The organism is Paenibacillus sp. GCM10027626, from assembly GCF_042676285.1.
In the GTDB taxonomy this organism is placed as follows: Bacteria; Bacillota; Bacilli; order Paenibacillales; family Paenibacillaceae; genus Paenibacillus_Z.
The window spans coordinates 57,672-108,986 of sequence record NZ_JBHTHC010000025.1 but is presented as its reverse complement, the minus strand read 5'-3'; the positions used below and the strand labels follow the sequence as shown (position 1 = coordinate 108,986).

Annotated in this window: 48 protein-coding genes (1 of these 48 cut by a window edge); 41 read left to right on the top strand and 7 right to left on the bottom strand. The window is 50.4% G+C overall.

Going from position 1 to position 51,315, the window contains the following annotated elements; all coding sequences use genetic code 11:
- Positions 1 to 590: 590 nt before the first annotated feature.
- The gene (locus tag ACFQ0N_RS32370) at positions 591 to 1,370 is read right to left on the bottom strand and encodes a Cof-type HAD-IIB family hydrolase (protein WP_379334248.1); all 780 of its coding nucleotides are present in this window, start codon (positions 1,368 to 1,370) and stop codon (positions 591 to 593) included.
- A 239-nt stretch (positions 1,371 to 1,609) separates the two neighbouring features.
- Between ACFQ0N_RS32370 and ACFQ0N_RS32365 the strand changes: the two genes are divergently transcribed.
- From ACFQ0N_RS32365 to ACFQ0N_RS32340, 6 genes are all read left to right on the top strand, one after another.
- Positions 1,610 to 4,396 (top strand): alpha-mannosidase, encoded by a 2,787-nt coding sequence (locus ACFQ0N_RS32365; RefSeq protein ID WP_379334247.1) that lies wholly within the window; start codon positions 1,610 to 1,612, stop codon positions 4,394 to 4,396.
- Between the two features lie 81 nt (positions 4,397 to 4,477).
- Positions 4,478 to 5,635 (top strand): glycerate kinase, encoded by a 1,158-nt coding sequence (locus ACFQ0N_RS32360; protein WP_379334246.1) that lies wholly within the window; start codon positions 4,478 to 4,480, stop codon positions 5,633 to 5,635.
- A 162-nt stretch (positions 5,636 to 5,797) separates the two neighbouring features.
- A complete protein-coding gene (locus ACFQ0N_RS32355) occupies positions 5,798 to 6,223 on the top strand; it encodes a GIY-YIG nuclease family protein (protein ID WP_379334245.1) in 426 nt (141 codons plus the stop codon).
- 88 nt (positions 6,224 to 6,311) lie between these two features.
- Positions 6,312 to 6,884: an RNA polymerase sigma factor gene (locus ACFQ0N_RS32350; protein ID WP_379334250.1), complete on the top strand. Its 573-nt coding sequence runs from the start codon at positions 6,312 to 6,314 to the stop codon at positions 6,882 to 6,884.
- Entirely contained in the window at positions 6,881 to 8,431 is a 1,551-nt protein-coding gene (locus ACFQ0N_RS32345) for an ABC transporter substrate-binding protein (RefSeq protein WP_379334244.1), read from the top strand. Before ACFQ0N_RS32350 ends, ACFQ0N_RS32345 begins: the two co-directional genes overlap by 4 nt.
- The gene (locus ACFQ0N_RS32340; protein WP_379334243.1) at positions 8,428 to 9,762 is read left to right on the top strand and encodes an ABC transporter substrate-binding protein; all 1,335 of its coding nucleotides are present in this window, start codon (positions 8,428 to 8,430) and stop codon (positions 9,760 to 9,762) included. The genes ACFQ0N_RS32345 and ACFQ0N_RS32340 overlap by 4 nt, the downstream gene beginning before the upstream one ends.
- A gap of 206 nt (positions 9,763 to 9,968) precedes the next feature.
- Here the strand turns inward: ACFQ0N_RS32340 and ACFQ0N_RS32335 are convergent, their stop codons facing one another.
- Positions 9,969 to 10,082 (bottom strand): putative holin-like toxin, encoded by a 114-nt coding sequence (locus ACFQ0N_RS32335; protein ID WP_379334242.1) that lies wholly within the window; start codon positions 10,080 to 10,082, stop codon positions 9,969 to 9,971.
- Positions 10,083 to 10,348: 266 nt separating this feature from the next.
- Between ACFQ0N_RS32335 and ACFQ0N_RS32330 the strand changes: the two genes are divergently transcribed.
- Together ACFQ0N_RS32330 and ACFQ0N_RS32325 are read left to right on the top strand one after the other, a co-directional pair.
- Positions 10,349 to 11,704 carry an ABC transporter substrate-binding protein gene (locus ACFQ0N_RS32330; RefSeq protein ID WP_379334241.1) on the top strand — a complete coding sequence of 452 codons (1,356 nt, stop codon included), beginning with the start codon at positions 10,349 to 10,351 and terminating at the stop codon, positions 11,702 to 11,704.
- Positions 11,705 to 11,926: 222 nt separating this feature from the next.
- A complete protein-coding gene (locus ACFQ0N_RS32325) occupies positions 11,927 to 12,061 on the top strand; it encodes a hypothetical protein (protein ID WP_285889992.1) in 135 nt (44 codons plus the stop codon).
- A gap of 248 nt (positions 12,062 to 12,309) precedes the next feature.
- Here the strand turns inward: ACFQ0N_RS32325 and ACFQ0N_RS32320 are convergent, their stop codons facing one another.
- Positions 12,310 to 13,545 carry an ROK family protein gene (locus tag ACFQ0N_RS32320; RefSeq protein WP_379334240.1) on the bottom strand — a complete coding sequence of 412 codons (1,236 nt, stop codon included), beginning with the start codon at positions 13,543 to 13,545 and terminating at the stop codon, positions 12,310 to 12,312.
- A gap of 2,791 nt (positions 13,546 to 16,336) precedes the next feature.
- Here ACFQ0N_RS32320 and ACFQ0N_RS32315 point away from each other — a divergent pair.
- The 13 genes from ACFQ0N_RS32315 to xylB all read left to right on the top strand — a co-directional run bounded on the left by ACFQ0N_RS32315 (position 16,337) and on the right by xylB (position 31,678).
- On the top strand, positions 16,337 to 17,233 hold the full coding sequence (locus tag ACFQ0N_RS32315; RefSeq protein WP_379334239.1) for an ABC transporter permease: 897 nt from the start codon (positions 16,337 to 16,339) through the stop codon (positions 17,231 to 17,233).
- Positions 17,234 to 17,251: 18 nt separating this feature from the next.
- Entirely contained in the window at positions 17,252 to 18,130 is an 879-nt protein-coding gene (locus ACFQ0N_RS32310; RefSeq protein WP_379334238.1) for a carbohydrate ABC transporter permease, read from the top strand.
- A gap of 44 nt (positions 18,131 to 18,174) precedes the next feature.
- Positions 18,175 to 19,776 (top strand): extracellular solute-binding protein, encoded by a 1,602-nt coding sequence (locus ACFQ0N_RS32305; protein ID WP_379334237.1) that lies wholly within the window; start codon positions 18,175 to 18,177, stop codon positions 19,774 to 19,776.
- Between the two features lie 132 nt (positions 19,777 to 19,908).
- Positions 19,909 to 22,254 (top strand): helix-turn-helix domain-containing protein, encoded by a 2,346-nt coding sequence (locus ACFQ0N_RS32300; RefSeq protein WP_379334236.1) that lies wholly within the window; start codon positions 19,909 to 19,911, stop codon positions 22,252 to 22,254.
- Positions 22,255 to 22,355: 101 nt separating this feature from the next.
- Positions 22,356 to 23,399: a LacI family DNA-binding transcriptional regulator gene (locus ACFQ0N_RS32295; protein ID WP_379334235.1), complete on the top strand. Its 1,044-nt coding sequence runs from the start codon at positions 22,356 to 22,358 to the stop codon at positions 23,397 to 23,399.
- Positions 23,400 to 23,704: 305 nt separating this feature from the next.
- Positions 23,705 to 24,559, top strand: a complete 855-nt coding sequence (locus tag ACFQ0N_RS32290; RefSeq protein ID WP_379334234.1) for a sugar phosphate isomerase/epimerase family protein — start codon at positions 23,705 to 23,707, stop codon at positions 24,557 to 24,559.
- A 31-nt stretch (positions 24,560 to 24,590) separates the two neighbouring features.
- A complete protein-coding gene (locus ACFQ0N_RS32285) occupies positions 24,591 to 25,697 on the top strand; it encodes a Gfo/Idh/MocA family protein (RefSeq protein WP_379334233.1) in 1,107 nt (368 codons plus the stop codon).
- A 115-nt stretch (positions 25,698 to 25,812) separates the two neighbouring features.
- Positions 25,813 to 27,171 carry a glycoside-pentoside-hexuronide (GPH):cation symporter gene (locus ACFQ0N_RS32280; protein ID WP_379334232.1) on the top strand — a complete coding sequence of 453 codons (1,359 nt, stop codon included), beginning with the start codon at positions 25,813 to 25,815 and terminating at the stop codon, positions 27,169 to 27,171.
- Between the two features lie 271 nt (positions 27,172 to 27,442).
- Positions 27,443 to 27,760 carry a hypothetical protein gene (locus ACFQ0N_RS32275; protein WP_379334231.1) on the top strand — a complete coding sequence of 106 codons (318 nt, stop codon included), beginning with the start codon at positions 27,443 to 27,445 and terminating at the stop codon, positions 27,758 to 27,760.
- Positions 27,760 to 28,245, top strand: a complete 486-nt coding sequence (locus ACFQ0N_RS32270; protein ID WP_379334230.1) for a hypothetical protein — start codon at positions 27,760 to 27,762, stop codon at positions 28,243 to 28,245. Before ACFQ0N_RS32275 ends, ACFQ0N_RS32270 begins: the two co-directional genes overlap by 1 nt.
- Positions 28,245 to 28,589 carry a hypothetical protein gene (locus tag ACFQ0N_RS32265; RefSeq protein WP_379334229.1) on the top strand — a complete coding sequence of 115 codons (345 nt, stop codon included), beginning with the start codon at positions 28,245 to 28,247 and terminating at the stop codon, positions 28,587 to 28,589. The genes ACFQ0N_RS32270 and ACFQ0N_RS32265 overlap by 1 nt, the downstream gene beginning before the upstream one ends.
- Positions 28,590 to 28,854: 265 nt before the next feature.
- Positions 28,855 to 30,168 (top strand): xylose isomerase, encoded by a 1,314-nt coding sequence (gene xylA, locus ACFQ0N_RS32260; protein ID WP_379334228.1) that lies wholly within the window; start codon positions 28,855 to 28,857, stop codon positions 30,166 to 30,168.
- A 16-nt stretch (positions 30,169 to 30,184) separates the two neighbouring features.
- Positions 30,185 to 31,678 (top strand): xylulokinase, encoded by a 1,494-nt coding sequence (gene xylB / locus ACFQ0N_RS32255; protein ID WP_379334227.1) that lies wholly within the window; start codon positions 30,185 to 30,187, stop codon positions 31,676 to 31,678.
- A gap of 78 nt (positions 31,679 to 31,756) precedes the next feature.
- Here xylB and ACFQ0N_RS32250 read toward each other — a convergent pair whose 3' ends face one another.
- Positions 31,757 to 32,650, bottom strand: coding sequence for a LysR family transcriptional regulator (locus tag ACFQ0N_RS32250; protein WP_379334226.1), 894 nt, complete (start codon positions 32,648 to 32,650; stop codon positions 31,757 to 31,759).
- A 134-nt stretch (positions 32,651 to 32,784) separates the two neighbouring features.
- Here ACFQ0N_RS32250 and ACFQ0N_RS32245 point away from each other — a divergent pair, with 134 nt between their 5' ends.
- The 3 genes from ACFQ0N_RS32245 to ACFQ0N_RS32235 all read left to right on the top strand — a co-directional run bounded on the left by ACFQ0N_RS32245 (position 32,785) and on the right by ACFQ0N_RS32235 (position 36,004).
- The gene (locus ACFQ0N_RS32245; RefSeq protein ID WP_379334225.1) at positions 32,785 to 33,792 is read left to right on the top strand and encodes an alpha/beta fold hydrolase; all 1,008 of its coding nucleotides are present in this window, start codon (positions 32,785 to 32,787) and stop codon (positions 33,790 to 33,792) included.
- Between the two features lie 205 nt (positions 33,793 to 33,997).
- A complete protein-coding gene (locus ACFQ0N_RS32240) occupies positions 33,998 to 34,699 on the top strand; it encodes an ABC transporter ATP-binding protein (RefSeq protein ID WP_379334224.1) in 702 nt (233 codons plus the stop codon).
- A gap of 15 nt (positions 34,700 to 34,714) precedes the next feature.
- Positions 34,715 to 36,004 (top strand): ABC transporter permease, encoded by a 1,290-nt coding sequence (locus tag ACFQ0N_RS32235; protein ID WP_379334223.1) that lies wholly within the window; start codon positions 34,715 to 34,717, stop codon positions 36,002 to 36,004.
- A gap of 63 nt (positions 36,005 to 36,067) precedes the next feature.
- Here ACFQ0N_RS32235 and ACFQ0N_RS32230 read toward each other — a convergent pair whose 3' ends face one another.
- Positions 36,068 to 37,345 carry a BaiN/RdsA family NAD(P)/FAD-dependent oxidoreductase gene (locus tag ACFQ0N_RS32230; protein ID WP_379334222.1) on the bottom strand — a complete coding sequence of 426 codons (1,278 nt, stop codon included), beginning with the start codon at positions 37,343 to 37,345 and terminating at the stop codon, positions 36,068 to 36,070.
- Positions 37,346 to 37,577: 232 nt separating this feature from the next.
- Here ACFQ0N_RS32230 and ACFQ0N_RS32225 point away from each other — a divergent pair, with 232 nt between their 5' ends.
- The 8 genes from ACFQ0N_RS32225 to ACFQ0N_RS32190 all read left to right on the top strand — a co-directional run bounded on the left by ACFQ0N_RS32225 (position 37,578) and on the right by ACFQ0N_RS32190 (position 42,512).
- Positions 37,578 to 38,237 carry a hypothetical protein gene (locus ACFQ0N_RS32225; RefSeq protein WP_379334221.1) on the top strand — a complete coding sequence of 220 codons (660 nt, stop codon included), beginning with the start codon at positions 37,578 to 37,580 and terminating at the stop codon, positions 38,235 to 38,237.
- On the top strand, positions 38,230 to 38,748 hold the full coding sequence (locus ACFQ0N_RS32220) for an accessory gene regulator B family protein (protein WP_379334220.1): 519 nt from the start codon (positions 38,230 to 38,232) through the stop codon (positions 38,746 to 38,748). The genes ACFQ0N_RS32225 and ACFQ0N_RS32220 overlap by 8 nt, the downstream gene beginning before the upstream one ends.
- A 24-nt stretch (positions 38,749 to 38,772) precedes the next feature.
- Positions 38,773 to 38,898 (top strand): cyclic lactone autoinducer peptide, encoded by a 126-nt coding sequence (locus ACFQ0N_RS32215; protein ID WP_379334219.1) that lies wholly within the window; start codon positions 38,773 to 38,775, stop codon positions 38,896 to 38,898.
- Positions 38,899 to 38,961: 63 nt separating this feature from the next.
- Entirely contained in the window at positions 38,962 to 39,327 is a 366-nt protein-coding gene (locus ACFQ0N_RS32210) for a LytTR family transcriptional regulator DNA-binding domain-containing protein (protein WP_379334218.1), read from the top strand.
- A gap of 137 nt (positions 39,328 to 39,464) precedes the next feature.
- Positions 39,465 to 41,156 (top strand): ATP-binding protein, encoded by a 1,692-nt coding sequence (locus ACFQ0N_RS32205; protein WP_379334217.1) that lies wholly within the window; start codon positions 39,465 to 39,467, stop codon positions 41,154 to 41,156.
- Between the two features lie 23 nt (positions 41,157 to 41,179).
- The gene (locus ACFQ0N_RS32200) at positions 41,180 to 41,893 is read left to right on the top strand and encodes a hypothetical protein (RefSeq protein ID WP_379334216.1); all 714 of its coding nucleotides are present in this window, start codon (positions 41,180 to 41,182) and stop codon (positions 41,891 to 41,893) included.
- Between the two features lie 57 nt (positions 41,894 to 41,950).
- The gene (locus ACFQ0N_RS32195; protein ID WP_379334215.1) at positions 41,951 to 42,103 is read left to right on the top strand and encodes a hypothetical protein; all 153 of its coding nucleotides are present in this window, start codon (positions 41,951 to 41,953) and stop codon (positions 42,101 to 42,103) included.
- A 16-nt stretch (positions 42,104 to 42,119) separates the two neighbouring features.
- Positions 42,120 to 42,512, top strand: coding sequence for a DUF3905 domain-containing protein (locus tag ACFQ0N_RS32190; RefSeq protein WP_379334214.1), 393 nt, complete (start codon positions 42,120 to 42,122; stop codon positions 42,510 to 42,512).
- 22 nt (positions 42,513 to 42,534) lie between these two features.
- Here the strand turns inward: ACFQ0N_RS32190 and ACFQ0N_RS32185 are convergent, their stop codons facing one another.
- Positions 42,535 to 43,452 (bottom strand): LysR family transcriptional regulator, encoded by a 918-nt coding sequence (locus ACFQ0N_RS32185; protein ID WP_379334213.1) that lies wholly within the window; start codon positions 43,450 to 43,452, stop codon positions 42,535 to 42,537.
- Between the two features lie 117 nt (positions 43,453 to 43,569).
- On the opposite strand from ACFQ0N_RS32185, the gene ACFQ0N_RS32180 reads away from it, so the two are divergent.
- The 5 genes from ACFQ0N_RS32180 (at position 43,570) to acpS (ending at position 47,137) form a co-directional block, all read left to right on the top strand.
- Entirely contained in the window at positions 43,570 to 43,938 is a 369-nt protein-coding gene (locus tag ACFQ0N_RS32180) for a CidA/LrgA family protein (RefSeq protein WP_379334212.1), read from the top strand.
- Positions 43,935 to 44,633, top strand: a complete 699-nt coding sequence (locus tag ACFQ0N_RS32175) for a CidB/LrgB family autolysis modulator (RefSeq protein ID WP_379334211.1) — start codon at positions 43,935 to 43,937, stop codon at positions 44,631 to 44,633. Before ACFQ0N_RS32180 ends, ACFQ0N_RS32175 begins: the two co-directional genes overlap by 4 nt.
- A gap of 48 nt (positions 44,634 to 44,681) precedes the next feature.
- On the top strand, positions 44,682 to 45,116 hold the full coding sequence (locus ACFQ0N_RS32170) for a BrxA/BrxB family bacilliredoxin (RefSeq protein ID WP_379334210.1): 435 nt from the start codon (positions 44,682 to 44,684) through the stop codon (positions 45,114 to 45,116).
- Positions 45,117 to 45,135: 19 nt separating this feature from the next.
- Positions 45,136 to 45,945, top strand: a complete 810-nt coding sequence (gene nadE / locus ACFQ0N_RS32165) for an ammonia-dependent NAD(+) synthetase (RefSeq protein WP_379334209.1) — start codon at positions 45,136 to 45,138, stop codon at positions 45,943 to 45,945.
- A gap of 796 nt (positions 45,946 to 46,741) precedes the next feature.
- Positions 46,742 to 47,137, top strand: coding sequence for a holo-ACP synthase (acpS, locus tag ACFQ0N_RS32160; protein WP_379334208.1), 396 nt, complete (start codon positions 46,742 to 46,744; stop codon positions 47,135 to 47,137).
- An 8-nt stretch (positions 47,138 to 47,145) separates the two neighbouring features.
- On the opposite strand, the gene ACFQ0N_RS32155 is transcribed toward acpS, so the two are convergent.
- Positions 47,146 to 47,442, bottom strand: a complete 297-nt coding sequence (locus ACFQ0N_RS32155; RefSeq protein WP_379334207.1) for a c-type cytochrome — start codon at positions 47,440 to 47,442, stop codon at positions 47,146 to 47,148.
- Positions 47,443 to 47,620: 178 nt separating this feature from the next.
- Between ACFQ0N_RS32155 and ACFQ0N_RS32150 the strand changes: the two genes are divergently transcribed.
- From ACFQ0N_RS32150 to ACFQ0N_RS32135, 4 genes are all read left to right on the top strand, one after another.
- Positions 47,621 to 48,484 (top strand): AraC family transcriptional regulator, encoded by an 864-nt coding sequence (locus ACFQ0N_RS32150; protein ID WP_379334206.1) that lies wholly within the window; start codon positions 47,621 to 47,623, stop codon positions 48,482 to 48,484.
- A gap of 1 nt (position 48,485) precedes the next feature.
- Positions 48,486 to 49,754: an A/G-specific adenine glycosylase gene (gene mutY / locus ACFQ0N_RS32145; protein WP_379334205.1), complete on the top strand. Its 1,269-nt coding sequence runs from the start codon at positions 48,486 to 48,488 to the stop codon at positions 49,752 to 49,754.
- A gap of 224 nt (positions 49,755 to 49,978) precedes the next feature.
- Positions 49,979 to 50,611, top strand: a complete 633-nt coding sequence (locus tag ACFQ0N_RS32140; RefSeq protein ID WP_379334204.1) for a bifunctional 4-hydroxy-2-oxoglutarate aldolase/2-dehydro-3-deoxy-phosphogluconate aldolase — start codon at positions 49,979 to 49,981, stop codon at positions 50,609 to 50,611.
- A gap of 262 nt (positions 50,612 to 50,873) precedes the next feature.
- Positions 50,874 to 51,315 carry the 5' portion of a Gfo/Idh/MocA family protein gene (locus ACFQ0N_RS32135; RefSeq protein WP_379334203.1) on the top strand. 572 nt of this gene lie beyond the right edge of the window, so the window shows 442 of its 1,014 coding nt (coding positions 1–442); it begins with the start codon at positions 50,874 to 50,876; the stop codon falls past the right edge of the window.

Here is a 51,315-nt window from a genome sequence, read left to right as displayed (position 1 = left end):
GTGCGAAGTTAACTTTTGCCGAATTTGATCGGTTATTTGAGCTGGACAAATTACCATCGGAATGGCTAGTTTTGCTTACCAGTTTCTTGAAAATGCGACCCTAAATATTGGATAATCAACAGGCCTGTAGAAAATACAACATTCGAACCCGCATTCTGCCGTTTTAGCTGCAAATGTTGTACGTTTTGCAACAATCATCGCTATTTAAGCCCCCTGAAGGAGCCAATTGTTGCATTTCGTACAACAATTGGGAGTCTACTTGCTTCCTCCCATCGATTTGTTGCATAAACTGCAACATTTGAGCGCCTTTTCCACTCATCTAAGCTTATCTAAGTATCAGCGGCAGGGCGGCGGACCGTAGATCCGTTATCTGTGAACAAATGTGCCAAAACGGCGGGGCTGCGGACCATGGTTCCACTATTGCCCTCAAATCGCCACGAAAATCAGGCAAAACCCGCAAATAACGGATCCTCTGTCCGCGAACACTTCGAATCGGCTTTCTTTGGAACAAATAACGGATCGTAGGTCCGCCTAAGCTGATTTCAACACCCGCGTGATGCCCCCTGCGCGGGACCGGGAGTTATCGCGGATTAGAGCGGATAGCCCAACTGCTTCAAGCCATTCCATATGCCGTCCTCGCTGGAGGAGGTGGTGACGAGATCGGCTGCGCGCTTCGCTTCAGGCACCGCATTGCCCATCGCAATACCTGTGCCTATCGTCGTAAGCATTTCGATATCGTTCAATCCATCGCCAAATGCGATGCATTTCCGGTTTTCGACGCCGATAGCCTTCAGCAAATGATGAATGCCTACCGCCTTGGAGCTGCCGAGCGGCAAGATGTCCACCACATGCTCATGCCAGCGAACAAAGCGAAAATGCGGGAATTGTTTTTCGTAGTGCGCCTGCTCGTCAACGGTTACAAACAAGTTGCCCTGGTAGACGGGGGAGTGGCGGAAAAAAGCTTTATCGACATTGGGATAAGGGAGATTGATCGAGGAAAAGCCGGCGGTGATAACCGGATGAGCCTCCTGGGTAACAGCGATTTCGGCGTGATTAAAATAAGCAATCGCATGTCCTGCCTCATCGGCAAATTGCGATATTTGTTCCAGCGAATCTATAGCCATCGGGTTTTCATAAATCATTTTACCCTCGTATACAACGTATTGGCCATTGATAGATACATAAGAATTGATATTGAGCTCCTCCCGCACCCATTCGAAGGAAGAAGGATTTCGTCCTGTCGCGATGGCGGTATGCACGCCATTTTCCTGCAGCATGCGAACAGCCTGCCTGGTTGATTCGGGAATTTGATTCTGATCATTTAGTAAAGTGCCGTCAATATCAAAAAACACCAGTTCATGTACTGTCATGTCTCTCGTCCTCCCGCTTAATATATTTTACTAACTCCATATAGCCTAAGCTATGAAATGCCTTTCATGTCAAGGGGAGAAAATGTAAATCACTGTTTATACGAGCTTTGACAGTGTTGATTGAGGATATCGGTCAAACAAATAATTATATTGACTTATAACGTCATGGGTAATATGATACGGATTAAAAGAAATGATCTATATCATTATAATACATTTTAATGGAGGGATAGAAGTAAATGAGTGCAGCGAATGAAGAGACGCAGAAGCAGCCAATTGCGATTACTAAAATGCATGTAGTGTCCCAGACGCATTGGGACCGGGAATGGTATGAAGATTTTCAAGGATTTCGCACACGGCTCGTCTATATGATTGATGAGCTGCTTGATCATATGGAGCAGGATCCGGAGTATAAGTACTTTATGATGGACGGGCAGACGATTGTGCTTGAGGATTATCTCGAAATTCGTCCGGAAAATCGCGGGCGCCTTGCCAAGCTGATTCAGGCTGGAAGGATCTCCATCGGTCCGTGGTATGTAATGCCGGATGAATATCTTGTAAGCGGCGAAGCTTTAATCCGCAATTTGGAAAAAGGGATGAAGCTGTCGCGCACGTGGGGCGTGGAGCCAATGATGTCCGGCTTCGTTACCGATATTTTTGGCCATAACAGCCAATTGCCGCAAATTTTGCGCCAGTTCGGCATCGATAATGCTGTGCTGTTTCGCGGCTTTCGCGGTGATGGCGATCCGGCGGAGATCTGGTGGGAGGGGGCGGACGGCAGCCGTGTGCTGGGGCTTAAGCTGGACGAGGACCGCAGCTACAGCGATTTTTACTTTGCCATTCGCTGGCCTTTTTTTGAGCGCGATGACGCTTACGAGGCGCATCGGGAGGAGGTTATTCAGCGCGCCGCGCAATTGATGGCATATAAAAACGAACGGGCGACGACCTCGCTGGGCATCGGCATGGACGGCGTCGATCATATTGAGATTGAGCCGCAAATGGGGACGCTGCTCCGAATGCTGAACAATGCCGATGAACTGAAGGTTGAATTTGTTCATTCGACGCTGGAGGCTTATTTGGCTGAGCTGCGGACGAAGATCGGCGAGCTGCGGGTATACAAGGGCGAGCTGCGCGAGCAGGCCTTCGATGGGGTTAACAACTGGGTGCCGGAGAACACTTTGTCCTCGCGCGTTCATCTGAAGCAGCACAACGATCGCTGCGAGACGCTGCTGGAAAAATGGACGGAGCCGCTTGCCGTCATCACGGCCTTGGAAGGGCGGGCCTACCCGGCTGCTTTTATCGACAAGGCTTGGGAATTTGTGCTGCAAAATCATCCGCACGATTCGATCTGCGGCTGCTCCATCGATCAGGTGCATCGCGATATGATGTACCGTTTCGATCAGTCCCGCCTGATCAGCGAGCAGATGATTAAGGAGCAAATGCATTTTATTGCGGATCATTTGGATGAGGAGGCTTTGGGCGGCCGTCCTGCTTTTACCGTCTTTAATCCGTCTCAGACCGCAATTGACGGCGTGATTGAGGTGGAATTATCCTTGCCGGCCGGAACCGATGCTTCGGTAACTTGGCCGTTTCTTGGAGGCACGTCCTTCCGCCTATATGATAGTGAGCAGCGCGAGGTTGCTTATCAGCTGATTGAGGTGAAGCGCAACCGGATGCGGCGCTACCGCCCCTACCGCGAGCTGCCGCGAGGCGAGACGGTTGACCGCTTGAGAATTGCTTTTCCGGCTCAGGTGCCGGCCATGGGCTATGCTACTTATCTGTTGGAAAAATATACGATCGAGCCGAATGCGCCGCTCGCTTACAGTGCGCCGAAGATGGTCGCCCCGGTTCGCCACCCGGGCTCGATGCAAACAGGCGAGAACAGCTGGGACAATGGGCGAATCACAGTCAGTGTCGACAGCAACGGCACGATCAATGTGGCTGATAAAGCTTCCGGGCATCAATATAGCGGACTGCTGCTGTTTGAGGATGAAGGGGATATCGGCGACGGCTGGAGCCATATTCCGCCGGTTGCAAATACGCGCATCCGCTCGACCGGCGCACGCGCTGTCGTAACTTCTATTAGCGATGGACCATATCAAGCGACGATCGGCATTGAATTGCAGCTTTCGCTGCCGTGCTCCGCTGCGCAGGATGATACGGGACGCAGCTCTGAGCTGGCAGATGTACCGGTCAGCATCGTGATCGATTTGAAACGGAATGACCCGCTCTTGTATATACGTACTGCGATTACGAATACAGTGCGCGATCACCGGCTGCTGCTGCTGTTCCCGACAGGGCTTGCCGCGGAGCATTATTATACGAGCACGCCGTTCGATTTTGTGCGCCGCGACATTACGCAGCCGGACCGCAGTGATTATTTGCGCAAGCCGTTCGAAACGGTACCCCATAACGGCATAATTATGACAGCCGATGACAAGCAAGGGATGGCGATCTACAGCAAAGGGCTGTATGAAGCCTTCGTCCGCGATCATGAGCAGCGAACGATTGCACTGACGTTGTATAGAAGCACCGGCAAGGAGGTGCTGTGCGACGGCAGCGATGGCGGGCAGCTGCTGGGCAAGCTTGAGTTCGAATACGCGATCCGCTTATTTGCTCCAAATGAAATGACGCATGCAGATTTGTGGAAGGAGTATCAGCGTTATGCGGCCGGCGTACGGACGGCAGATCGCAGAGAAGGCAAGCTCTTCAAGGAGACGCTGCAGGGCAGAACGGCAGATTTGCCGCTCACCGGCGGTTATTTATCTCTCGATTCTTCCGGGCTAATTCTCAGCTCGTACCGGCAGAGCCCTGAAGGCGGCAGTTATTTGGTCCGCATGTTCAATATTGAAGACTCCAATGTGCAGGGCAGGCTGACATTCCGGCAGCAGTTGGCCTCGGCAGAGCTGGTTGATCTTGATGGGCGGCCGCTAGAAGGCGGCGTAACACTGCGAGACAAACACACGCTGGAACTAACGGCCAAGGCGAAGCAAATTGTAACGATCAGGGTTAAGTTTGCGGTATAACTGCTTGCAGATTCATTATCGCCATCATTGCCAATATTCGGTATAATAGATAGCGAATGATATGGCGAGGAGCGCGTGTTGATGACTGACTGCAAGGCGATGCGGATCGTATTGGCTCCGGATTCATACAAGGGGAGCTTGGAAAGTCTGGAAGTGGCGGAGGCGATGGAGGCCGGCATCCGGCGAGTCATTCCTCATGCCGAGGTTATAAAAATCCCGATTGCCGACGGCGGCGAAGGCACGGTCGATGCGGTACTCGCAGCCGTGCCGGGCGAGCGGCGGACCGTGACAGCCAAAGATCCTTTGGGGCGTCCGGTGCAGGCCGCGTACGCGCTGCTGGCAGACGGAACTGCAGTTATTGAAACCGCAGCGGCATCCGGCTTGCCGCTGCTGGAACGATCGGAACGGGATGCGCTGAAAGCGACTACATACGGCACAGGAGAACTGGTGCGCGACGCGCTTGATGCCGGCTGCCGCCGGATTGTAATCGGGCTTGGCGGCAGCGCTACGACCGATGGCGGCATGGGGCTCGGACAAGCGCTCGGCTACCGTTTTCTCGACGGCTGTGACAATGAGCTGGGCTACGGCGGCGGTGAACTGGAGAAGCTGGCAGCGATTGATGCGAGCGCGGCAGATCCGCGGCTGGCTGAGACGGAAGTGATTCTGTGCTGCGATGTCACGAATCCGCTCTATGGCGCGGAAGGCGCGGCGCATATTTTCGCGCCGCAAAAGGGCGCAAACGCCGAGACGGTCGCGCGTCTGGACCGCGGCTTGCGCCGCTATGCCGCCGTGCTGCGCCGCTCGCTCGGCGCGCACGTGCATCGCCTGCCGGGCGCGGGCGCTGCCGGCGGCCTGGGCGCAGGCGCTGCAGCGTTGCTGCACGCCGCGCTGCGCCCAGGCTTTGACCTCCTGGCCGGGATTACCCGGCTGGAGGAAGCGATCGTCGGCGCCGGCCTCGTCCTGACGGGCGAGGGCCGGACCGACGGGCAAACCGCCTGCGGCAAGGCGCCGGCAGGCGTGGCGGGCCTCGCCCGCAAGCACGGCGTGCCCGCCGTCTGCTTGTCGGGCGGGCTCGGCCCGGGCGCGGACGCCTTGTATGCGCAAGGCGTCACGGCGCTGATGAGCATCGTCGACGGCCCGATGAGCCTGGACGATGCTCTGGCGGGAGCGCGGCCGCTGCTGGAGCGCGCCGCGGAGAACGCCGTGCGGCTGTTTGCGGCCGCGCGAGCGGCACGCTGATGAGAAGAAGCCTTGGTCAACTGCTGCTTAGTCGAGCGCGGCGCAGTTGACTGAGGCTTTTTGGTATTTCAGGTTTTAATCTTGAAATGGTATGCTTTGATTAATAGTTGTCAGGCGGGGGAGAGTTCCTTGCTTTGCTTTTTTGAGGAGGAGGCTGAGAAGATGATGAATAGAAGAAAAGAATTGCAGAATGAGTACGGCATGAAAAAACGGGTCATGGGCGTGTTTCAAATTGTGAATACGAATAACGGCAAAGTGTATGTCGCTTCGTCCCCGACGCTGGAATCGGCCTGGACAAGAGAAGAATTTATGCTGAAGATGGGCGGCCACATGAATAAGGCGCTGCAGGCGGACTGGAACGAAACGGGCGGCAAAGGCTTTGAGTTTGAAGTGCTGGAGGAGCTGAAGCTCGGCGACGAGGTGCGCAATGACTATAAAGATATTAAAAGTGCCGATGGCAGCGGCGGAGTCCGCAGAGAGGTTATTCAGGCGTACCGGAACGATTTGCGCCAGCTGGAAGATAAGTGGCTGGAGAAGCTGCAGCCGTATGATGAGAAGGGCTACAACCGCCGCAGGCGGGAGCAATAATCTGCCCGGTACCCCCCTTTTTCTTTCCCCAAAAAAAGTTTGATCCTAAAGGGAACCATTCAAAAATTCAGTCGTCTACTTGTCAGAGGTGAACAACTTGCAGTTCGATTATTTGAAACATATAACCGGCGGCTTGGACCGGGCTGCAGTGCTGGATGAGCTGATGAGAGAGTATGGCAAGGACGTCTGGAACTTTGCTTACTTCTTGACCCGCCAGCGTGAATTGGCAGATGACATCGTACAGGATGTGTTTGTGAAGGTGTACGAGCGTTTGTATGATTTTCGCGGACAATCGTCGATCAAGACATGGCTGCTTGCCATTACGCGCAATCAGGCGCGCGATGCGCTGCGTTCGGCCTGGCTGCGCAAGGTGACCTTGCTGCCGGCATGGTTGGAGCGGGATGTGCAGAAGTCGGCTGAGCACGAATGGTTGGACAAGATGGATACTGAGCAAGTATGGAAGACCGTGCTGGATCTGCCGCGCAAATTGAAGGAAGTGCTGCTGCTGAGCGCTCATTATGGCTTTACAATGAAAGAAATTGCGGAGATGCTCAGTATTACTGAAGGTACGGTTAAATCTCGGCTTCACCGGGCGCGGGCTGCGGTGAACCGCAAATGGGCGAAGGAGACGGCTGTATGCGGGGAGGAAGAGTGGGTATGAAGGAGCAGATCAATCATTGGGAGCGAAGGCTTTCCGGCGAGCCTCCGGTTAAGAATGGGTTCACCTCGAAACTTGAACGTAAAGTGAGGGAACGTATTCATATGCAAACCAAACGAAAAAGGCTGCCGATCAAGGCTATTGCGGCTACGCTTGGCGCTGTGGCTGTCATTGGCTGCGGCTGGCTATTCCGCGACGATTTGCAGGGGCTGCTGCAAAAAAATCAACCATCGGATGCATTGGCATCGATTATGGAAGATCCGCTCGCTGAATCTGGCGGTACACTGAAGGCGGCCATTTTTCCGTATGGCGATTTTGATGAGATCAGAAAGCCGTTCATCATTCGTCATCCATCTGTGCAAATCGAACTGGCGACAGCGCCTTTTAATCTGGAACGGGAAGCAGCCAAGTATGTGGAGTGGCTGGAGAAGGAGCAGCCTGACCTTGTGATGGTGCCGCTCAATCTTTTCGGGCAGTTGGCGCAAGAGGGTAAGCTGAAGGCCATCGATGCGTTGATCAAGAAGGATGAATTCGATCTGGATCAGCTGCATCAGCCATTAGTTGAGCTGCTGCGGACAGCTGGGGGCGGCGAGTTGTACGGCTTGCCAATGGAGTTTGCATCGCGGGCGCTTTTCATCAACAAGACGCTGTTTGCTGAGAAAGGCATTACGCTTCCGGATCCTGAAGGGACGATGACCCTTGACGACGTACTGGCACTTGCTTCACGTTTTACCGGCTCCGGCGTGCAGGGGCTAACCACCGACATACGCAATGCGCCGTACGAACTTGTCCGTTTAATCGGGCAGACGCAGGGGTTGCAGACTGTTGCCTTGGAGCAGGGGAAATATGTGCCTATGGTGCAATCGGACAGCTGGAAACAGATATGGGAAAAGGTGGCGAACGGCTTGGCTGAAGGATGGATTAAGCTGCCGGGCAAGATGGACTTCAGTAAGCAGGTCAGTATGAACGAGATTATGAAAAATGATCTGTTTGCGCAGGGCAAGGCGGCAATGTCGCTGGCCGACAATACGTTCTATGCAAATTTGGTTAGTCAGGAGCAGAGGGCGAAGGAAGGCGGAAAGTTGGACTGGATGACGGTATCCTATCAGATTGATCCGGCGGCTACAAATCAAATTGAATATTTGAGTACGCCTTATGTTTATGCGGTTACAGCAGATAGTCCCAATGAAAAGGCAGCTTGGGAGCTGCTTAAATTTATTGCGGGATCGGCAAACGCCAAGCGTATGGATCAGAGTGATAGGAGAAATGGGCGATTATTGAACCGCACCTCGGAAATGAAATCTGCAGCGGAGGACAAATGGAGCGGGTTCTACGGCATGAAGGTGGATCCGGCAAAGGTGGTTGCTGAATGGACGCTGCGGGGAGACAGCCGTTATTTAGCGGCGGAGCGGATCATACAAAGCGAGGGCGATCAGCAGTTTAGAGCCGTGCTGGAGCAGCAAAAATCGATTGATCAGGCGCTGGCGGATTTGCAGACCAGTCTGCAGGCCTCATTTGCCAAACTCGGAAAGCCGGGTGAGGGAGCATGAAGAGACCGGGGATTATAGCCATTGTTCTGCTCGCTGTATTGGCATTGACTGCATGCACGTCCGATAAACCGTCAACAGGCAGCGGGAAAAAAGTTTTGAAAATAGCTGTGGATTCTAAAGGTAGTTACGATTATTTATATAGAGATTATATCGATGCTGCATTCCCGGATACCGAAATTGAATTAATAGAGCTGTGGCCGGACTATAAAGTGCCAGTGTCGAACGAGGAGTATGCCGAAAAGGTAAAACAGGAAAAAGCGGATCTTATCTTTACATGGACAGAACGCTACACTTATTTGGCCAGAGAGGGAATTCTGACTGATCTGTCTGCGCGGATGTCCGGCAGCGGGATGAAGGAGGAAGAGTTTTATCCCGGAATGCTGGAATGGTTAAAGGGGCATGGCGATGGCGTATTATACGGATTGTCCAATCAGTTCAATAGCTCAGTCCTGTACTATAACGAGGATTTGTTCGAAAAATATGGCGTAGAACCGCCCCATGACGGCATGACGCTGGCAGAAATATATCAGCTGGGCGATCGTTTCCGCACGGCAGGCGGCGGGAGCGAAGGAATCGTGGGTTATTACGAGCAGTTTATCGATCAGCCTTATGCGATGCTGCAGACTTTTGCCACCAGTGAAGGCTTGCGGATGATCGACTTTTCGCGGGGACAGGTAGCGATGGATACGCCGCTTTGGCGCAGCACGATGGAAACGATGATCAATCTGTATAAGAACGATACATTGTCGATGCATGAAACGAAAAGTGAGATGATCGATGGCGAGAAGACCTTTACGAAGGAGGCGATGGAGGCCGGCGACCTGTTCGGGCAAGGGAAAGCAGCCATGACAAAAATGCGCTATTCATCGGCTGAAGGCAGCAAGTATCCGTTCAAGACAGGTTACGCTGTAGCGCCGGTCAGTTCTTCCGATCCGACACGCAGCGGCGATATCGACATTTACCGGATTATGGCTATTCCAAATGCCGCGGACAACCCGGATTTGGCTTGGGACGTTATCCGTTTCATGTCGAGCGACCATTTGGCCAAAGTATTTGCCAGTCTTGGCAATGAAGATGGCTTTTCGACGCATAGCTCCCAGCTGCGTTATACTTCCGATCCGGTCATTACCCGAATTTTCGAGCTGATGCCGATTGTGCTGCCTGACAGCGAAGCGGTGGATCAATGGGACTTAGCGACGTTTTATAAGCCGTTCGAGGATGTTGTTAATCGTGAGCTGAAGGAGGCGATTACTGACAATAAGCCGCTCGACGACGTCATTGCCGCGATTCAAAAAGACGGTCAGGCGATACTGGACAAAGCTAAGCGTTAGTATGATGTAAGTGCCAGGTTTCGCAACTTGCCGTCCTGTGATATAGTAATAATAAGATAACGAGGGAACCGGTTGCCGCCGATTCCCTTGCCACATGCAATTCCAGCTGATTTTTTCAGGATAGCCGCTTTTTAAGGGCGGTATGGCAATGAACAATATGAAGCTAGGCTTAAAGAAGTAGACCGCAATCCTTGTCACGGGGCGGCCTACTTCTTTTTGTTGTGGTTCGTGGCTGCAATGATCGTCACAATTAACGTTATTAAGGCAATAAGCAGCGAACCGGTCCCCATCATAAGCGTCAATACTTCTTTAACCTCCACAGGCATCACCTCCCTTCCCGGAGGCATCCGCCAGGCCGCCCTCGCAAGCCTTCTATGTTTCTATTATACCGAACTTATGTTCGCATTTAAAGCGTTCTTATAGAACGATTTTCCGTCTGGGCATATCGTCCCTCTTTTGTCGGATTGGCGTTCAAGCTTCCATGTATTGGAGCTATTAAGGGAAAGTTAAGAAAATATCAAGCGCATAGTTAAGAACTTCTATTTAAGCTATTTTTAGAAAATATGGGAGAGGGAGGAGCAGATCAGTGAAGCATTCGGTTAGGAGGAATAGCATTGTAACGCTTACCTTGCTGCCAGCGCTGCTGTTAACATTGCTTTTGTCAGGCTGCATGGCAAATTCGACTGACCCGAATCCGCAGCAACCGCTCAAAATCGCGGTCGATTCGGAGGAGTATTACAATTTTGCTTACCGCACATTTATTGAAGGCGTTTATCCGGATCAGCAGATTGAATTGATTGAACTGGTGCCGGACGAAAAAGGGACGCCGCCTGAAGAGTACATCCGCAAAGTCAGAGAGGAAAAACCGGATCTCATTTTAACCGCTATTTGGCGTTATGGAGCGCTTGTCGAGGAGGGGCTGCTCGCAGATTTATCGCCGCAGCTCACGGCCGGCAGCAGCATGGAGGAGACGGACCTGTATCCGGGGATGATCGAATGGATGAAGCAGGACGGTAACGGCATTTTGTATGGGCTTGCACCGGAATTCAGCAGTCAGATACTTTACTATAATGCAGATTTGTTTGCGAAATATGGGGTTGCCCCGCCAACGGACGGTATGACGCTTGAGGAAATTTATAAGCTGGCCACCCGTTTTACCGAGGCGGGAGGCCGCAAGGATGGAACGGTCGGCTTGCATCGGCAGTATTCCAATATGCCTTACAGTGTATTGTCCGCATTTGCAGAGAGCGAGGGGCTGCGAATGTATGATTCGCGCCAAGGGATTACGATGAATACGCCGGGCTGGCGAGACTTGCTGCAAAAAGTGATCCAGCTTTATAAAAATGAAACATTGTCGCTGAAAGCGCCGAAAGTTACAAAAATGGAAGCGGACGGCATAACAATCTACAACTATGAAGATGACGGGTCCGGCGATCTGTTCGGTCATGGCAAGGCAGCGATGACGATCATGCGCTATACGGCAGACAGCAACAACTGGCCTTTCAAGGTTGGGGCAGTCGCTCCGCCGGTCAGCGAGCAGGATCGCAGCCGCAGCAACGGGATCTTTGTGAATAAGGTGATGGCGATCGGCGCCGAGGTGGATAACGCCGCCGCGGCCTGGCAAATGATCGAGCTGATGACAAGCGAGCGGATCGCGAAAATTAAAGCGAAAAATACGCGATCGGGGTTTTCTGTCCATCGGACCTATCCGCAATACAGGAAAGATCCGCTGGTGGAAAGGCTGTTCAAGCTGATGCCAGTTCATTTGCCGCCTGATCGCGGAGAGGGCGTACACGACTCGAACTTTTATTACGATTTTGAGGCGCTGATCAATCGGGAGATTACAGCCGCCGTGCAGCAGAACAAGCCGCTGGATGATGTGGTGTCAGCTATTCAAAAAGAAGGCCAGGCTATGCTGGAAGCAGCAAGCCGGACCGAGTAAGCGTTCTGCCGCGAACTCGTTAAAACGCCTGGCGTGGATATTGCCACGGTAGCGGAGCTGGCGGGCGACGCCGATACACGCAGCCTAGAGAGGCCGAAATTGAACTTGCTTTTGATCGGGCTTTTACAGAAGTCTTTAAATCTAGTAAAATCGTAATATGGACTGAAAAGTGGTGGATGTTTTTGGGTCACGGTGTAGCTGCCCTGAAAGGGGGTGACGCCGATGGCCGTACTTGTGGCGTTGCTGGACGTGCTCCGATGGATTGCCGCGATTCTAAGCCTAGTGTTTGGAATCCGGAAGCTTTTCCGTTGGCTGAAGCGTAAGTTTCGCAAGAACAAGCAAAAACCCACCGCGTAAGGTTGGCGCCTAATGGTGGGTTTTTGCATCTGATTTAATTTCAATGCACAACGCCGTGGTGATCCACAGCCTTTCAAGTCCTGAGAGCCTTTACCGATGCAACGGTAAAGGCTCTTTTATATTGTTGACTCCATTTTACCACGACATACGCATTTTATGCAATGCAAGAGCGCTGCGCTCGTATTCCTTCTTCATCGTGATGTTAAGGTTCTATCTCTGCTGATCGCAGACGAAGCGAAACCGCAGGATCAGTCTCCGATGCTGCCCTTCACGTGTGTAAAAAATCGGCTGATTGCATAATAAGCTGCGCCGCGTACGGCGGATTGATCCTCAAGCTCAGCGAATTGCAGCTTCAATTGCCTGCGGTGATAGGAAAGCGCCCGCCGTTCGACAGCGCTCTGCAGCGCCGCTTCGATCCAGTGTCTGGCCCCGCTGATGCGATTGCCGATAATGACTGCATCCGGATTGAAAATGTTGACAATGTTGGCAATGCCGATCCCCAGCGCTTCGCCGATGCTGCTGAACATCGCCCGTACGCGCTCGTCGCCGGCGTCCGCGGCGGCCAGCAATTGCTCAAGATCAACGTCCGCATAGCCTGCGGCTCGTGCATGCTCGAGCAACGCATTCTCCGAGGCATACAGCTCCCAGCAGCCAATATTGCCGCAGCGGCACGGCTTGCCATGCCGTTCAATCGAAAGATGGCCAAGCTCGCCGGAAAAGCCGGCAGCCCCTTTGTACAGTTCCTTATTCAAAATAATGCCTGTACCGATGCCGATCCCGACACTGACATAAACAAGATTGGCGATGCCGCGGCCGGCGCCGTATTTTTCCTCTCCTTGCGCGCCGGCATTCGCTTCATTGTCAATCGTAACCGGCACTTGATGGCGCTGCTCGAGCTTCTGCCGCAGCTCAATCCCGCTCCAGCCCAGATTGGGAGCGAAGAGAATCATGCCCTGATCGTCGACGATGCCGGGCACGCCAATCCCGATGCCAACCAGACCGTAAGGACTGGCCGGCATCTTTTGCTTAAGCTGATCGATGCAAGCGGAAATTTGCCGGGCGGCTTCATCAGGGTCGTGCGAAGCCAGCTTTACTGTCAGTTCATGCCGTTTTGGCTGCTTTGACTGCTTGTCTGCTGGCGTTTTCATGGCAGCCGCTTCAGTTGCCACCTCGCCATCCAGCCCGGTTAATACCCCGCGAATTTCATTGACGCCTACATCGATGCCGATCGCATAACCGGCAGCGGCATTAAAAATGAGCATGACCGGCTTTCTGCCGCCGCTGGATTTGCCTTGACCGATCTCCAGCACCAGATGGCTGTCGAGTAGATCCTGCACAAGGTTTGAGACTGTGGCTTTGTTGAGCCCTGTCCGCTCGGAAATTTGCGCGCGTGAAAGCGGAGCATGCGCAAGGATGGCCTCCAGCACGATCGCTGTATTTATTTTTTTGACCATGGCGAAATCGCCGGTTGATTTGGCTTTCATCGGATGGTTATACCCCTGTCTGATTGGTAGGGCTGCAGTTAGTTGCTTTGCGCAGGCGGACAGAGAATCCGTTATTGGGCCGAAAAACAGGCAAATAGGTAGTTCGTGGACAGAGAATCCGTTATTTGCGGGTTTTGCTTGACTTTCATGGCGATTTGGAGCAAATAACGGAACCAGTGTCCGCGACCTCGTCATCTTGGCTGGTTTGTTCACAAATAACGGAACGACGAGGCTGTCGATTTTCTGTGAGAGGGCGATTTTTTGCCTGAGAAGCGGGCAACTGCGAGTCAAGCGGACATACGATCCGTTATTTTGTCGAAAGCCGGCTCATGCTGAGGTTCGCGGACATACGATCCGTTATTTTGTCGAAAGCCGGCTCATGCTGAGGTTCGCGGACATACGATTCGTTATTTGCCAGATTTGCGGCGGTTTAGCGGCGATTTAGGACAAATAACGGATCTACGGTCCGCGGCCAGCCATTTCAGCTGATTTGTTCACAGATAACGGATCTGCTGTCCGCTTCGGACCGTTTCACCCGCGCTGACAGATGTCCACAACCACAATTAATCGACGGCCTCCCACGGTCCAATTGCATAGCGTTAAAGCAGTGGCCTGCTGCCCAGTGTGATACATCTATTATAAACTTAGTTTAATCGATAGACAAACTTTTTGGAGCCAGATTGGATAGACCAGAAACAAAGCGGGGCCGCTCTGCGTTAATACTAGTTTTCATAATAGATAAAGGGCACAAAAGGATTTTGGAACAAATAGGAAAGCGAACATCAGCGGGATTCCTTTCCATCAGCAGTTGTCGAAGTTTTTCTTCCCGCATGGACGCCAATCGACAGCCTCAGATAGGGCACTAAAGGGATTTTCTGCAATTAGTTTCCCTGTATTTCAGGAATCATGAGGAACTACCTGCATTTTCTCCCTTTAGTTTGCAGCAAAATCGTGAAATTCAGCTGAAATCGGCTACACTAAATACAGGTTTTGCATGTAGATCGCCAATCGTCTGCTAATCCCCAGCAACTAGCGACATAAAATGCAGTTAGTTTGCTACCCCACGCTAGTGCGCGGCGTCATCAAGAGGGGGATCGTGCCTGGATGCCCTCTATTTCATCCTTCCAATGCTGATGATTAGGGCTAACGAACCTGAGACACGCTATTGGCCGAAAAAGCGGCTTGCTCTGCGTGTAACGAACCTGAGACACGCTATTGCTGAAAAAAAGGCGGGGAAGGGGCCGATTTTCGGTGAATAACGATCGGTAGATTCGTTACAGCCCGCAAGGCCCCATTATGAGCCGAATAAGGGTTGTCAGGTCTAAGCTTGACCCACATCAGTTCCATGAAATTCCAGCAGACTATTTGTGGAGTAGAACCTGCTATTTAGGCGCTTTTAGGCAAACCATATTCATTGAGTATTTCCAACGAAAAACTTAATGTGGAATAAAAATCCTTAAAAACTCCTTTTAAGGAACGTGTAGAAGAACCCTCTTCACTATAGAAATCAGCTTTTTCGAAACAAAACACCTGATGGTAATCGTTTTCATCACCTTATTGTTCCTTTTTTGGATCAATTATTGTATTTCCATTTAATTGGAAGCGTTGTGGGGCAAGCTTAGTTGTCAGGTTCGTTAGCGGCCCTTCAAATCAAATCTTCCAAGCATACCGAGGTCGAATCCCGAATGAGAAGTTCGGTCGGCAAAGTTATTTTCCTATGCTCCTGTCTCGGTTCTCGATTAATAAAAGCAGCAGTTTGGCCGCTTCCTGGCCCAGTTCGATTTCCTTTTGCTTGATGCAAGTTGGGTGAATGAGCGCTTATTCGGAAATGTGTAATCATCGAAGAAGATGAGCGACAATCTTCCAGAATACGAAAGCCGAGACATTTCGCGGCTTTGGCCATTTGCACTCCGACGCCGGAAGTAGATGCGAACACAGCAGTTATAGCTTCGTTCGCTTTGAGGAACTCGGTCAGTTCATCATACGATTGCATGTTGAGGAGTTGAAGGTGATGATCGACCGGAATACGATGCTGAACGAGACATTCTTCGTAGCCTTTAAGCGGTCCTCTATGCTTGAAGTTCCTTGATGATTCGTTGTTCTCCATCTGGGGCAATAAAAGAGCTACCATTTGCAGTTCCTTCGGGCTTTGCGACCACCCGCTAAACGCGGATTCATCCGACCCCCCGACATGACGAACGATCCTTTTCCTTGTATGCGGTAAATCAGACCTTTTTCGACAAGTTCCGAAAGCGCTTTTTTGAGTCAGACGATAGCATCTTTGTACAAGGAACAGGAATCGATGAAGCGGGGAAAACTTATACGGTACAAAATGACTCCGTAAGCGGTCCGGGGACGGCGGTTTTTTGTGCGCATTACAGCCACGAACTGGCAATTGCGAGCTATGCGGACATAGGTATAGGATCCGTTATTTTGCCGAAATGAGTCTATTCGGAGCTTCCGCGGACACAGGATCCGTTATTTGCCGATTTTGCGGGGGGTTAGCGGCGATTTGGGGCCAATAACGGATCTACGGTCCGCGAGCAGGTCGTTTCAACTGTTTTGTTCGCAGATAACGGATCCACGGTCCGCTCAGGTCCGCTTCGCCTACTGCTGGCGGGCCCTTATTGGCGTATAATCGGGCAACAGCGCGAGATTGCAAAAAAAGCCGACGAGAAAATTATTGCAGATAGACAGCTGCCGGCCTCCTTCTTACAATTAACGGTATTACAGTTGCTGCGGCGCCGCGGACAACTGCAACTCTTAATTGCAAACAAATGGAGGCTGCCGTATGGCCAGTGTGCTGCGCAAGCATTGGCAAATGTATTTGCTGCTTGCACCTGTTATTGTTTATTTTGTCGTCTTTCACTATGTGCCGATGTACGGCGTACAGATCGCGTTCAAAGATTTCATTGCGACAAAGGGCATTACCGGAAGTCCCTGGGTCGGGCTGAAGCATTTCGAACGTTTTTACCAAAGCTATTATTTTTGGCGTCTGATCAAGAATACGTTGGGCATCGGCTTGTACCAGCTGCTTGTCGGGTTTCCTGTACCGATCGTGCTCGCTTTAATGATTAACGAGCTGAGGGTCAAACGGTTCAAGAAGGTTGTGCAGACGGTCACATATGCCCCGCATTTTTTGTCCACCGTCGTTATGATCGGCATTCTCGTTATTTTCTTGTCGCCGGATACCGGAATTGTCAATCATCTTATTCGCGCCGCGGGCGGCGAGCCCATCGCTTTTTTGACCGAACCGTCTTGGTTCAAGTCGTTGTACGTCTTCTCCGGCATCTGGCAGCAGATGGGATGGAGCTCGATCATTTATTTGGCAGCGCTGTCAGGGGTCGATCCGCAGCTGCATGAGGCGGCCCGCGTAGACGGGGCGAGCAGGCTGCAGCGCATCCGGCATATCAACCTGCCGTGCATGATGCCGACGATTATCATTTTGCTTATTTTGAATACGGGGTCGATTTTGAGCGTCGGTTTCGAGAAAGTGTTCCTGATGCAAAATGATATGAATCTGGAAAGCTCGGACGTATTCGCTACCTACGTCTACCGCAGCGGCCTATTGGGCGCGCAGTACAGTTTTTCCGCGGCCGTCGGCCTGTTCAGCAATATCATCAATTTTATACTGCTCGGCAGTGTCAATTTCATCGCCAGAAAAGTCGGGAACACCAGCTTATGGTAATCGAAAGGGGAGAGAGCATTGGGGGACACCCGCGGAGATAAGCTGTTTGGCTTTATAAACGGCCTGCTGCTTGTGGTCATTTTGCTAGTTGTTCTGTATCCGCTTGTTTTTGTATTGAGCGCATCTGTCAGCAATCCCGCCGTTGTATCGCGGGGCGAGCTGTGGCTGCTTCCGAAGGAGCTGACGCTCGTCGGCTACCAGAAGGTCTTTCAAAACCAGGAGATACTGACCGGTTACCGAAATACGATTGTCTATACAGTTGTCGGCACTTCCGTCAATTTGTTGTTGACGATATTGGCAGCGTTTCCATTGTCGCGGACCAATCTGCCCGGCCGCAACGTTATTATGTTTGCCTTTGTGTTTACAATGTTTTTTAGCGGCGGGCTGATTCCTTCCTACCTTGTCGTCAAAAAGCTCGGATTGCTGAATGGCATGTGGGCGCTAGTTCTGCCAGGGGCGGTCTCCGTCTACAACATCATCATTATGCGGACATTTTTCCGGACGAGTGTGCCGTATGAGGTGCAAGAGGCGGCGATGATCGACGGCTGCACGGTCCTGCAAATTTTGTACCGCATTATGCTGCCGCTGTCGATGCCGATTATTGCCGTAATGGTGCTGTTCTACAGTGTCGACCATTGGAATTCTTATTTTAATGCACTTATTTATTTGACAGATCGCGACAAGTTCCCATTGCAGCTTATTTTGCGCGAAATTTTGATCCAGAACCAGATGGATAAAATGGCAGGGGGAGCTTCGGCGCTGTCCGAACAGATCATGTACGGGCAAGCGATCAAGTATGCGGTCGTCATTGTTGCCAATTTGCCTGTCTTCTTGCTGTATCCGTTTTTGCAGCGGTATTTCGTCAAAGGGATGACGATAGGCGCAATCAAAGGGTAATCCAATCTGATATAGCATGCTAAAAAAATAGGAGGTCAACAGCGATGAAAAAACGACGTTATTCCCGGCTGCTTCCGGTGCTGGCGATGATCGGGGCTGCGGCGCTGGCCGGTTGCGGCAATCAGAATGAAGGAGCTTCCGGCGAGGGAGCCGCCAAGGAAACGGAAGTGAAACAGGAAGGGATGCCGATCGTCCAGAATAAAATCGAACTGGAGTTTTTCGCTCCTAAGCGGTTCGCGGCTGCGGACTGGAACAATTTGATGCTATGGCAGGAATATGAAAAGATGAGCAATATCCATGTCAGATGGAATACGGTTGACCGCGACAATCTGGTAGAGAAGCGGAACATTTTGTTGGCGGGCGGCGATTATCCGGATGCGTTTTACGGGAACCGGTTTACGCCTGCGGATCTGATGCTGTACGGTGAACAGGGCGTTTTTATTCCGCTGAACCAGTTGATCGACGACTATGCGCCGAATTTCAAAAAGCTACTGGATGCGAATCCGGAATTGCGCAAGGCGATTACGATGCCGAACGGCAACATTTATTCTTTTCCTACTGTAACCGATCCGGATTTTACTTCCATGCTGACGGGCGCTTTCATGTGGTACAGCCAGGAGTGGCTCGACAAGATCGGGCAGCCGGAACCGCAGACGACAGAGGAGTTCTATCAGTATTTGAAGGCGATCAAGCAGCATGATCCGAAGATGATCCCGCTCGGCGGCGGACCGGGCTGGAACTACCTCGGCAATTACTTGTACGGCGCGTGGGGGCTGGGCAACCGCGGTACATCTCACCCTTATGTGGACATTGATCCCGAGAGCAATGAGCTGCGCTTTTTCCCGGCGGACGACCGGTATAAAGAGCTGCTCCAATATGTAAACGGGATTTATAGCGAAGGGCTGATCGATAAAGACTTTTTCACCGCCAATGCCGATCAGATCATCGCCAAGGGATCGCAAGGCGTATATGCAGTCATTGCCGACTATAACCCGGAAGCGGTCTACAGCAATTTGAAAGGCTATGTCGGCGCTTCGGCGCTCGCCGGCCCGCACGGCGACAAAATCTATTCCTATATCGGATCGCCGGTCGGCAACCCGGGACAATTCGTCATTACAGACAAAAACAAGCATCCCGAAGCGACCGTGCGGTGGGTGGATCATCTGTATAGCGACGAAGGGATCAAGATGTTTTTTATGGGCTTCAAGGACAAAACGTTTGTTGAGCAGCCGGACGGCGAGGTCGACTATACAGACGAGATCAAACATAATCCGGAAGGGCTGACACAGGACCAGGCTGTAGCGCAATATCTCGTTTGGCCGGGCGTCGGTTATCCGAGCATGCTGAAGCAGGCCTATTTCAAAGGCGCGGAAGGGATGCCGGGCTCGATCGAGGCTGCGAAAAAGGTTCAGCCGCATCTGCTCAAGGAAATCTGGCCGCCGTTCAATCATACGAAGGAAGAAACCGAGCGCATGACGGTTTTGAAGACAGATATTGAAACGTATGTAAAAGAAATGACGACCAAATTTATTACCGGCGGCGCTTCCTTCAATGAATGGGGCAAGTATACCGAGACGCTGCATAAAATGGGCTTGCCGGAATACATGGAGATTTATAAAGCGGGCTATGAGCGGTACAAACAATAAGGCGGCGGCAGCGGGGCCGGAGCCGATGCATTAGCGCTCGCAGCATGCCAGTGTTGTAGACTGCCAAAGAACGGGCAATGCCTCCTTCTTTGGCAGTTGCTGTATAGAAACTGGGGGAGGCAAGGGATAAATATGGGCGCACGAGTGAAAATGAGGGCATTGGGGAATAAAGTGAAATCCAGATTTTACAAATATTTTTTTTCGTATATGCTGCTTGTCGTCATTGTGCTCACCATTATGGGCGGAATTGTATATCATAGTTTTGTCGCGGCGCTGGGCGCCGAAATCGGGGACAGCACGGTCGCCCGCCTGACGCAGATCAAACACATTATGGATGCGAAAGTGAACGAGATGAACCGGATGGCGCTGCAGATCGCGGCTAATTCCGCGCTGACTCCGTTTATGGTGGAGGAGAACGGTTACGCTCTATACCGGACAGTATCCGAACTGAAAAAGTACAAGTCGACAAACGCTTTTATTTACGATGTCATGCTGTATTACCCTGCCCAGCATCCCGACAGGCTGTATGCGGCCAGCGGAACGTACGATGCAGACGCCTATTTTGAAACTGTTTACAAGTTTGCCGGCTACAGGCTGGAAGATTTGGACAGCACGCTGGAGAGACTTAACATTCCCGTTCTGCAACAATTGCAGATGGCGGGGATGCAGGAAGGAACTTCGCTGAAAAGGTATATCTATATCGAGCCTTTGTCGCATAACCGGGACGAGCGCTATGGCGCGGTCCTTTTCTTCATTGAGGAAAGCAGCATTTATACGATTATGCAGCAAGCGTTGCAGGACTATTACGGCATCACCTACATTGTAAGCGAGCAGCAAGAGCCGCTTTATCGGCTGGAGAATGCCGGGATGCAGGCCGCCGAATCGGCCGTGCGTTCGGCAATACGGGCCGCCGCCGCGCAGGAGGCGGGGAACAGGCTGCAAAATGCGTCGATCGAGGGCAAGCAATATTCAATCATCCGCATCCGCTCCGACCATAACTACTGGTCGTACATAACGGTCATGCCGACCGATCAGTTTATGAGTCAGGTGCAGAAGAGCAAGCGCTGGTTCGAATATACGGTTGCAGCTGTCTTTCTCATCGGCTTGCTGATTGCTTTCATCTTCTCGGTGAACAATTATCGTCCGCTGCGGCGGCTGGTGAAAAAGCTGGAGCCGCATCATTCGCTGCCGGGAGCGGCAGGGACGGACGAGTATGACCTGATCTCCCGCGCGGTCGGAGAGATGGAAGCGCAGAAAGAAGGGCTGCTGCATCAGTTGAAAAGCCAGGCTAGCGAATTAAAGGAACAGACGATGCTTTCCTTGCTGTATGGCCGCATGACGAGCAGTCCGTGGGAGGAGCGGCTGGCGCTGGCTTCCATGCGCTTTGCTCATGAACTCGGGGTTGTTCTTTTGTTCCATATTGACGATTATGCCCAGTTTCTGCGGTTGCACTCGACTTCGACCCGGCATTTGCTCAAGTACAGTCTGGTAAAAATGCTGGAGGAGCTGTCGGAAGAAATCGGCGTCGGTTACAGTGTGGAATTGCCCGGCAATCGGACTTTCGCTTTGCTGCTCAATCTGGACGAAGCTGCGGCGGAGAACGGCCGGGCAGTCATGCTGGCCGATAAGTTGCAGCAATTCCTTGCACATTACTGGCAGCTGTCGGTTACAGTAGGCATCGGCTCCTGCTTTGAGGATGTCTCCCTTGCCCACGGCTCCTTCCTTGAAGCGAGCCAGGCGGTGCGCTACCGTTTCATCAAGGGCTGCGGGCAAATTATTAGCTATGAAGATGTGCGCCTGCACGGGCAGAGTCCGAACTGGCAGCCGCTCGAGCTGGAGCGGGAGCTGGTGCTCGCGCTGCGGCAGGCGAGGGCGGACGATGCGCGGCAGATTGTCACCGCCATCTTGCAAAACATTGCGGAGCGGCATATCCCGCTGCGGGCGGCCGAGCTTATCTGTTTCAATCTGGTCAATACATTGATCAAAATATTGATGGAGCTGGGGGTGGAATCGGACAGCCGCTTTCGCGATCTGATCAATGTACTGGCAACAGAAGAATATGAGACGATGGAGCTGCTTGAAGCGTCGATCATTCGTTTGTGCGAGGAATTATGTGCTTATGTAGAGCAGCAGACGGCGGCCAAAGGCACCGGCCTGACCGGCAAAATCCGGGAATATGTCGCGGAGCATTACCGGGATAGCGGGCTGACGCTGGAAATTATCGCGCAGCAGTTTTCGCTGTCGCCTTCTTATGTTACCCGTGTATTCAAGGATTGCACCGGCCATACGCTGATGCGCTATATCGATAACCTGCGGATGGAGAAAGTGAAGGAACTGCTGAAGCACACCGACGTTCCGCTTAAAGATATTATGAACGAGGTCGGCTATAACGATCAAACGAATTTTATCCGGAAGTTTAAACGCAGCGAAGGCTTGACGCCGATCCAGTACCGCAACGTGATCCGGGACGGAAGCTGACGTCTTGCCGTGCCTCCTTTTACGTTTATTCATTGAAACCAATAATATAAACGTGGTAGACTTTTTCGAGAAGCTGCTGCCTGCTTGCAGGATGAGCTTTTGTGACGGAATTGAGGGGCAAAGGAAGGAAACAGATGCAGAAGTCGATGACGATTCAGGAAGTAGCGAGATTAGCCGGCGTTTCTGTAGCTACCGTATCGAGGGTGCTCAATGGCAGCCCATTAGTTAAAGCAAAGACGCGAGAGAAGGTTCTCGCCATTGTTGAGAAATTCGATTATCAGCCCAACTTGCTCGGACGCGATTTAAGAAGGTCGGAAACGATGAAGGTGCTCGTCTTGACATCTTCTCTGGATCATTCCTTTTTCGGTGATATCGTGACTGGAATGGAAGCGCGCGCGCAGGAAGACGGCTATTATGTGCTTATTTGCCCAACCTCGAACAATGTGGAGCGGGAAAAAGAACTGTTTCAGATTTTAAAAAACAGGCTTGCCGACGGCGTTATCGTAATCAGTTCAACTTTGACCGAGGAAGAATTGAGCGCGCTCGGGCAGAAGTACAGCATTGTGCAATGCTGCGAAATTAAAGAGGCGTCTCATACTTGCTCCGTGTCTATTGATGATGAACAAGCAGCGTACGATGCTGTGCGCCACTTCATTGAAGCAGGATACCGGAAAATAGCGCTGATCGGCGGACCTACGGCAATTAAATCGACAAGTTTGCGGGAGCAGGGATACCGGCGGGCATTGCAGCAATATGATATTCCGTACCGTGAAGAATGGCTCAAGTACAGTAATGGCAACCATGAGGATGGAGCGAGACTGGCGGGCGTATTGCTCGGATTGTCAGATCCGCCGTCAGCCATATTGTGCATGAGCGACAGTATTGCCATCGGCTGTGTGAATGCCATTCAGAGGAATGGTTTCACCATACCGGACGATGTGGCCGTAATCGGATTTGATAATACGCGCGAGGCCACGATGGCGTCGCCGGCGCTTACGACCGTGCACCAGCCAAAATATGATTTGGGCTATGTTGCAATGAATCTGTTGATTCATAATATGACAAGCGCAGATAAACGGTATGAAAAAGTGACGTTAGCGCATGAACTGATAGAACGCGAATCGACGCGGGCGCAGGTAAAATAAAGGGAATATGAGCAAAAAAACGGCTAAAGCCGGGCGTGAAGCAGCGTCCACTTTGGCCGTTTTTTATGCCAACTTGCGCTTGCCCGACCGCTTAATATTGGCCATTTCTTCGAGGCTGGTGACAACACCCAATGCAAAAAGTATTGACGAACAAAACATAATAAGCTACAATTCGTGATACACAAATGTAATCCGTTACATTTTGATTAACATCTATTTTATACTAACTTTATAATTATAAATGTAATCTGTTACAATACGTGATTTTGCATTTGTGAATTCATTTTTCGCGGGAGGACTAGAGCATGAGCTTGGAATTTGGCTTGCAGCTTTATTCAGTCAGAGACGAATTGACGAAAGATTTTAAGGGAACATTGGAAAAGGTCGCTGCAATCGGTTACAAAAATGTAGAACTGTTTTTTCACGATGCTGCTAATATCGGGGGCACTGTAGGAGGCTTGAATCCTGCTGAATTGAAGCAAGCATTCGATCAATACGGGCTAAAGGCCGTTTCGGCTCATATTGACCTCGGATTTTTGCCGGAGGACAAGGCGGAGCTGATCGTATCCTATGCGAAGGCAGTCGGGTTCGATTCGGTAGCGATCGCGATCGCTTTCTTCGCCGACAAGCAAGAGGTGCTGAAGATGTGCGCCGACTTGAACAAGGCAGGGAAATATTTTAAGCAGCATGGCATTCAGCTTTATTATCATAACCATTTTGAAGAATTCCAGAAGTTCGAAGGCCAGTATGTGATGGATATTATTCTGGAAAATACCGAGGTTGATTTGGTGAAGGTCGAGTTTGATACGTACTGGGCGATGCGCGGCGGTGTAGACCCGATCGCGTATTTGCAAAAGCTGGGTGACCGCTGTGATTTGCTTCACCAGAAGGATTTGCCGGCTACTGCGCAGCCTGTCAATTTATTCGATGTAATCGGTTATGATACTACAATCGATATGGACTTGATGATCAAGCTGCATAAGATCGAGTATTTTACGGAAGCAGGACAAGGCGTAATGGATATTCCGGCGATCGTATCGGCATTCAGCAGCAAGCCGGAAGCGCGGTACCTGTTCATTGAGCAGGACTGGACAACGCGGAATCAGCTGGAAAGCGTTGAAATCAGCTATAAATATATTTCCCAACTCATTCAACCTTAAAATCGGCAGGAAAGCGGAGGCGAACTAACAAATGACGACGAAGACTCCATTAAAAATCGGCATTATCGGCTGCGGCGGGATTGCTCATGCCAAGCATTTGCCGGCACTGGCCAAACTGACCGAGCTCGGCGAAATGACAGCCTTTTGTGATCTCGTGGAAGAACGCGCAGCGATCGCGGCCAAGCAATACGGTACGGCAGATGCAAAAATTTACACGGATTACACGCAGCTGCTGCAGGATGAAACGATCGATGTCGTTCACGTTTTAACGCCGAACAGTTCTCACTCGGTTATTACGGTGGCGGCATTCGAAGCGGGCAAGCATGTCATGTGCGAGAAGCCGATGGCAATCAATTCATTGGAAGCGCGGAAAATGATCGACGCTGCAGACAAGGCCGGCAAGAAGCTGACGATCGCTTATCAGAACCGGTTCAGAGAAGATGCCCTGATGCTGAAGGATGCTTGCAACGATGGCTATCTGGGCGATATTTATTTGGCGAAGGCTCATGCCGTGCGCCGTCGCGCCGTACCGACATGGGGCGTGTTTATGGATAAGGAGAAGCAAGGCGGAGGGCCGCTGATCGATATTGGAACCCATGCGCTTGACCTGACGCTGTGGTATATGAGCAACTATAAAGTGAAATCGGTATCCGGCACAGCCTTCCACAAGCTGAAGGATCAGAACAAGGCAAATTTGTTCGGAGAATGGAATCCTGTCGAATTCGAAGTCGAGGATGCGGCTGTCGGCTTTATTAAAATGGAGAACGGAGCGACAATTTTCCTCGAAGCCTCATGGGCGCTCAATACGCTTGATGTGCGCGAGGCGATGACGACGCTGTGCGGAACAAAGGGCGGAGCGGAAATGCGCCGCAATCCACTGAACGGCAACCCGGATTTGTTTTTGAACGCAGAAATTTACGGCAAGCTTGTCGAAGTGAAGCCGGAGATGAACGCTTCTATTCCGTACTACGGCTCCAAAGTGGAGAATGAAGCGGATCGCGAGGCCAGACAATGGCTGGAAGCGATTATCGAGGACAAGGAGCCGCTGGTAAAGCCTGAAGAGGCTTATGTTGTCACCAGGATTTTGGAAGCTGTTTACGAGTCGTCCAAAACGGGCAAAGAAATCATTTTTAATTAGTTTGACAGATTGGCGATCCCGCCTTTATCGCAATAAGCATGGGGCGGGATTTGCCGGGGATGATAATTGTAAGGGTTTGCATTGCGTCGCGGCAACAAAAAGAGAGGAGAACCTCATGGGAAAGCAGGTTTCTTGGAAAGAACGCATCAGTTACGGTTTGGGGGACACAGCCTCCAATATGGTTTTCCAAATGATTACGATGTATCTGATGTTTTTCTATACGGATGTGTACGGTCTGAATGTGGCGGCAGTCGGGACTCTATTTCTTGTAGCCCGGGTCATTGATGCCTTTGACAGCCCGATAATCGGCGTATTGATCGATCGCACCGACACCAGGTGGGGCAAGTCGCGTCCGTATTTTTTATGGCTGGCGGTTCCGTTTGCGATCGTGGCAGTGCTGACGTTTACGACGCCGGATTTTAGCGATACGGGCAAATTGGTGTATGCCTATGCGACTTATATTACGCTGGGCATTTTGTATGCTGCAATAAACTTGCCCCTAACATCGCTGTTGACAAGTATGACGAGCAATTCCGGGGAACGGACGGTTGTCAATTCGGTGCGGATGATTTTTGGCCAGTTGGGCGGATTGATCGTCAGCGTTGGCGCACTGCCGCTCGTGGCGTTTTTCGGCGGCGGCAATCAGCGTCAGGGTTTTCTCTGGACGATGGTCTTGTTTGCTGCTGTGGCTGTCGTATTTTTCTTCATGACATTTGCCAACACCAGAGAACGGGTGCAGATTGCCGGCGGAAAACAGACTGTTCCTTTCAAGGAAAGCGTCAAAGCGCTGAAAGGCAATTTGCCTTGGTGGCTGCTGCTGTTCATAAATGTGTTTTTCTGGATTGCCTTCACGAGCAAGGGCCAGTCGACGGCATTTTTCCTGAAGTACAATTTTGGCCGCGAGGATCTTATCCCGCTCGTTAACGGCTTGAATGTATTAATGCTGGCCGGCATCGGATTAATGCCGCTCGTTGCCAGCCGGATCGGAAAACGCAATACCTCGCTGCTTGGGATGGCAGTCGGGGCGGGCAGCCAACTGATTGTCTATGCAGGGGCCGTGATGAATTCAGTTCCGGTTATCGTTGGGGCGGCCATTATCGGCAATATCGGGATCGGCTTTGCCGCAGGGCTGATGTATGCGATGCTCGCCGATACGGTGGACTATGGGGAATGGAAATCGGGGGTGCGGGCCCAAGGCTTGCTGACGGCATCCAGTTCCTTTGGCGTCAAGTTTGGTATGGGCATTGGCGGCGCATTGGCTGCGTGGATTCTGGCTACAGGCAACTATGTGCCTAACGGAACCCAGGCGGCTTCGGGGCTGGCTGCGATCCAGTTCAACTTTGTATGGACGCCGTTTATTTGTTTTATGGTCTGTGTGCTGCTGTTTTTGTTTTACAAGATCGATCCGATTGAGAAGCAGATGATCGGCGAGCTGGAAGCGAGACGGGGGCAGGCAGGTACAGTGCAAGCGTGATATCATTTTTGAAAATCCCGTCTGTTCTTCAAAAAGAACGGGGCGGGATTTTCATGCCGAAGCGATTGGTTTCTTTTCGTTTCATTTTTACGAGTTTTTAAACCCATCTATCTTCTTCAGTTTTCTTTAGTCGACTCTTCTCCATCATGATGAGTAAGATTCTATGTCATTTTAGTACCTCTAAAAAGAAACTCACTTCTTAAAGATTCCTTTATTTACCTTGCAGATAATGGTATACTCACAGATAACACAAACTCTCGGAGGTTTTAATATGCAAGATGAGCGAGTGCTCAAATTTATAGATACAAGAAGTAAAGATTATAGTCGTGTATATGCGAACTCTACTTTACTGACAATAAGCCCTCATAACGATGTTGTCATTGATTTTTGCGAAGAAACACTGCAGCCATTTCTTATAACAGAACAAATTTTGGGTGGAAATATCAACGAGGTTTTAAAGTATAGTCATGATCCCCGAGAAGTTATAGTGGAACGTGAAAAGAAGTTTTCTGTAACAATGAATAAAGAGAGAGCTTTACAAATGGCGCATTGGATATTCCAGAATTGTAGGGAGGACGGTGCGAAATAATGATTTTGGAAAGAGTGAAACAATCTCCTAATTATGTCGGTGCTTCAGCTGACGAATGGATAATGGCCACAGCAAAAGTCACAAGTACAGTTGAAATATCCGCGTTGCATAATTCCGGAAACTTTGTTATTGCAGAAAATACTTTAGATCCTATAAGTATGGATCTTACGGAATATGTCAACACTCCATCACATATCCATAAAGTGGGTGGTGATGCTGGAATGGTTAATGACATTGCAGAAAGGTTTCTAAGCCTTTCTATTGTAGACAAGTTGTATTCATACAAATTAAACGGAATACAGCATTATATGATCCTACTTTCAGAAGATAGGGATGATGTTAGTTTCCTTCTTGCTCAGGTTAAAGTTGAGGCCCTTGATGATAATCCCGAATTTGATTTTGAAATAAGGTACACGTTGTTGGATAAATTTGATCAACGAGACATTCCTGTTACCGCGGTCATTCATGGAAGGAAGATAGATTGATGCCATCTGTTGAGGCTCATGATCAGAAGTACTCATCTAACATGGGTGTGGCTGAAAACTTATACGGCATTCAAAATCCTCCCTATGATTGGATAGTGACTGTATATTTTTACGCTGCTCTACATTTAGTTGAAAAAAAACTAGCTCCTTTAGGGGTTCATGCTGCCGATCATCGTGAAAGAAACGAAAAAGTCAGAAAACTTTTCAGGAAGATCTCCGTTTATTATGAATCTCTTTACCTTGAAAGTCAGAATGCCAGGTATGATTGTATAGAAATTACACCAGGCAAAGCAAATCTTGCTAAAAATCACTTGGAAAAGATAAGAGAATATTTGGAAGAATGAAAAAGCCCGGCAAATCGCTTGCAGGGCTTTTTCATTCTATACTGACCTAGTGTCGGCGGGCTTCACCGAACTCAGTAGTGTTGAAGTTATATTGGGAAGTGACCGTCCGACCAGCCCATGGTGCAGCATGGAATCGTTCAAGTACAAACACACCTCATCCCCCATTAAACCGTATCCTCAAGTCTTAGTTTGTTTAATAGACAAACTAAGTTTACTCATGTTATTCTATTACCAAGATCATTAAAAAAAGGAGGCGTGCAGTACGATGGCTTATTTTAATTCCGTTTCCAAAATACAATATGAGGGTAAAAGCTCCGATAATCCGCTGGCATTCAAGCATTACAATCCGCAAGAAATCGTGCTCGGCAAAACGATGGAGGAGCATCTTCATTTTGCTGTAGCTTACTGGCATACATTTACGAACTATGGTAATGACCCGTTTGGCGCGGGTACGGCGGTGCGCGGCTGGGATTATGCTGATGCGATGGATCAGGCGAAGGCGCGAGTGGAGGCGAATTTCGAGTTTCTCGATAAAATGGGCATCTCCTATTACTGCTTCCATGACCGGGATATTGCGCCGGAGGGCGAGACGATTCAAGAGACGAATAAAAATTTGGACGTGATCGTGGAGCTGTTGGAGCAGGGGATGAAGTCGTCAGGCAGGAAGCTGCTATGGAATACGGCGAATATGTTTACGCATCCGCGTTTTGTTCATGGAGCGGGCACAACTTGCAATGCAGATGTGTATGCTTATGCTGGCGCACAATTGAAAAAATCGCTGGAGATCGGCAAGCGGCTGGGAGCGGACAATTATGTGTTTTGGGGCGGCCGCGAAGGATATGAGACGCTGTTGAATACCGATATGGCCTTCGAATTGGACAATTTGGCGCGCATGTTCCATATGGCGATCGATTATGCGCAGGAGATCGGGTTTCATGCGCAATTTTTGATTGAGCCGAAGCCGAAGGAGCCGTCGAAGCATCAATATGATTTTGATGCGGCGACGACCATTGCCTTTTTGCAGAAGTATGGGCTGCAGAATGCCTTCAAGCTGAATTTGGAGGCGAATCATGCGACGCTGGCCGGTCATACGTTCGAGCATGAAATTCGCGTGGCAGCAATTAACGGGATGCTTGGATCGCTTGATGCGAATCAGGGAGATATGCTGCTTGGCTGGGATACGGATGAATTCCCGACAGATCTGTATACGACAACGCTGACGATGTATGAGGTGCTGAAGGCAGGCGGACTTGGCACAGGCGGCATTAATTTTGATGCCAAAGTGCGCCGCGGGTCGTTTGAGGATGAGGATCTGTTCCTCGCGCATATTGCCGGAATGGACAGCTACGCCTGGGGCTTGAAGGCTGCGGCAAAATTGATCGAGAATCACATGCTTGACGATATTATCGAGCATCGTTACCGCAGCTTTGGCGAAGGCATCGGCGCTGACATTGTGGCAGGAAAAGCGACGCTGCGTTCGCTGGAGGAGTATGCGTTCCAGAACAAGCCGCTTCGCAATGAGTCTGGCCGGATGGAGCGGATCAAGCTTGTATTGAATGAAATAATCTATAGCGTATAGAGGAGGATGGAAGGCGATGTCCTACGTCATCGGGATCGATTTGGGAACGAGCGCGGTAAAAGCGTTGCTAGTGAACCGGGAAGGGGAGGTCATTGCGGAGTCCTCGCAGGCGTATCCGCTATACCATGAGCATTCGGGGTGGAGCGAGCAGCGTCCTGACGACTGGACGGAAGGGACACTAGCCGCAATCCGCGAGCTAGCGGCGCATGAAGGTGTATCGCCCGAGCAGATCGAAGGGATTAGCTTTTCCGGGCAGATGCATGGCTTGGTGCTGCTGGATCAGGCCGGGTCGCCAGTGCGCAATGCGATTTTATGGAATGATACGCGGACGAGCGCCGAGTGTCGTGAGATCGAAGCTGCGCTTGGCGGCAAGCTGCTGACCATTACCCGCAATCCGGCGCTAGAAGGGTTCACGCTGCCGAAAATATTATGGGTGAGAAAGCATGAGCCGGAAAACTTTGTGCGAGCAGTTTCGTTTGTGCTGCCGAAGGATTATGTACGCTATTGCCTGACCGGCGAGCTTCATATGGAATATTCGGATGCGGCCGGTACGCTGCTGCTTGATGTCGCCGGCAAGGCATGGAGCGCCGATGTGCTGGGGACGTTCGGGCTGCCGGCGTCAATATGTCCGCAACTGGTGGAGTCGCACCAGCTTGTCGGCACACTGCTGCCGGAGCTGGCTGCGCGCTGCGGTCTAAGTCCGCAGACGAAGGTGTTTGCCGGAGGCGCGGACAATGCCTGCGGTGCAATTGGAGCCGGTGTGCTGCAGGAAGGGCTGACGATGTGCAGCATTGGTACATCAGGCGTGATTTTATCTTATGAGCCGGACAGTGCCAATGATTATAGCGGAAAGGTCCATTTCTTTAATCACGGCAAGGAAAATGTCTTTTATGCGATGGGGGTTACGCTTGCTGCAGGCTATTCGCTTAGCTGGTTCAAGCGGGCTTTTGCCCAGGAACTGTCGTTTGATGAGCTGCTGTCTGAGGTGGGTACGGTGGCGCCAGGCGCGAACGGCCTGCTGTTTACCCCTTATTTGGTCGGCGAGCGGACGCCGCATGCCGATGCAGCAATTCGCGGCAGCTTTATTGGCATCGACGGCTCGCATGAGCGGAAGCATTTTGTCCGCGCCGTGATGGAAGGAATCACGTTCTCACTGCATGAATCTGTCGATATGTTCCGCGCGGCGGGAAAAACGGTCGATACGATTATTTCGATCGGCGGGGGAGCGCAAAACCCGGTGTGGCTGCAAATGCAGGCCGATATTTTCGGGGCGGATGTTGTGGCGCTCGCCAACGAGCAAGGTCCGGGCATGGGAGCCGCGATGCTGGCGGCATACGGCTGCGGCTGGTTTGACAGTCTGGACGCGTGTGCGGCCCAGTTCGTCAAGCGAGGCGCCGTCTACAAGCCGCAGGCAGCGGCGGCAGCGGATTATGCGGAGCTGTTCCGCATTTATCAGCAGGTTTATGGACAGACCAGAGCGCTCAATGAGGCTTTGAAACGATTTCGTTAGTGAATGAAACGGCGAGGAGCTGCCCGATGTTATCGATTTTTGGATAACGCGGGCAGCTTTTTTATTTATGAATCAGACTCATGAGCTTCGTCTTAGCACACTTCTAGCCATTTCAATAAAAACCCTGATAGAAGGCGAAATCCATTTTTCTTGATGCCAGAGCATTTGAGTAGCAAATCGTATTTCGGATAAATCCCACGGCAAAGCGATCAGTTCTCCCCGCTCCACCTCTCCTTTGATCACCATTTCAGGCAGCAAGGCAATACCGAGCCCCATCATTGCGCATTGTTTGATGGCCTCTGCACTGTTAAACTCCAGTTCGGTCAGACTGTCTGCCCCTTTTCTCAACAATGTGCGATAGAAGTACGTCCGATATGAGCAGCCCTTTTCGCTTAACAGAATATGCTCTCTGTGAAAATCCTCTATGCTTAAAGTTGACCGTGAGGCCAACGGATGATCGGGGGAAACCACCATAAGAAAAGGTTCGTCCAGCAAAAGTTCCGTATGAAGGTCCGCAGATACGGAAGGTTCATCCAGCATAAAGACCACATCCGCGTTTCCTTCTCTCAGGCTCTGTTTTAAATTGTGACTGGACAAGGGACGAAACAAAAGGCGGATATGCGGATAGCGCTCGCGAAAAAGCTGGAGCAATGCGGGCAGCCGGTACGTACAGAGCGCTTCGTCTGCGCCGATGATGACGGTACCGGTCAGTTCCCCGCTCTGACTTGCGGCATGCCGGGCTTCTTCTACATCATTTAAAATTTTGCTGGCGTACGGCAAGAATTGGTGGCCTGCGTCGGTCAACACAACGCTCTTGCCCAAGCGATCCAGCAGCTTGACCCCCAACTCTTCCTCTAAAGCTTTGATTTGCATCGTTACAGTAGAGGGAACATAGTTCAATGATTCGGCAGTTCGGCTAAAACTGCGGGTGGAAGCAAGGGTCCAAAATGTTTTTAACTGGCGGATTTCCATCGGGACAGCACCTCTATATTCAAAAAAAATGAACATTATAATCAAAAACGTTTCGTTGATTTGATGGTAACAGTATCGTAGAGTAAAAATCAAGCTTCAACATACGATCTTGTACAGCAAAGGAGAATTGGAACATGAAAGATTACGAAATTTATTCACTTGGAGATGTAGTGCTGCAATCTGGACAAAGACTGCCTCAAGCATTTCTTGCCTATAAAACTTACGGAACTTTAAATGCCTCCAAGACCAATGCTATTGTCTATCCGACCTGGTTCGCTGGCAGGCACACCGATAATGAGTGGTTGATTGGGCCAGGCAAAGCTCTCGATCCTGACAACTATTTTATTATTGTGCCTAATATGTTGGGAAATGGCCTGTCTTCCTCCCCAAGCAATACACCGGCTCCTTTTGACAGAGCAAATTTTCCGCTTATAACGATTTATGATAATGTCCGGTTTCAGCATCGGCTCGTGACCGAGAAATTTGGCATTGCAAAGATTGCTTTAGTCGTTGGCTGGTCGCTCGGCGCGCTGCAAACCTTTCAATGGGGGGCAAGTTATCCTGAAATGGTCGAGCGGATTGCGCCGTTTGGAGGAACAGCAAAGACGAGGCCGCATGCCCAGGCATTTTTTGAGGGGCTTATCGCGGCGTTGCAAGCAGACTCTAATTGGAAGGAAGGCTTCTATACCAGCCCGCCGGCAGCGGGACTCGCCGCGATGGGACGTGCTTATGCCCCTTGGGGGTTTTCCCAGGCCTATTATCTGGAGGGGCTCTATCAGGCCGAGGGATACTCGACGTTGCAGTCTTATCTGGAAGACTATTGGGATCAAGCGTTTTTCTCGTTTGACGCCAACGATTTGATTGCCATGCTCCGTACAGGAATCAATGGGGATATTAGCGCCAATCCAGTAGACAACAGAAATTTCGAACAGGCATTAAACCGGATCACAGCGCATGCTCTAGTTATGCCAGGCTCGACCGATCTGTTTTTTCCTCCTGAGGATAATGCGTATGAAGTGAAACATATGCCGAATGCTGTTTTCCGGCCTATCGAATCCAAGTGGGGACACTGCTTCGGGATCGGACAAAATGAAGAGGATTGTCGCGTGATAGATAGCCATCTGAAACAACTTTTAAAGTGACACCACTAAGGCGGTAAATTCAAATCGTTAGCATAAAAAGAACCGGGTCCAGGAATTTTTTAGGGACTCGGTTTTTCTTGTTCATTAGAGCATTCTATCCGCCTATTTCAAAATGAATGATCAATGCTCTGCCAGCTTGCATATGAACCTTTGTTTTCTATAGAATGATAGATACGAGAATTAGCGGCGGTCAGGAGGGAATAGGATGGATGTATTAACGGTTGATATAAAGCAGGCCGGATATGAAGAGCGGAACCCGGTTATTCGCGATATTTCATTCAATGTTGGCGCTGGCGAGCTCGTCGGGCTGATCGGTCCTAACGGAGCAGGAAAAAGTACAACAGTCAAATCGATCCTCGGTCTTTTGCGCCATGTGGAAGGTACGATCGAATTTGGCGGAGAAAGCAAGCGTTATGCCTACGTGCCGGAGCAGCCGGTGCTCTATGAATATATGACCTTGTGGGAGCATCTTCAGTTGGCGGCAGCGGCGTTCGGGTTGGAGGAGCAAGTATTTGCGGAGCGGGCGAACAAATTGCTGGACCGTTTTCGGCTCCAGGGCGATCGCGATCGGCTGCCGACCGGGTTTTCCAAAGGGATGCAGCAGAAGATGATGCTCATTATCGGGTTTATGCTGGAACCGGATATTTATGTGGTCGATGAGCCGTTTGTCGGGCTTGACCCGCGGGCGACGAGAGACTTTCTGGCTTTGCTGGAAGCTGAGCGTGAACGGGGAGCCGGGGTGCTGATGAGCACGCATGTACTGGATACTGCCGAACGTATTTGCAACCGCTTCTTGTTAGTTAATACCGGATCAGTCGTTGCGCAAGGGACACTGGATGAAGTGCGCGATCAGGCAGGATGTGCAGCCGATGCGCCGTTATTCGACTGTTTCTATGCATTGACTTAAGAGAAGGAGAGCGCCATGAGCAACAGGAATGCAGGTAGAAAGGAACGGAAATGGACGCCGGGGAAGCTGTTTTGGCGGCGTTTGTTTCGTTTTTGGAAAGAGCAGTGGGCGGTATGGCGGACAGCATTGGACTGGACGGTATGGGTGTATATCCTTCTTCCGGCGCTATGGATTGGCGGGGGGTTATATTTGGAGCTTTGGCAGACGCAGCCCGCGTGGATGAAGAGTCTGCCGTTATGGGTCGGAGAGCGTCTGCCGCTCATCCTCATTTTGCGCGGGCAGTTGCGTACGTTCGCCGAGGAAGCCGATGTGCTGTTCCTGCTGCAGAAGCCGCAATGGCGTGGGGGGATAATCCGCCGCGGCGCGCTATATACGTTATTGACCAATGGCATTGCTGCGGCATTGTTGTTCGTTTTGCTGCTGCCCTTTTTGGTTGTTGTCCACCATATGCCTTATGAACAAATTGCCGGACTGTTTTTAATTGCCTGGGTTTGGTCGGCCATGGGGGCGGTTATTCGCAACTTGATTGACGGCTTGTACCGGGGCTGGCGCAAAGCGATGTGGAAAACGATTGCGATGGCCATACTTGCCGCTACTTACTTATTGCTTGTGATCAAACTGGAGGCCCATTTGCTGCGTACGGCGAGTATTGTGTGCCTGGCGCTGATTATGCTGGCCATACTTATGCGGATCAAGCTGCGGGCGCATGAAACGTTCGAAGCTGATGTAGAAATCGAAAAAAATGTTCGGGTGGCCAGCACGCAATTGCTGCTGCGGGATGTGATGGAGCGGAAGCCGCGGATCAAGCTAAACAAGCCGATCGTGCTTCGTCGTTCCAACCGGATATTCAAGCGCTTTGAACCGGATTATGTGCTGGCTGAACAGACGATTAAAGCGTTTATCCGGCGCATGCCGCTTGTACGGATGTGGCTTGGCTTTTTCGGTGTTTCGACGTTAGCGCTGCTGTTGTCGCCGTTATGGGTAAAAGGGCTGCTGCTGGCTGTTTTGCCATTGCTTATCGCCAGATGGATCCAATCGCATTGCAACCAATTTACAAGTGAAGCGTTCGTTGCGCAATTCAACTGGACAGATCAAACGCTGCGGATAGCGGATGAGCGTACGAGATTTTGGCTAATCGTGCCAGGTGTTGTATGGCTGGGATTGGTTGCAGGCGTGTTCCATTTTGGGGTATGGGGACTGGCTGGAGCTGCCGTGTCCGGGCTTTATTGGTGGGGCGTCAACAAAGTGATGTCCGATGTGCTGCAGCTGAAGGAAAGAAAAAAATCGAAAGTGGTAAAAACATAGCTGCAAGAATAAAACAGGCTTATTGTCACGACATGATCGCGAATCAGTAAGCCTGTTTTACGCTTAGTTGTTGGCGGTGAGGCACTGCTCGGCCGCGCTGGAGCCGGCGGCATGGCCGGTTGAGAAGGCGGCTGTAATATTGTAGCCGCCCGTATAGCCGTGAATGTCCAGCACCTCGCCGCAAAAATACAGCCCGGAGGTTAGTTTGGATTCCATCGTGCCGGGATGAATTTCTTTGAGATTTATACCGCCGCCAGTGACGAACGCTTCCTCAATCGATCGTGTGCCGTAAGCGCGCAGCGGAAAGGCTTTTACATATTGGGCGAGTACGAGCCAGCGCTGTTTCGGAATATTGTCGTAGGTTAGCGACTCCGGCAGATCTGCCTTCTCCAGCAGGAGAGGGATCATTTTTTCCGGCAAGTAGCTTTTCAGCACATTTTTGACCGATTTGCGCGGTTCGTCCTGGGCGAGTGCCAATGTCTCGCGATAGATCTGGTCGGCTGACAGCTCAGGCAATAAATCGATCGTCAGCGTGACATTGCCGCCGCCATTTTTTTTGAGCTCTTTGACGACAAATTGGCTGCAGCGCAGGGCGATCGGGCCGGAAATGCCGAAATGGGTAAAGATCATATCGCCGTGATGCTCGATGATTTTTTTCTTTTTCGCATTCCAGACGGACAGCGATACATCGCGGAGCGAGACGCCTTGCAATGTTTTTTGCTGGATGAACGGCTCGTTCGAAGTGATCGGCACTTCTGTAGGGAAGAGCTCGGTTATTGTATGCCCGGCTTTCTCCGCCCATGGGTAGCCGTCACCGGTAGAACCTGTTTGAGGGACCGATTTGCCTCCGGAAGCGACAATGACGCAGCGGGCCGCTATTGTTTCGCCGGATTTCAGCCGGACGCCCGCTACAGCTCCGTTGCGATAGCAGACTTCAGCTACCGGAGCATTGACTTTAATTTGTACCCCGCGCCGCCGGACTTCGCTTACAAGGGCGTCGACAACGGTTTTGGCCCGGTCGGTGACTGGAAACATTCTTCCGTTATCCTCTTCTTTAAGCTTGATGCCGAGTCCTTCAAAAAATGCGATAATGTCACGATTGCCGAAGCTGCACAGTGCACTATGCAAAAAACGCCCGTTGCCGGGAATATGCCGAATTAACTCGTCAATTTCTTTCGCATTGGTGACATTGCAGCGGCCGCCGCCGGAGATGCCCAGCTTGCGTCCCAGCTTGTCGCCTTTATCAATAAGCAGAATCGACAACGAGCCGCGGGAGGCTGCTGCGATGGCTGCCATCAGGCCGGCCGAACCGCCGCCAATAATTATAATATCGTAGCTCATGAATGCTCCTCTTGTGCGTTTACTCGTCATATGGCTAATCCTACATTATCATACTACCCAGCTACTGACGCGTCCACACCTGTCATATTAGCTTAATATGGATAGGAATAGTGGGCTATTTGGGCATTTTGGAGCAGTTTCTGTCGATCTAACAAAATATTGTATTTATTTGTTTGACCAATAGTTGTATAGTAATGGTATAATCATCCTATGGAAGTTACAGGGAGGACTAATGAATACATTTTTGATCGATTTCTTTGTAAACGCATTCGAATCGATAGCCGGATTCGTTTTAATTCTAGCGATTTTTATGTTTCCGGTACGTACATATCTAATCCCAACTATATTTGCTGCAATTGTTATGGCCCAAACCTCTTATTTAGCAAGAGAAGTGCTTAATCTGGATAGTATTACCCCACTCCTAATGCTTGGGTGGATTATAGTAGTTATTTGGATGCTTTTCCGGGTACATATTTTTTATGCTCTACTTATGGCAGTGACTGGTTATGTTTGTTATGGGGCAATGCAGTTAATTCTCATTTTTCTTTGTCAGTTTTTTATTGATCTCGATACTCTGACGACCGGATTCAATCAATTGAAAGTGATTCAGATTATAACATCTACTGTGTCGATGATAATTGCAATCATATTTATTAAAAAGAGAATCGGTTTTTCATTTGTCCCTGATCGGAAAACGGAGAAAGTTACTTATATTGGCGTGAACCGTATTCTGTTATATGTTTTAATTGGGGCAAGCTTGATTATTGCTGCGGTTTCCTATTTTGTACATGACGGGAAGTTCTCCTTCCTGTTATACATCTTCTCATTCATTTTAGTCATTCTTATTGTTCTTTACCTTGCAATTTGGAAGGAGAGAAGAGACATTGATTGAAATCGTTTCTGAACGGATTGGCAATAAAATTTATGAATGGAATGATAAGAAGCATGTAAGTCCGGCTGTCATGAAGTTTGCTTTAATTTCATTGTTTACAAATAGTCTATCAATTGTGCTAGCGCTACTAATTGGAATTATGATTGGCCGAACAGGGGAAGTTGCACTATCACTCTTGGCAATAGCAACTATGAGGTTTCTAACCGGAGGCTATCATTTTAAAAAATCTTTAAACTGTGTCATTGTTTCAGTAGGGGTTTCCACTATTATTCCTTTTATTCATATTAATGAGATTACAAAAGTGGTTTTATCCATCATTGCGGTGATCTTAGTTGTAATTTACGCTCCATCCCGGTTGCGCGGGGTTTCAAGGGTATCCGAACAGGGGTTGCAAATCAGAAAATGGATCGCCGTGACACTAGTTATTGTTAATCTATTTTTATCTTACGAAATTTTAACTTTAGCTTTTTTTGCTCAATCTTTGTCATTAATCACCAAAAAGAGCGGATGATATTAAGTAGAGGAGGTGAAAAGTATGAAGAATTATGTTGGACGCTTGCTTGCCTCTGCATTGGGTGGTGCCGCAGTCATCTTTGTATCTACAGCTTGCTGGATTTATGGACACCGTCCAGAGGTACCGGCAGAATTGCTTGAAAAGTAATAAATGCGGGGCCGTGCTCCTGAGCTCGGCCCTTCAAAAGGCAAAGCTTCTGGAGTGTAGTGAATGAAAATTCCGGTTACACGTGACAAAAATAACGATTCACCGGTGGTAATGCTGGACACGGATGATATCTTGTTTATTCAGTCAGAAGGCGGCACAATCGTGTTTCAGACGGAAAGTGACAGCTACTATCCATTAGCGCCCTCACTATCAACGTATGTAAAGCATCTGGAGGAGTATGGCTTTCACAAGCTGGATCGAATCAATCTCGTGAATAAGAATAAAGTAAAAGGGTACAATCATGAGCACGGGAAAGTGCTTTTTAACCCTGAAGCTAAAGACGGCAAATCAGCTACAGTCGCATTCATGCACAGAGGTAAATTACGCGAGCAGATTGAGACTTGGATAAAGAACAATACATCGCAGTAAAAAAGAACTCCCCGATATGCATTACGGAGAGTTCTTTTAAGTATATCCTGATTTCTATCATTGTAAAAAAGTGTATCCTATGCTTTAATCGGAATGAATGGTATTGTTGGAAAAGATCGGGGGGAGTTCGGATACTTGTGTGGAAGCATATGCTCTTACAAGTTGTAGTCGCCTTGATGCCCGTATTCGCAATTCAACTCTGGTATGATCGCTCGCAAGATCGCAAGAAGATTCCGATGGTGATTGGCGTATTTTGTTTATTGGCGATGGTGGTCGGATTCTTCGGTTCCGATAAGCAGACTTTTACGTTTGATTTTCGGCTGATTCCGCTATTTCTTGGCTCTTTGTACGGCGGCCCGTACACGCCAGCTATACTAACATTAAGTTATGCGGTCATGCAGATTTTACGCTGGGAAGGACAATGGACCCTGCTGGAGATTGGCGGCATGCTGCTGATTATGCTGCCATTGCTTATATATATTCGTTCGATTTATCAAGCGGCGGCTTGGTGGCGGAAGTTGAGACATGTCATGCTGTTGACTGCAGTGATGGTCGTTATTCAAGCCAGTGCATTCGGATTTTTTCAGCAAGCTTTTCCTGCTTCGGAGGAACATATATATGTGAAGCTCCTTATCCACTTTATTCTTTGTTTCATAATGACAGGGACTGCCTTCTATATGTTCGAAACGTTTAATGAGCGGCAGCAGCTGCGCGAGGAATTGGAGCGAATTTCAAATAAGTACCGGATCGAAGTTCAAAAGCTGCAGCAGTTCATTGATAAGACACCGCTTGGCGTTTTGTTTACCGATCAGAGCGGCCGCATTACTCATATGAATGACATCGCTGCCAAAACAATGCTGTTTCAGCTGGAGAACGGTGAAGGCGACCGGACAGACAGAGCTTCCGAGTCTGCGGCGAATACTGCGCTTCGTGACCGGGATTTAAACCTGCTGGCCGAGGGGGCGAATCAAAGTGTGCTGAACAAGCAGCTTACACAAGCGCTTGGCGGACAGGCGGCTACTGCGGAAATTATCCAGCATCAAGACAAGATGTACATGCAGACAAGCATCAGCGTCAGGGATATTGAAAATAATGAAGTCGTCGGAGCGGCTATTATTTCGCATGATGTGACGGAAATCAACCGTCTGCGCGATGAATTGGGAAGAATGGAGCGTTTGAGTCTTGTAGGGCAAATGGCAGCTAGCATTACGCATGAAATACGTAATCCGATGGCGGTTATCCGCGGTTTCGTCCAGCTGATGAAGGAACGAAGCCCTAGCGGACAGCAAGATTATTTTCGCATCGTAATTGAGGAATTGGATCGTGCGAACAGTATTATTAATGATTTTCTTTCACTGGCGCAGAATCGGATGAGCGAAAAGGAGTATTGCTCGCTGCACGATATTTTGAATGAAATTTTACCGCTCTTGTGGGCAGATGCCAATATGCGAGGGCTGACCATCGAGCTTGATCTGGCGCAAGAGATGCCGGAGCTGTTGTTGAATGAAAAGGAAATCAAACAGCTTATACTGAATTTGGCGCGAAATGCGATGGAAGCGACCGACTACAATGGGGTGCTGAAATTAAGTACGTCCGTCGAGGAGTATTTTGTTGAATTGCATGTGATCGATTACGGCTGCGGTATTCCGCAGGAGCAGATCGACCGGCTGTTCGAGCCATTTTTTACAACGAAGTCCAAAGGTACCGGGCTGGGGCTGCCGCTTTGCCTTAGCATCGTTGAGCGGCACGGCGGGCAAATTCGCGTCGAATCTGAAGAAGGAGCAGGGACGACCTTTATTTCCACATTTAGCCGCAGGCTTGAAAAATAGTAATCTGGAAGGGGGAGCAGGAGATGCCTGAAATTGTTTCAGTCGGGCCTTTGCGCTTGGATGGAAGCTTACTAGCGGTACTGATATCTATTGTTGCAGGTCTGCTTGCTCTTGCTATCTGGATAAAGATGAGGCCGGAAAAGCGTACGGGACCATGGGTTGATGTGTTCATGACTGCGGCAGTGATTGCATTGCTGGGATGGAAGCTGGGGATTGTGCTGAGCGATCCTGCGATCGTTTGGCAGCGCCCGGCCGCGCTTTTGATTATGCGCGGAGGCATGATGGAGCTTTTAATCGGGCTTGCTGCCGCGGCGATTTATTTAATGGCCGGCCAACTGCGCGGCCGCATACGGCTATGGGAACTGCTTGCGGCACTTCCGTTCGCACTGCTGCCAGGGTTAGTCGTGTGGAGTGTACTGCATGATTTTCCTTATTATATTGTTTATGCATTCGTATGGGCTGCCGTCTATATTTGGCTGCTTTGGACGTCCGCGGCCGATGCGGTATCCGGCAGAGAACTGGGGCGCTCGGGATTGCTTGGGTTAGGAATTGGCGGGCTTGCGGCAAGTTTATTTGCTCCTATCACTCCCGGAGGCTGGCTGCAATTGACGCTTGGTCTGACAGCACTGCAATGGGGACTAATTATTATTTCGGCAGCCGGTGCACTCATTCGGCCGGAAGCGGATGCTGCTGCTACATCTTCTGGATATAAAACAGACGATCCGTCGCCGGAATAATTGCTGTGGATAGCTGTTTTCCTTACTGTACATACTACTGTTATGGAGGTGGGACATATGGCAGATCAGACGCAAAGCATGAAAAGCAAGCAGCAGGCGGGCGCCATCCCGGAAGCGGCAGAAAAACGCAGCAATGCCCGCAAGACGGCGGCTCCGGAGAGCACAGGCTTTGACAAAAAATTGGATGGACCGGATCGGCCGTCTACCTAAAAGGAGGCAGCACGTCGTGGACCAGAAGCAGCAGATAAATTCTGAGCATAAAGATGATCCAAAGCTGGATCCGTTTGAAATTAATTTTTTGCCGCAGTTTCGCGAAGACCGCGGGCCGCGCGAGCCGTTTATCAATAGCAGCGGCGTCGTCATTGGCGATCATGATTATGAATCGCCCAATTCCCCGCTGGAGCAATGGTCCACAGAGACCGATCCTGCTGTAATGTCAGGCGACGAGTGGGTGCATCCGTTTAAGGATATCGGTTTTATGACGGAGGAAAACCGCAATTATTTTGAACAGGGGATACCGCCTGGTAATCAGGGGGCAACTTTTATGCACGCGGACAAGAATAGTGCTTTCCCGATTAAAGGCAGCAAATTGCCCGACAAAGCCGATGCTGAAAAATAAATGAGGACAATCCAAGCTTTAGTTAAAGCCGATTGTCCTTTTGTTTTGCAGTAAATTGCTGTTCCAGGGCAGTCCGCGCGAAACGAAGCCACTCCTTGGCCGCAAACGATAAATAGCGTTCCTTGTGCCAAATCAGGGCCAGATGCCAGGAGATGGTCTGTTCCTGCAGCGGGATACAGCGGATACGCGACTGGTCGAGCGTTTGACAAATGGTGCGCGGCAGCAGGGTGAGGCCGAGATTGGCCGCGACCATTTCCCGGATAAAATCCCACTGTGTACTCTCACAAACAATATGCGGATAATAATTGTATTTGGCGCATTCCGCTATGATCCGGTCGTGTAACGCGAATTGTTCGCGGAACAGAATGAAGGGTTCGTCAGCTAAATCGGCAAGGGACAAGCTAGTCTTTGCTGTTAGCGGATGCGAAGGGTGAAGCAGTACAAATAAAGGATCGTTTAAAAAGGGCAGCATGTTAAATTTTTCTTCATTTGTAGGCAAAATAATGACGCCGACATCAAGAGTGCCGTCGCCGACAGCGGCTTCTATGGCGTTCGCGCCATCCTCTACAAGATGAATCGTAATGGCCGGATAAAGCTGGCGGAAATCGCCGATTATACTTGGAAAAAAATGCGAGCCAACCATGGGCGGCAGGCCGATCCGCACATTGCCCCGCTGCAGCGACATCAAGTCTCCTAATTCGGCCGAGAGCTGCTCGAAAGAACGGACAATTGAGTCCGCTTGCCGATAGATGATTTCTCCTGCATCGGTCAAAACAACTTTTTTGCCTGAACGGTCAAGAAGCTCAACACCAAGCTCCGCTTCAATATTTTTTACCATCTTGCTGATGGTGGGCTGAGTTACATGCAGAAGCTGTGCTGCTTTAGTGAAGCTGCCGCTGCGCGCGACTTCGATGAAATATTGCAGATGGCGGATATCCATTATACTGATGACCCCACGTTTCACTATAGATAAAAGGAATGCAAAGCATGCTTAATATGTATTTTACCTATAGTTGATGGAGTTGTATACTCCTCATTAAGAGGAGAGGATACAGCTATGAAAAAGGTTGGCAGCATTATTGGGCAAATTGCCTTATTATATGGTATTTCTTTTGTAGCCAATGCATTGGTGGACTTCGTTCATTTCCCGATACCCGGCAGTATCGTGGGCATTATTGTTTTATTTTTGTTATTGCAGCTGCGAATCGTCAAGCTGGAATGGCTGGAAGGAGGGGCCGGCTTTCTTCATAAGGAGCTGTTGTTATTTTTCATTCCGGCTTCGGTAGGAATTATGCAATATGGCGGCATTCTATATACGAGCGGTGTAGCGGCGGTCGCGACGATTGTCATCAGTACAGTTGCAGTGCTGGCGGTGACGGGGATAGCGGCACAAGCGATAACAAGAAAGAAAGAGAGAAGCTTATGAGAAGCGAGCTTTGGCTGGGATTATTGCTGACTGTTGCCGTTTATTATGCCGCTAAACTGCTTCATCGCCGCTATTCAACGGTGTGGCTTTCACCGCTCATCGTTACTCCTGTCATCATAATTGTTATTTTAAAATTGACTGGCATCAGCTACAGCCATTACAACAGCAGCGCGAAAGTATTGACGGACATGCTGCAGCCTGCCACGGTCGCTTTTGCGGTTCCGCTATACAAATATTTTTCCATGCTGCGCAAGCATGCCGCGGCGATTATGCTCAGCGTATGCGCAGGCTCTTTAATCGCGATCGGCTCATCCATGCTGCTCGGAAAGCTGACAAAGCTAAGCGGCACACTGGCTGACAGTATTGTCCCTCATTCCGTCACTACCCCGATTGCCATGCATGTGTCGCAGATGATAGGGGGCATACCGGCCTTTACTGCAGCAGTTGTGATGATTACCGGCATATTTGGCGCGCTGGCCGGGCCCTATCTCATCAGATGGCTGCGAATTCGCAGCTCGATGGCGCAAGGCCTGATGCTAGGCACAAGCGCGCATGGAGCGGGGACGGCAAGAGCGTTTGAATACAGTCACGAAGCAGGGACGGCAGCCAGCCTGGCGATGATTATTGCCGCTATTTTTACTCAGCTTGCCGCTCCCTGGCTGTTAAACTCCATAACGCTTTACATTCATTTCTGACGAACGGTATAATGGAAAGTAAATGTAGAAGATAAGGGAGTGTTTACGATGTCAATGTCTTTTGAACGATATATGCTGGATATGGTACAACCGATGCGCGATGAGCTGACGCGCCTTGGAATTGAGGAGCTGCGCACGCCTGAAGAGGTAGAAGCGAAGCTGCCAGGCGCTAAAGGCACGGCGCTTGTCGTTATCAACTCTGTATGCGGATGTGCTGCCGGCCAGTGCCGCCCAGGCGTTGCGCAAGCGCTGCAGCATGAAGTTACGCCGGATCATTTATTCACTGTGTTTGCGGGACAAGATAAAGAAGCGACAGCGCAAGCGCGCGAATACTTTGCTCCGTATCCGCCGTCTTCGCCGTCGATCGCCTTAATGAAGGATGGCCAGCTGGTTCATTTTATCGAGCGCCATCAAATTGAAAATCGCTCGGCAGCGGATATCGCTGCGGATTTGACAGATGCTTTCGACCGGTTCTGCCGATAGAATAAGAGGTGTAGACATAATGAGTTTGCAGCAGGAAATCATTGAACGTTTCGGTGTAAAGCCGAGCATTAATCCGGAAGAAGAGGTCCGCAAACGCGTCGATTTTCTCAAGTCCTATGTTCGCCAATCAGGCACAACAGGCTTGCTGATTGCCATTAGCGGCGGACTGGATAGCGCTGTTGCAGCGGGCCTTTGCAAAATGGCAACCGACGAGCTCTCGGCTGAAACCGGTCAAGACTATATGACGCTTGGCGTGTATCAGCCTTATGGCGAGCAGTCGGATATTGCGGACAGCTACTCGGTAGCAGAAGCTTTCCAGCTAAAGCGTTGCATTGAGACGAACATACAGGAAGCGGTAGATGAGCTGGCGCTCGAGGTCGAGCATTCCTTGAAGGCCATTGGCATATCGCGTCATCTTAGCCGCGGCAGCAAGGGCAATGTAAAGGCACGTACGCGGATGGTGGCGCAATATGCGGTCGCCTTCGATCTCAATTTGCTCGTGGTCGGAACGGATCACGCCTCGGAAGCGTTGACCGGCTTTTATACCAAGTGGGGCGACGGAGCCGTCGATGTGGAGCCGCTTAGCTCGCTTAACAAGCGTCAAGTGTATCAGGTCGGTGCGCAGATCGGCGTGCCGCAAGCGATTCTCGACAAAGCGCCTACAGCAGGCTTGTGGGAAGGCCAGACCGATGAGAACGAGCTTGGCATTAAGTACAGCGAGATCAATGATTATTTGGAAGGCAAGTCCATTGATGAAGAGGCCCGCGCAAAAATCGAAAAACAATACAAAAAGACAGAGCATAAGCGCAGCCCGATTCCGGGAATTTAATAAGCGCTCAGGAACGTGAAGATAGTGGCGAAATGCCACTATTTTTGATTTTATAGAATTTATCATGTAACTATCGCAGAACCATACCTTTATGTAACTGGGCAAACCTGCGAACCATTGTTGGCGTTGCTCTTTGATTTATTTTGCGAGCGAGGTCTAGCTGCCGCTAACGAACCGGACAATCCTTATTCGGCTCAAAATGGGGCCTTGTGGGCTGTAACGAATCTACCGATCGCTATTCGCCGAAAATCGGTCGCTTACCCGCCTTTTTTCCATGAATAGCGTGTCCCCGGTTCGTTACACGCGGAGCAAGCCGATTTTTCGGCCAATAGCGTGTCTCAGGTTCGTTAGCCTAATCGTCAGCATAGGGAGGATGAAATGGAGGGTATCAAACCGCTATTCCCCCTTCTGATGGTGCCGCGCAGTGGCATGGGGAAGAAAATAACTGTATTTTATGTAGTTATTTGCTGGGGATTAGCAGACGATTCGCGATCTAAATGCAAAACCTGTACTTAGTTTAGCCGATTTGAACGGGATTCGTGATTTTGCTGCAAACTAATGGGAGGAAATGCATGTAGTTCCTCGCGATTCCCGACATACAGGGAAACTAAATGCAAAAAATCCCTTTAGTAGTTCTATAAGAGGCTGTCGATTGGCCGTGTGTGCTTCAAGTGCGAAAGTTGAGCTGTGAGTTTCGCCCGATAAATTCTATAAAATTTTTGGGGAAGAAACTTGCCTCGCGCCATGGACGGCGTCAGCCGTTTCTTCTCATTGCAGGCTGGAAAGAGGTGAAGGTATGATTATCGGTATTGGCCATGATATAGCGTCCATTGCCAGAATCGAGCAGATGCTGCTTGCAGCGACCGGAGAGAAGTTGCTTGCGCGCATATTAACGGAGCCGGAGCGGGCCAGAGCCGGCGAGTTGCGGGGAGGGAGGCTGGCCGAATTTGTGGCTGGCCGATTTGCCGCCAAAGAAGCAATCTCCAAAGCGTTCGGGTGCGGCATTGGCCGCATGATTGGTTTTGATGACATGACGATCGGGCATGATGCTGCGGGCAAGCCGGAATGCCAGTTAAGTGATCCGGCTTATGCGAGATTAGGCATTGACGCAGCGCGAATTAAAATTCATCTGACCATCACGCATGAAGAAAAGCTTGCTTCGGCTTTTGCGGTCATTGAGCAAATCGGGTAGGGAGCGGACTATTTTTTTCCGGAAAGCCAATCGGCTAATTGTTCAATTTCTTCTTTGGTCAAAGAGGATTCGAATGCAGGCATCGCCCCTTTGCCTGTATTAATCCGATTAATAATCTCTTCTTTTGTCTTTTGTTTACCGATTTTTTGTAAATTAGTCGCATCTCCCATTTTCCCTTGCAGCTCTGTCCCATGACAAGAAATGCAGTTTGCTTTGTAGAGACGGACCGCTTCTGCGGGGCCTGACAGGGGATCGGACTTGCCTCCGCAAGCTGATAACAGCACGATGAACAGCAAACCTGCCAAGAAAAACGAAAGCCTTGCGGCCTGTTTATGAGCAGCGAAGTTCCTTTTCATAGGGTGAGAATCTCTCCTTATTAAATACTTAATTCATTGTAATATAATGGCATATGATTTTTCTGTTAATCCCCGTATAATAGAGAATGGCATTGCACTGAAAATGATCTCTATTTTGGGAGCTGTAATGAAAACTACTTATAAGACCATTCTACAAAATTACTTTCATCGCTTTCAAGCAGAAGTGTCGCTGGCCGCATTCTCTACATATGGCCCGGATTGGCAGCAGGAAGAGTCGCCTGAATTTCACCGGTTTTGGTATGTTCATAGCGGCTGCGGCCGTCTTGAGGTCGGAGGGCGTTCATACACGGTAAAGTCCGGACAGCTGTATATTCTGCCGGCGGGAAGTCCGCAAGCTTTCGATATCGATCCTTCGCAATCTGTTGAACTCTATTGGTGTCACTTTAGGGCAGCGATCGGCGATATGGATCTGCTAAAGCAGCTCAATTTTCCAATTGGTGTCGATCTTGACGATCACATGCTTATGAAGTCGATCTTCACTCGCATGATACAAGCCTTTCGCTCCAATTCCTTGACGCGCGAGCTGCGTCTTCGCTCGGCTATGCTTGAAGTGATGGCGACGTATTTGGAATATTGCGATCTACACAGCGTTGAAGTCGGTAATATTGAAATGCTGGAAAAAATGGATCCTGTCCTCCATTATATCGAAGAACATCTCGCTGACAACATCGGCATCGATGAATTGGCGAAGATCGCATATCTTCATCCGAACTATTTTATCGTATTTTTCAAAAATGCAATCGGCTGTTCGCCGATTCAATATGTGAATAACCGCCGGCTGGAAAATGCCAAGCGGCTGCTCGAAGAAACGAAAGTGAGCGTATCTGATGTCGCCAGGCAGGTAGGAATGAAAAATCACTATTTGTCACGGCTGTTCAAGCGTGATATTGGCTTGACGCCAAGCCGATACCGGCAGCTTCATCAGCTGGCGGCTTCAGGAAATACCTGGGATGGAAGGGAAGACGAATAGAATGGCTACCGAAGCAGCTAGCTATTTTAGCCGCGAGCTACTTGCATGGTATCGTGAAAATAAACGCGATTTGCCATGGCGCAAAAATCGGGACCCGTACCGCATATGGGTCTCTGAAGTTATGCTTCAGCAGACGCGGGTCGATACAGTGATTCCATATTATGAACGTTTTATGGAGAAATTCCCGACGGCGGCCGCGCTTGCCGCAGCGCCTGAAGCGGAAGTGCTCAAATGCTGGGAGGGGCTGGGCTATTACTCCAGAGCGCGCAATTTGCAGGCAGGCGCACGCGAGGTTGTGGAGCGGCATATAGGAATTGTGCCTGACGATAAGCAAGCCGTCTCGGCCTTGCGCGGTATTGGCCCCTATACGGCCGGGGCGATAATGAGTATTGCCTTCAACCGTCCGGAGCCTGCTGTTGACGGCAATGTCATGCGCGTGCTGTCCCGCTATTTTTGTCTGGAGGATGACATTGCCAAGCCGGCAACGCGCGTGAGTATTGAGAAGCTGGCCGCATCGCTTATTCCGGAAGGAGCGGCCGGCGATTTCAATCAAGGGCTGATGGAGCTTGGTGCGCTTGTCTGTACGCCGAAATCGCCAGGCTGTCTGACTTGTCCGGTTATGGCCCACTGTGAAGGGCGCATGGCAGGCAAGGAGCATATATTGCCGATCAAGACGAAGGCGAAGCCGCCGCGGCCGGAGACGCGCATTGCCGCGCTTATTGCCGGCACAGGAGAGCGTGCGGGACAGCTGCTGGTGAGGCAGCGGCCGGAAAGCGGCTTGCTGGCTCAAATGTGGGAGCTGCCTCATGTTGCCGCTGCGGCTCCGAGTGCCGGGGACGATGGCGATGGCGATGGCGATGGCGGAAAGAAGCGTGGGCGAACGTCTGCGCGAAAGGCCGCTAGCAGCGAGGTGCCGGCGGAAGAACGGGCCGTTCATATGGATTGGCTCACACGAACGCTCGCTGCCGAGGATCATGTGCTCGTGCGGGCAGACAGCTGGTGGGGAAGCGCGGAGCATATTTTTAGCCATATCATTTGGGATGTACAGGTGTATCGTGCTGAGTTCGGTTTTATGTTGCAGGATGCCAGTGGCGATTCATCCGGCATTACTGCACAAGCAGTGGCAGAGACGGCGGCTGCATATGAGCTGTCGGAGGCGCTGCCGTTGCCGGCCAACTATCGCTGGATCGGTCCGGAGCATATGAGGGAGTTGGCTTTTCCCAACGTATTTTTGCGTATTTTGCGCGATTACTGGGAGCTTGCCGACTAGCATTAGCGGTCCAGAAGCAAATTGGCTGGCCGTACCTGCTCATGATTGGCGGATTGCTAGATTTGCCATTTCATTTTACAATGGATAGATATGAGAAGAAACGGCTGACGCCGTCCTTGGTGTGAGGCAAGTTTCTTTCAATAAAATTTTATCGAATTTATCGAGTGAAACTTATAAATTCGATAAAATGAACAAAAAGAGGAAGCTTCAGGGAGGATTCGCAAATGAGTCAGATGCTGGACCGATTGATGCAGGAAAAGGTTGTTGCTATTTTTCGCTTCATAGAGGATCAATACGCTGATCAAGCAGCTCAAGCGCTGCTGGATGGCGGCATTTCGATGATGGAAATTACGCTGAATACTGAAGGCGCAACTGGCATGATCAGCCGCTGGCGCGAAAAATTCGGCGCTGAGGCTGCTGTTGGAGCAGGCACAGTGCTGGATTTGGACATGGCGAAAGAGGCGGTTGCAGCCGGTTCGCAGTTTATTATCTCTCCTAATCTCGATGAGGCCGTAATCGCTTATGGCTACGAGAATGGCGTGCCTGTATGGCCGGGCTGCATGACGCCAACCGAGATTGTCCGCGCCTGGAAAGCCGGAGCCGAAGCGGTAAAGGTGTTCCCGATGGCGACGCTTGGCTGGAAATACCTCGCTGAAATCCGCGCTCCGCTGAACAACATCCCGATGATGGGAACGGGCGGCGTCGACCTCGACAATATTAAAGACTACTTCAAAGCGGGCGCATGCGCAGTAGGCATGGGCAGCAAGCTGGTCAACCTGGACTGGGTGCGCGAAGGCCGCTTTGATCTGCTGACCGAGCGTGCACGTCAGTTCGCTGATGCGGCAAAATCTGTATAGTTGCGCAGTATGGCGCGGCCGAGGGCCGCGTCTTTTTTGTTACACTTAGAATCTTCTTGACAGCTTTAGGAACTGCGTGTAAGATTCTTGTTGTAGATAGGTTAAAGCTTTAACAAGGCGTTTCAGCAATCTTCAGCAACTTTTCAACGACGATGTAACAAACTGCATTTAAGGCTTTTTAATCGCTATTTTGCAAATGCAACCGCTTTATTTTTAGCACCAAATTTTCATTAGTACACAATTAAGTTGAAGGGGTAAGAGGATGAAAATTAATATTATTGGGGCCGGGAACATTGCGGATTACCACGGCAAGGCCATTCGCGCACTGGGACATGAAATCGGGATTGTTGCGGATTTTAACGAAGAGTCGGCACGTCGCTTCGCGGAAAAATACGGCTGCCGGTGGACGACGGACACGGAAGCGCTGCTTTCGGAGCAAGCAGATTTGGTTACCGTGGCAGTTCCGAACGCTTTTCACTTTAATGTGGCGACGCAGGCCATTGCAGCTGGGCATGCCGTTCTATGCGAGAAGCCGATGACGCGTTCGGCGGCTCACTCTTCACAATTGGCCGAACAGGTCCGGGAAAGCGGACGGCCATTCTTTGTCGGCTATATGAAGAGGGCGCATCCGACTGTTCAGAAATTCAAGGAATACGCAGGACGAATCGGGTCCATGAAGAGCGGGCTGGTACGCGTATATCATC

What these genes read in the sequence shown, in the direction of transcription:
- ACFQ0N_RS32370 (WP_379334248.1), bottom strand. Translation starts at nt 1,370, where the DNA reads ATGACAGTACATGAACTGGTGTTTTTTGATATTGACGGCACTTTACTA.
- ACFQ0N_RS32365 (WP_379334247.1), top strand. Translation starts at nt 1,610, where the DNA reads ATGAGTGCAGCGAATGAAGAGACGCAGAAGCAGCCAATTGCGATTACT.
- ACFQ0N_RS32360 (WP_379334246.1), top strand. Translation starts at nt 4,478, where the DNA reads ATGACTGACTGCAAGGCGATGCGGATCGTATTGGCTCCGGATTCATAC.
- ACFQ0N_RS32355 (WP_379334245.1), top strand. Translation starts at nt 5,798, where the DNA reads ATGATGAATAGAAGAAAAGAATTGCAGAATGAGTACGGCATGAAAAAA.
- ACFQ0N_RS32345 (WP_379334244.1), top strand. Translation starts at nt 6,881, where the DNA reads ATGAAGGAGCAGATCAATCATTGGGAGCGAAGGCTTTCCGGCGAGCCT.
- ACFQ0N_RS32340 (WP_379334243.1), top strand. Translation starts at nt 8,428, where the DNA reads ATGAAGAGACCGGGGATTATAGCCATTGTTCTGCTCGCTGTATTGGCA.
- ACFQ0N_RS32325 (WP_285889992.1), top strand. Translation starts at nt 11,927, where the DNA reads ATGGCCGTACTTGTGGCGTTGCTGGACGTGCTCCGATGGATTGCCGCG.
- ACFQ0N_RS32320 (WP_379334240.1), bottom strand. Translation starts at nt 13,545, where the DNA reads ATGAAAGCCAAATCAACCGGCGATTTCGCCATGGTCAAAAAAATAAAT.
- ACFQ0N_RS32315 (WP_379334239.1), top strand. Translation starts at nt 16,337, where the DNA reads ATGGCCAGTGTGCTGCGCAAGCATTGGCAAATGTATTTGCTGCTTGCA.
- ACFQ0N_RS32305 (WP_379334237.1), top strand. Translation starts at nt 18,175, where the DNA reads ATGAAAAAACGACGTTATTCCCGGCTGCTTCCGGTGCTGGCGATGATC.
- ACFQ0N_RS32300 (WP_379334236.1), top strand. Translation starts at nt 19,909, where the DNA reads ATGGGCGCACGAGTGAAAATGAGGGCATTGGGGAATAAAGTGAAATCC.
- ACFQ0N_RS32290 (WP_379334234.1), top strand. Translation starts at nt 23,705, where the DNA reads ATGAGCTTGGAATTTGGCTTGCAGCTTTATTCAGTCAGAGACGAATTG.
- ACFQ0N_RS32285 (WP_379334233.1), top strand. Translation starts at nt 24,591, where the DNA reads ATGACGACGAAGACTCCATTAAAAATCGGCATTATCGGCTGCGGCGGG.
- ACFQ0N_RS32280 (WP_379334232.1), top strand. Translation starts at nt 25,813, where the DNA reads ATGGGAAAGCAGGTTTCTTGGAAAGAACGCATCAGTTACGGTTTGGGG.
- ACFQ0N_RS32275 (WP_379334231.1), top strand. Translation starts at nt 27,443, where the DNA reads ATGCAAGATGAGCGAGTGCTCAAATTTATAGATACAAGAAGTAAAGAT.
- ACFQ0N_RS32270 (WP_379334230.1), top strand. Translation starts at nt 27,760, where the DNA reads ATGATTTTGGAAAGAGTGAAACAATCTCCTAATTATGTCGGTGCTTCA.
- ACFQ0N_RS32265 (WP_379334229.1), top strand. Translation starts at nt 28,245, where the DNA reads ATGCCATCTGTTGAGGCTCATGATCAGAAGTACTCATCTAACATGGGT.
- xylA (WP_379334228.1), top strand. Translation starts at nt 28,855, where the DNA reads ATGGCTTATTTTAATTCCGTTTCCAAAATACAATATGAGGGTAAAAGC.
- xylB (WP_379334227.1), top strand. Translation starts at nt 30,185, where the DNA reads ATGTCCTACGTCATCGGGATCGATTTGGGAACGAGCGCGGTAAAAGCG.
- ACFQ0N_RS32250 (WP_379334226.1), bottom strand. Translation starts at nt 32,650, where the DNA reads ATGGAAATCCGCCAGTTAAAAACATTTTGGACCCTTGCTTCCACCCGC.
- ACFQ0N_RS32245 (WP_379334225.1), top strand. Translation starts at nt 32,785, where the DNA reads ATGAAAGATTACGAAATTTATTCACTTGGAGATGTAGTGCTGCAATCT.
- ACFQ0N_RS32240 (WP_379334224.1), top strand. Translation starts at nt 33,998, where the DNA reads ATGGATGTATTAACGGTTGATATAAAGCAGGCCGGATATGAAGAGCGG.
- ACFQ0N_RS32235 (WP_379334223.1), top strand. Translation starts at nt 34,715, where the DNA reads ATGAGCAACAGGAATGCAGGTAGAAAGGAACGGAAATGGACGCCGGGG.
- ACFQ0N_RS32230 (WP_379334222.1), bottom strand. Translation starts at nt 37,345, where the DNA reads ATGAGCTACGATATTATAATTATTGGCGGCGGTTCGGCCGGCCTGATG.
- ACFQ0N_RS32225 (WP_379334221.1), top strand. Translation starts at nt 37,578, where the DNA reads ATGAATACATTTTTGATCGATTTCTTTGTAAACGCATTCGAATCGATA.
- ACFQ0N_RS32215 (WP_379334219.1), top strand. Translation starts at nt 38,773, where the DNA reads ATGAAGAATTATGTTGGACGCTTGCTTGCCTCTGCATTGGGTGGTGCC.
- ACFQ0N_RS32210 (WP_379334218.1), top strand. Translation starts at nt 38,962, where the DNA reads ATGAAAATTCCGGTTACACGTGACAAAAATAACGATTCACCGGTGGTA.
- ACFQ0N_RS32200 (WP_379334216.1), top strand. Translation starts at nt 41,180, where the DNA reads ATGCCTGAAATTGTTTCAGTCGGGCCTTTGCGCTTGGATGGAAGCTTA.
- ACFQ0N_RS32195 (WP_379334215.1), top strand. Translation starts at nt 41,951, where the DNA reads ATGGCAGATCAGACGCAAAGCATGAAAAGCAAGCAGCAGGCGGGCGCC.
- ACFQ0N_RS32185 (WP_379334213.1), bottom strand. Translation starts at nt 43,452, where the DNA reads ATGGATATCCGCCATCTGCAATATTTCATCGAAGTCGCGCGCAGCGGC.
- ACFQ0N_RS32180 (WP_379334212.1), top strand. Translation starts at nt 43,570, where the DNA reads ATGAAAAAGGTTGGCAGCATTATTGGGCAAATTGCCTTATTATATGGT.
- ACFQ0N_RS32175 (WP_379334211.1), top strand. Translation starts at nt 43,935, where the DNA reads ATGAGAAGCGAGCTTTGGCTGGGATTATTGCTGACTGTTGCCGTTTAT.
- ACFQ0N_RS32170 (WP_379334210.1), top strand. Translation starts at nt 44,682, where the DNA reads ATGTCAATGTCTTTTGAACGATATATGCTGGATATGGTACAACCGATG.
- nadE (WP_379334209.1), top strand. Translation starts at nt 45,136, where the DNA reads ATGAGTTTGCAGCAGGAAATCATTGAACGTTTCGGTGTAAAGCCGAGC.
- acpS (WP_379334208.1), top strand. Translation starts at nt 46,742, where the DNA reads ATGATTATCGGTATTGGCCATGATATAGCGTCCATTGCCAGAATCGAG.
- ACFQ0N_RS32150 (WP_379334206.1), top strand. Translation starts at nt 47,621, where the DNA reads ATGAAAACTACTTATAAGACCATTCTACAAAATTACTTTCATCGCTTT.
- mutY (WP_379334205.1), top strand. Translation starts at nt 48,486, where the DNA reads ATGGCTACCGAAGCAGCTAGCTATTTTAGCCGCGAGCTACTTGCATGG.
- ACFQ0N_RS32140 (WP_379334204.1), top strand. Translation starts at nt 49,979, where the DNA reads ATGAGTCAGATGCTGGACCGATTGATGCAGGAAAAGGTTGTTGCTATT.